At 32.7% G+C, this 57,671-nt stretch carries 54 protein-coding genes (2 of these 54 cut by a window edge); 13 read left to right on the top strand and 41 right to left on the bottom strand.

What is annotated here, in order from left to right:
* The 3 genes from ACNQF8_RS12965 to ACNQF8_RS12955 all read left to right on the top strand — a co-directional run.
* A protein-coding gene (locus ACNQF8_RS12965; protein ID WP_417951565.1) for a tetratricopeptide repeat protein crosses the window boundary here: on the top strand, positions 1-154 show its 3' portion. 1,142 nt of this gene lie to the left of the window's left edge; the window shows 154 of its 1,296 coding nt (coding positions 1,143-1,296); its start codon lies beyond the left edge, outside the window; the stop codon is at positions 152-154.
* Between the two features lie 3 nt (positions 155-157).
* Positions 158-2,371 (top strand): TonB-dependent receptor, encoded by a 2,214-nt coding sequence (locus ACNQF8_RS12960; protein WP_417951566.1) that lies wholly within the window; start codon positions 158-160, stop codon positions 2,369-2,371.
* A 230-nt stretch (positions 2,372-2,601) separates the two neighbouring features.
* Positions 2,602-3,099 carry a glutathione peroxidase gene (locus ACNQF8_RS12955; RefSeq protein WP_417951732.1) on the top strand — a complete coding sequence of 166 codons (498 nt, stop codon included), beginning with the start codon at positions 2,602-2,604 and terminating at the stop codon, positions 3,097-3,099.
* A 193-nt stretch (positions 3,100-3,292) separates the two neighbouring features.
* Here the strand turns inward: ACNQF8_RS12955 and ACNQF8_RS12950 are convergent, their stop codons facing one another.
* Positions 3,293-4,243, bottom strand: a complete 951-nt coding sequence (locus ACNQF8_RS12950; protein WP_417951567.1) for a tRNA dihydrouridine synthase — start codon at positions 4,241-4,243, stop codon at positions 3,293-3,295.
* A gap of 100 nt (positions 4,244-4,343) precedes the next feature.
* Complete coding sequence (locus ACNQF8_RS12945) at positions 4,344-4,841, bottom strand: GNAT family N-acetyltransferase (protein ID WP_417951568.1); 498 nt, start codon at positions 4,839-4,841, stop codon at positions 4,344-4,346.
* 94 nt (positions 4,842-4,935) lie between these two features.
* On the opposite strand from ACNQF8_RS12945, the gene menD reads away from it, so the two are divergent.
* Positions 4,936-6,609 carry a 2-succinyl-5-enolpyruvyl-6-hydroxy-3-cyclohexene-1-carboxylic-acid synthase gene (menD, locus tag ACNQF8_RS12940; RefSeq protein ID WP_417953700.1) on the top strand — a complete coding sequence of 558 codons (1,674 nt, stop codon included), beginning with the start codon at positions 4,936-4,938 and terminating at the stop codon, positions 6,607-6,609.
* Between the two features lie 88 nt (positions 6,610-6,697).
* Positions 6,698-7,039 (top strand): DUF2853 family protein, encoded by a 342-nt coding sequence (locus ACNQF8_RS12935; protein WP_417951570.1) that lies wholly within the window; start codon positions 6,698-6,700, stop codon positions 7,037-7,039.
* Between the two features lie 151 nt (positions 7,040-7,190).
* Here ACNQF8_RS12935 and ACNQF8_RS12930 read toward each other — a convergent pair whose 3' ends face one another.
* Positions 7,191-8,543: a M28 family metallopeptidase gene (locus ACNQF8_RS12930; RefSeq protein WP_417953699.1), complete on the bottom strand. Its 1,353-nt coding sequence runs from the start codon at positions 8,541-8,543 to the stop codon at positions 7,191-7,193.
* A 325-nt stretch (positions 8,544-8,868) separates the two neighbouring features.
* On the opposite strand from ACNQF8_RS12930, the gene ACNQF8_RS12925 reads away from it, so the two are divergent.
* Positions 8,869-9,723 (top strand): CvfB family protein, encoded by an 855-nt coding sequence (locus ACNQF8_RS12925; RefSeq protein WP_417951572.1) that lies wholly within the window; start codon positions 8,869-8,871, stop codon positions 9,721-9,723.
* Between the two features lie 348 nt (positions 9,724-10,071).
* Here ACNQF8_RS12925 and ACNQF8_RS12920 read toward each other — a convergent pair whose 3' ends face one another.
* The gene (locus ACNQF8_RS12920) at positions 10,072-10,197 is read right to left on the bottom strand and encodes a hypothetical protein (protein WP_315207664.1); all 126 of its coding nucleotides are present in this window, start codon (positions 10,195-10,197) and stop codon (positions 10,072-10,074) included.
* Between the two features lie 257 nt (positions 10,198-10,454).
* On the opposite strand from ACNQF8_RS12920, the gene ACNQF8_RS12915 reads away from it, so the two are divergent.
* The 7 genes from ACNQF8_RS12915 to ACNQF8_RS12885 all read left to right on the top strand — a co-directional run bounded on the left by ACNQF8_RS12915 (position 10,455) and on the right by ACNQF8_RS12885 (position 17,648).
* Positions 10,455-11,285 (top strand): 1,4-dihydroxy-2-naphthoyl-CoA synthase, encoded by an 831-nt coding sequence (locus ACNQF8_RS12915; protein WP_417951574.1) that lies wholly within the window; start codon positions 10,455-10,457, stop codon positions 11,283-11,285.
* Between the two features lie 71 nt (positions 11,286-11,356).
* Positions 11,357-11,878: a PH domain-containing protein gene (locus tag ACNQF8_RS12910; protein WP_417951575.1), complete on the top strand. Its 522-nt coding sequence runs from the start codon at positions 11,357-11,359 to the stop codon at positions 11,876-11,878.
* Entirely contained in the window at positions 11,878-13,392 is a 1,515-nt protein-coding gene (locus ACNQF8_RS12905) for a PH domain-containing protein (RefSeq protein ID WP_417953698.1), read from the top strand. Before ACNQF8_RS12910 ends, ACNQF8_RS12905 begins: the two co-directional genes overlap by 1 nt.
* An 83-nt stretch (positions 13,393-13,475) precedes the next feature.
* On the top strand, positions 13,476-14,438 hold the full coding sequence (gene menA / locus ACNQF8_RS12900) for a 1,4-dihydroxy-2-naphthoate octaprenyltransferase (RefSeq protein ID WP_417953697.1): 963 nt from the start codon (positions 13,476-13,478) through the stop codon (positions 14,436-14,438).
* A gap of 45 nt (positions 14,439-14,483) precedes the next feature.
* Positions 14,484-15,161 (top strand): metal-dependent hydrolase, encoded by a 678-nt coding sequence (locus tag ACNQF8_RS12895; protein WP_417951578.1) that lies wholly within the window; start codon positions 14,484-14,486, stop codon positions 15,159-15,161.
* Positions 15,162-15,332: 171 nt separating this feature from the next.
* Positions 15,333-16,541: a tetratricopeptide repeat protein gene (locus tag ACNQF8_RS12890; RefSeq protein WP_417951579.1), complete on the top strand. Its 1,209-nt coding sequence runs from the start codon at positions 15,333-15,335 to the stop codon at positions 16,539-16,541.
* 60 nt (positions 16,542-16,601) lie between these two features.
* Entirely contained in the window at positions 16,602-17,648 is a 1,047-nt protein-coding gene (locus tag ACNQF8_RS12885; protein ID WP_417951580.1) for an o-succinylbenzoate synthase, read from the top strand.
* A 4-nt stretch (positions 17,649-17,652) separates the two neighbouring features.
* Here ACNQF8_RS12885 and ACNQF8_RS12880 read toward each other — a convergent pair whose 3' ends face one another.
* The 37 genes from ACNQF8_RS12880 to ACNQF8_RS12700 form a co-directional block, all read right to left on the bottom strand.
* Positions 17,653-18,738: an AI-2E family transporter gene (locus tag ACNQF8_RS12880; protein WP_417953696.1), complete on the bottom strand. Its 1,086-nt coding sequence runs from the start codon at positions 18,736-18,738 to the stop codon at positions 17,653-17,655.
* 111 nt (positions 18,739-18,849) lie between these two features.
* Positions 18,850-19,296: a DUF1572 family protein gene (locus ACNQF8_RS12875; protein WP_417951582.1), complete on the bottom strand. Its 447-nt coding sequence runs from the start codon at positions 19,294-19,296 to the stop codon at positions 18,850-18,852.
* Complete coding sequence (locus tag ACNQF8_RS12870) at positions 19,286-19,765, bottom strand: nuclear transport factor 2 family protein (protein WP_417951583.1); 480 nt, start codon at positions 19,763-19,765, stop codon at positions 19,286-19,288. The genes ACNQF8_RS12875 and ACNQF8_RS12870 overlap by 11 nt, the downstream gene beginning before the upstream one ends.
* Positions 19,766-20,008: 243 nt before the next feature.
* On the bottom strand, positions 20,009-22,063 hold the full coding sequence (locus ACNQF8_RS12865; protein WP_417953695.1) for an OmpA family protein: 2,055 nt from the start codon (positions 22,061-22,063) through the stop codon (positions 20,009-20,011).
* A gap of 65 nt (positions 22,064-22,128) precedes the next feature.
* On the bottom strand, positions 22,129-23,904 hold the full coding sequence (locus ACNQF8_RS12860) for an Ig-like domain-containing protein (RefSeq protein ID WP_417953694.1): 1,776 nt from the start codon (positions 23,902-23,904) through the stop codon (positions 22,129-22,131).
* A 382-nt stretch (positions 23,905-24,286) separates the two neighbouring features.
* Positions 24,287-25,105: a histidine kinase gene (locus ACNQF8_RS12855; RefSeq protein WP_417953693.1), complete on the bottom strand. Its 819-nt coding sequence runs from the start codon at positions 25,103-25,105 to the stop codon at positions 24,287-24,289.
* A gap of 171 nt (positions 25,106-25,276) precedes the next feature.
* Positions 25,277-25,615, bottom strand: coding sequence for a hypothetical protein (locus ACNQF8_RS12850; RefSeq protein ID WP_417953692.1), 339 nt, complete (start codon positions 25,613-25,615; stop codon positions 25,277-25,279).
* A gap of 1 nt (position 25,616) precedes the next feature.
* Positions 25,617-25,964 (bottom strand): hypothetical protein, encoded by a 348-nt coding sequence (locus tag ACNQF8_RS12845; RefSeq protein ID WP_315207633.1) that lies wholly within the window; start codon positions 25,962-25,964, stop codon positions 25,617-25,619.
* A 53-nt stretch (positions 25,965-26,017) separates the two neighbouring features.
* Positions 26,018-26,350 carry a YtxH domain-containing protein gene (locus tag ACNQF8_RS12840; protein WP_315207631.1) on the bottom strand — a complete coding sequence of 111 codons (333 nt, stop codon included), beginning with the start codon at positions 26,348-26,350 and terminating at the stop codon, positions 26,018-26,020.
* 31 nt (positions 26,351-26,381) lie between these two features.
* Positions 26,382-26,534, bottom strand: coding sequence for a lmo0937 family membrane protein (locus ACNQF8_RS12835; protein WP_315207628.1), 153 nt, complete (start codon positions 26,532-26,534; stop codon positions 26,382-26,384).
* Positions 26,535-26,595: 61 nt separating this feature from the next.
* Positions 26,596-26,748, bottom strand: coding sequence for a lmo0937 family membrane protein (locus tag ACNQF8_RS12830; RefSeq protein ID WP_315207626.1), 153 nt, complete (start codon positions 26,746-26,748; stop codon positions 26,596-26,598).
* A 33-nt stretch (positions 26,749-26,781) separates the two neighbouring features.
* Positions 26,782-27,405: a porin family protein gene (locus ACNQF8_RS12825; RefSeq protein ID WP_417951587.1), complete on the bottom strand. Its 624-nt coding sequence runs from the start codon at positions 27,403-27,405 to the stop codon at positions 26,782-26,784.
* A gap of 187 nt (positions 27,406-27,592) precedes the next feature.
* The gene (locus tag ACNQF8_RS12820) at positions 27,593-28,054 is read right to left on the bottom strand and encodes a sll1863 family stress response protein (RefSeq protein ID WP_315207622.1); all 462 of its coding nucleotides are present in this window, start codon (positions 28,052-28,054) and stop codon (positions 27,593-27,595) included.
* Positions 28,055-28,222: 168 nt separating this feature from the next.
* Positions 28,223-28,408 (bottom strand): CsbD family protein, encoded by a 186-nt coding sequence (locus tag ACNQF8_RS12815; protein WP_417951588.1) that lies wholly within the window; start codon positions 28,406-28,408, stop codon positions 28,223-28,225.
* 177 nt (positions 28,409-28,585) lie between these two features.
* The gene (locus ACNQF8_RS12810) at positions 28,586-28,807 is read right to left on the bottom strand and encodes a hypothetical protein (protein WP_315207615.1); all 222 of its coding nucleotides are present in this window, start codon (positions 28,805-28,807) and stop codon (positions 28,586-28,588) included.
* A gap of 167 nt (positions 28,808-28,974) precedes the next feature.
* On the bottom strand, positions 28,975-29,739 hold the full coding sequence (locus ACNQF8_RS12805; RefSeq protein ID WP_417951589.1) for a DUF4382 domain-containing protein: 765 nt from the start codon (positions 29,737-29,739) through the stop codon (positions 28,975-28,977).
* 199 nt (positions 29,740-29,938) lie between these two features.
* On the bottom strand, positions 29,939-30,823 hold the full coding sequence (locus ACNQF8_RS12800; RefSeq protein ID WP_417953690.1) for an MlaD family protein: 885 nt from the start codon (positions 30,821-30,823) through the stop codon (positions 29,939-29,941).
* 18 nt (positions 30,824-30,841) lie between these two features.
* Positions 30,842-31,618 carry an ABC transporter ATP-binding protein gene (locus ACNQF8_RS12795; protein ID WP_417953689.1) on the bottom strand — a complete coding sequence of 259 codons (777 nt, stop codon included), beginning with the start codon at positions 31,616-31,618 and terminating at the stop codon, positions 30,842-30,844.
* Between the two features lies 1 nt (position 31,619).
* Positions 31,620-32,378: an MlaE family ABC transporter permease gene (locus tag ACNQF8_RS12790; protein ID WP_315207756.1), complete on the bottom strand. Its 759-nt coding sequence runs from the start codon at positions 32,376-32,378 to the stop codon at positions 31,620-31,622.
* 103 nt (positions 32,379-32,481) lie between these two features.
* Positions 32,482-32,937: a PA2169 family four-helix-bundle protein gene (locus ACNQF8_RS12785; protein ID WP_417951592.1), complete on the bottom strand. Its 456-nt coding sequence runs from the start codon at positions 32,935-32,937 to the stop codon at positions 32,482-32,484.
* A gap of 168 nt (positions 32,938-33,105) precedes the next feature.
* Entirely contained in the window at positions 33,106-33,327 is a 222-nt protein-coding gene (locus tag ACNQF8_RS12780) for a YidH family protein (RefSeq protein WP_315207605.1), read from the bottom strand.
* 44 nt (positions 33,328-33,371) lie between these two features.
* Positions 33,372-33,755, bottom strand: a complete 384-nt coding sequence (locus ACNQF8_RS12775; RefSeq protein ID WP_417951593.1) for a hypothetical protein — start codon at positions 33,753-33,755, stop codon at positions 33,372-33,374.
* A gap of 142 nt (positions 33,756-33,897) precedes the next feature.
* Positions 33,898-36,300 carry a glycosyltransferase gene (locus ACNQF8_RS12770; protein WP_417953688.1) on the bottom strand — a complete coding sequence of 801 codons (2,403 nt, stop codon included), beginning with the start codon at positions 36,298-36,300 and terminating at the stop codon, positions 33,898-33,900.
* Positions 36,293-37,336, bottom strand: a complete 1,044-nt coding sequence (locus tag ACNQF8_RS12765; RefSeq protein WP_417951595.1) for a glycoside hydrolase family 130 protein — start codon at positions 37,334-37,336, stop codon at positions 36,293-36,295. The genes ACNQF8_RS12770 and ACNQF8_RS12765 overlap by 8 nt, the downstream gene beginning before the upstream one ends.
* A 407-nt stretch (positions 37,337-37,743) precedes the next feature.
* A complete protein-coding gene (locus ACNQF8_RS12760) occupies positions 37,744-38,217 on the bottom strand; it encodes a Dps family protein (RefSeq protein WP_417953687.1) in 474 nt (157 codons plus the stop codon).
* 251 nt (positions 38,218-38,468) lie between these two features.
* A complete protein-coding gene (locus tag ACNQF8_RS12755) occupies positions 38,469-39,530 on the bottom strand; it encodes a class I fructose-bisphosphate aldolase (protein WP_417953686.1) in 1,062 nt (353 codons plus the stop codon).
* 56 nt (positions 39,531-39,586) lie between these two features.
* On the bottom strand, positions 39,587-40,675 hold the full coding sequence (locus ACNQF8_RS12750) for an alkene reductase (RefSeq protein WP_417953685.1): 1,089 nt from the start codon (positions 40,673-40,675) through the stop codon (positions 39,587-39,589).
* A 363-nt stretch (positions 40,676-41,038) separates the two neighbouring features.
* The gene (locus tag ACNQF8_RS12745; protein ID WP_417951599.1) at positions 41,039-41,374 is read right to left on the bottom strand and encodes a DUF892 family protein; all 336 of its coding nucleotides are present in this window, start codon (positions 41,372-41,374) and stop codon (positions 41,039-41,041) included.
* A gap of 357 nt (positions 41,375-41,731) precedes the next feature.
* Positions 41,732-41,926, bottom strand: coding sequence for a hypothetical protein (locus ACNQF8_RS12740; RefSeq protein ID WP_315207589.1), 195 nt, complete (start codon positions 41,924-41,926; stop codon positions 41,732-41,734).
* Positions 41,927-42,216: 290 nt separating this feature from the next.
* The gene (locus ACNQF8_RS12735) at positions 42,217-46,392 is read right to left on the bottom strand and encodes a chemotaxis protein CheB (protein ID WP_417953684.1); all 4,176 of its coding nucleotides are present in this window, start codon (positions 46,390-46,392) and stop codon (positions 42,217-42,219) included.
* A gap of 240 nt (positions 46,393-46,632) precedes the next feature.
* Positions 46,633-49,035: a response regulator gene (locus tag ACNQF8_RS12730; protein WP_417953683.1), complete on the bottom strand. Its 2,403-nt coding sequence runs from the start codon at positions 49,033-49,035 to the stop codon at positions 46,633-46,635.
* A gap of 107 nt (positions 49,036-49,142) precedes the next feature.
* Positions 49,143-52,730 carry a response regulator gene (locus tag ACNQF8_RS12725; RefSeq protein WP_417953681.1) on the bottom strand — a complete coding sequence of 1,196 codons (3,588 nt, stop codon included), beginning with the start codon at positions 52,728-52,730 and terminating at the stop codon, positions 49,143-49,145.
* Positions 52,731-52,756: 26 nt separating this feature from the next.
* Entirely contained in the window at positions 52,757-53,329 is a 573-nt protein-coding gene (locus ACNQF8_RS12720; protein WP_417951603.1) for a chemotaxis protein CheB, read from the bottom strand.
* A 2-nt stretch (positions 53,330-53,331) separates the two neighbouring features.
* Complete coding sequence (locus ACNQF8_RS12715; RefSeq protein ID WP_417951604.1) at positions 53,332-54,156, bottom strand: CheR family methyltransferase; 825 nt, start codon at positions 54,154-54,156, stop codon at positions 53,332-53,334.
* 97 nt (positions 54,157-54,253) lie between these two features.
* Positions 54,254-54,688 carry a response regulator gene (locus ACNQF8_RS12710; RefSeq protein WP_417951605.1) on the bottom strand — a complete coding sequence of 145 codons (435 nt, stop codon included), beginning with the start codon at positions 54,686-54,688 and terminating at the stop codon, positions 54,254-54,256.
* Positions 54,688-57,522 (bottom strand): PAS domain S-box protein, encoded by a 2,835-nt coding sequence (locus ACNQF8_RS12705; RefSeq protein WP_417953731.1) that lies wholly within the window; start codon positions 57,520-57,522, stop codon positions 54,688-54,690. Before ACNQF8_RS12705 ends, ACNQF8_RS12710 begins: the two co-directional genes overlap by 1 nt.
* A 39-nt stretch (positions 57,523-57,561) precedes the next feature.
* Positions 57,562-57,671, bottom strand: the final stretch of a protein-coding gene (locus tag ACNQF8_RS12700; RefSeq protein ID WP_315207752.1) for a helix-turn-helix domain-containing protein. 442 nt of this gene lie beyond the right edge of the window; only the last 110 of its 552 coding nucleotides appear in the window; the start codon falls outside the window, past its right edge; it ends in the stop codon at positions 57,562-57,564.

The raw sequence follows: 57,671 nt of genomic DNA, 5'->3' as shown, positions 1-57,671 counted from the left end.
TGGAAAAACCTTTGAACCTAAGGTACAATACCACTTAGCAATGATTTACAAATCAAATAATTTAGCGCTTAAAGCGAAACCTATTAAGGAAGAATTACTATCCAGTTTGTATGAATTGGGACCTAATTTCGAGAAAAAGGTAAATCAATTGTAGCGTATGAAAAGTATTATTTTAGTGATGATTACCCTTTTTGGGTTGTCTTCCTATGGCCAAATCCAAAAAGGAAAAGTGTTGGATAGTGATGGTAATCCTGTTGAAAACGCTTATTTGGTGAATACAAATTCTGAAAGTCATGCGCATACAAATGAATTCGGATTGTTTAGCTTAGATAAAACGGTTTTAGGAGATGTTATCAAAATAACCGCTTTAGGATATAAAAAGTCAAATTTCACCATTGTTTCTTCTGATGATATTATAATTCTGGAAGATGATATTTTTAGATTGAATGAGATAGTAATCCAACCGAAACTTTCCGCAATGAATGTTATTTCAAAAATAGATTTGCAAACGACTCCAGTAAATTCATCTCAGGAAATTCTTAGAAAAGTACCTGGATTATTCATCGGGCAACATGCCGGCGGAGGAAAAGCAGAGCAAATATTTTTGAGAGGATTTGATATCGATCACGGAACAGATATTGCCATTTCAGTAGATGGAATGCCAGTAAATATGGTATCTCACGCACATGGTCAAGGTTATGCCGATTTGCATTTTGTAATTCCGGAAACAGTAGAAAAAATAGATTTTGGAAAAGGAACGTATTATGCTAACAAAGGGGATTTTGCTACAGCAGGATACGTTGCTTTCCAAACTAAAGATAAAATAGAAAAAAGTAGCATTGGGGTAGAAGTAGGACAATTCAATACTTTGAGAACAGTAGGATTGTTTAATCTTTTGGGCAACCAAAAAACACAAAGCGCCTACATTGCCACAGAATATATTCTAACAGATGGTCCTTTTGATTCTCCCCAAAATTTTAATAGGGTCAATCTGTTAGGTAAATATTCAGCTATATTAAGTGACAATAGTAAGTTTTCAATCTTGGCTTCTCGCTTTTCCAGCAAATGGGACGCTTCGGGACAAATTCCGCAACGTTTGGTCGATAACGGAACGATTTCGAGATTTGGTGCTGTTGATGATACCGAAGGCGGAAATACATCGCGAACCAATTTTAATGCGAGTTTGAGCAAACCAATTGATGAAAATACATTTTTGAAAGCGAATGCTTTTTATTCGAATTACCAATTTGAATTGTACTCAAATTTTACGTTCTTTTTAGATGATCCAATTAATGGGGACCAAATTAAACAAAAAGAAAACCGCGATATATACGGAATGAATGCGGAGTTGAATAAGAAGACGAAAATAAATGATACAGATGTTTTGTTGCAATTTGGAGCTGGTTTTCGTGCCGATGCGACAACTGATACAGAGCTTTCACATACTTTAAACAGAAGAACGGTTCTTGAGAATATAAAATTAGGTGATATTGATGAATCTAATTTGTTTACGTATTTGAATTCCGAATTCAATTTTGGGAAACTGATGATTAATCCGACCATTAGATTGGATTATTTCAAATTCAATTATCAAGATAAATTAATGGAGAATTACAAAACACAATCGGAATCAAAAGTTAAGTTTTCTCCAAAACTGAATTTCATTTATTCGCAAAATAACAATTTGCAGTTTTTTGTAAAATCAGGAATGGGTTTCCATTCAAATGATGCTCGCGTTGTCGTTCAAAACAGTGGGAAACAAATTTTACCAACCGCAATAGGAACAGATATTGGTACCATTTGGAAACCATTTCCTAAGTTGATTGTGAATTCAGCTTTATGGTATTTGTTTTTAGAACAGGAGTTTGTTTACGTGGGAGATGCCGGAATTATTGAGCCAAGCGGAAAATCAAAACGTATGGGAGCAGAGCTTGGTTTACGTTATCAATTGAACGATTGGTTGTATTTTGATGCTGATGCAAATTATACGTACGCCAGAAGTATTGATGAACCAAAGGGGCAAGATTACATTCCGTTAGCGCCAGATTTCACTACTACTGGAGGATTAAGTTTCCAAAAGTTGAATGGTTTTTCAGGAGGAATTAGGTATCGTTATTTAAAAAATCGTCCGGCAAATGAAGATAATTCTATTGTTGCCAAAGGTTACTTTATTTCGGATTTAAATGTTAATTATCAATATAAGAATATCAATTTCGGAATTGCAGTAGAGAATATTTTTGATACAGAATGGAACGAGACACAATTTGCTACTGAATCCAGGCTTCAAAATGAACCAGAAAGTGTCGAAGAAATTCATTTTACTCCAGGAACGCCTTTCTTTATGAAAGGAAAAATAACCTATACGTTTTAAATACCACATTAAGGTTTGTTGTTTATTTGTTTGGAAGCCTGGCATTTTTATAGTGTCAGGTTTCTTTTTTATTTAACTACTGTTTAACTAAAAAATACTTTGATAAAACAAATTTTTATTTAATTTTATGAAAAATTTCAATTATGAAAAATCTAGTGTATATCGCAACTTGCGCTTTAATGTTATTAAGTTGTCAAAATCAGGCACAACCACAAAAATCCGAAAACAAAATGAGTACACCATTGGCTAAAGAGACAATTTATCAGTTCAAAGTAGAAGATTTATCAGGTAAAAGTTTTGATTTTGCTTCTTTGAAAGGTAAAAAAATTATGATTGTGAATACCGCTTCAAAATGTGGATTAACACCACAATACAAAGACCTTGAAGCAGTTTATAAAGAATACAAAGACAAAGGATTAGTAATTGTAGGTTTTCCAGCTAATAATTTTGCGTCACAAGAGCCAGGAACAAATGAAGAAATTGCTACTTTTTGCCAAATGAATTACGGAGTAACTTTCCCTATGATGGATAAAGTTTCTGTAAAAGGCGATGATATGGCTGCTATTTATCAGTTTTTGACTCAGAAATCTAAAAATGGATTACAAGATTCAACTGTAGAATGGAATTTTCAAAAATACCTAATCAACGAAAAAGGGGAATTGGAAAAAGTAATTTCTCCAAGAACATTAGTAACTGATCCAGAAGTATTGAATTGGATCAAAGCATAATTTTCTACCGCTAATTTGCTAATTTTTATTAAGTAACTAATCAAAAGAGATTTTCAGTCAAATGAAAATCTCTTTTTTTTTGCGGTTTGAGTACGTGTCGAATATTTTCTAAAATTTGAACCATTAAGGAATTAAGTTACATTAAGAATCAGAGCTTAATTTTTCTTAATTTCTTAATGGTTTAATTTTTCCGCTAGAATTTTTCGTTTTTGAAAATTTCAGCTACAGCAGCTTCATAATTTCGAATGCTTTGGGCTTTTTTTATTTTCTTTAAAACCTTATGCGGATTTGAAAACGTAGCAGAAAAGTATTCCCATAAATGGTACATCTTCAATAAAATATGGGTTGAACCAGAAAGAGATTCGCTATAAATAGCATACAAAGTATCATGAAACGTGGTGAACAATTCTATTTTGTTGGTAGGATATTCTGAAGTATTGTTTTTTATCATACTGGGTAAAAATGGATCCGAAATTAATCCTCGGCCAATCATCCAATGATCAATAGTTGGAAAGCGTTGCTGCATTTCATGAAATTTAGCAACGGTGGTTATATCACCATTGTAATACAATTTATGTTTGGTATTATCTACACATAACTGAAACGCATCTAAGTTTACACCACCTTTGTACAGTTGTTTCCCAATACGCGCATGAATCGCAATATTCTTAATAGGATAGGTATCTAAAATAGGTAAAACATCTAGAATTTCTTCGCTGTTTTCATATCCTAAACGCATTTTCATAGACACTATAATGTCAGATTCAGTATGGGCTCTGTGGAGGATATTATTGATTTTTTCGGGATTACTTATTAAGCCGGAACCCATGCCAGACTTGGTCACCATAGGATAAGGACAGCCTAAATTCCAGTTTAACTCTTTATACCCCAATTCCCGAACATATTTTGCTACAAATAAAAATTCATCGGCATCGTTTGTTATCACTTGTGGAATTACCTCTAAATCAAGATTGTTCTCCGGAAGCAGGTCACGTTCGTAAGACGGTTTGATAACCATTTTTCCGTTTAAGCGAATGTAAGGTGAGTAAAAAGTGTCAATTCCTCCAAATAATTTGTTTTGGGCATTTCTAAAACGAAAGTCGGTAAATCCCTGTAAAGGCGATGATAGTAAGGTATAATCCATGAAATTTTTAGTTGTGCAAATATACTATAAAGTCTCAAGTCAGACAGTTTTTATACTTGAACATGTTGAGAAAATGAATTTTATTCTTGTACAAATTCAATTATTCTAAAATCAATTGCATAAAAACGGAACTCAACCAACGATCAAATTTATAGCCTGATTCTTTAATAACGCCAACGGTTTCAAAACCATACTTTTGATGAAAAGCAATGCTGCCTTTGTTCTCGGAGTCAATAACACCAATCATAGTGTGGTATTTTTGTTTTTTTGCCAATTGGATAAGTTCAGCCAACAATAATTTTCCAACTCCTTTCCCTAAAAATTCTTCCGCAACATAAACAGAATGTTCTACTGTAAAACGATAGCCTATTTTATAACGAAAAGAGCCATAAGTAGCGTATCCAATCGTTCCATTTTCAGTTTCAGCAACAATAACAGGTAAGTCATGGGACATTTTGTCTTCAAACCACAATTTATGGGTTTCAAAATCACGTGGCTCATAATCATAAATCGAAGTGCTATTCAGTATTTGGTGATTGATGATTTCTAATATTGTATCTAAGTCGCTAAAAACAGCCGGTCTTATTTTGATTTCCATATAGAATTTATTTTCTTTCAAATTTAAGAAAACTATTTAAGATTAGAGAAAAACCTTTACATCTTTGTATCTTTGTTTCTTTGAAACTAAAACAATGATTTACCCCAAAATACCTTTAGCACAAAGCATTATTGAAATTTGTTTGGCCAAAGGAATCACCACCATAATTATTTCTCCGGGTTCTAGAAATGCCCCGCTTACAATTGGTTTTGTAAACAATCCCGCCTTTCAATGTTACAGCATTGCTGATGAGCGTTCGGCCGCTTTTTTTGCATTGGGAATAGCACAGAAAACCAAGCAGCCAGTGGTTTTGGTGTGTACTTCCGGTTCTGCATTATTGAATTATTACCCAGCTTATGCAGAAGCATTTTACAGCCAGATTCCTATGATTGTGATTTCGGCAGACAGACCGCAAAGTAAAATTGATATTGGCGACGGACAAACCATCCGACAGGAAAATGTATTCGAAAACCATTCGCTGTACAATGCTAATTTGCATGAGGATGTTTCAATCGAAAATGATTTAAAAATCAACGAGGCGATTAATACGGCTATTACTCAAAAAGGTCCCGTTCACATCAATGCTCCTTTTGAAGAACCTTTGTACGAAACTGTTTCGGAACTTTCAATCAAAGTAAATACTATCGCTTTCGCAAATGCTACTCAGACGATTTCCGTTGAAGATGTTTCAGAATATGCAACGATTTGGAACAATTCCACTAAAAAAATGATTCTGGTTGGTGTGAATGAACCGAATGCCATCAACGAAAAAATAATTGAGGCTTTCGCCAAAGACAAGTCGGTTGTAGTGTTGACCGAAACGACTTCTAACTTGCATCATGATACTTTTATCAATAATATTGACACGATAATTACACCTTTTACGAATGAAGATTTTGAAAATTTTCGTCCGGAAATTTTAGTCACTTTTGGTGGAATGGTCGTTTCAAAACGAATCAAGGCTTTTTTAAGAAAATACAAACCAAAACACCATTGGCATATTGATTCTTGGAGAGCGTATGATACGTTTGGCGCTTTGACTAAACATTTTGAAGTTGACCCAAATGTATTTTTTGACACTTTCTTGCCAATTACACACGCAATAGAAAGTAATTATTTCGAGCAATTAGACGCTGTGAAAGCATTGCGAAAGCTAAAAAGTGATATTTATTTAGACAAAATTCCTTTTTCGGATTTTAAAGTTTTTGAAAAAGTGATGCTGTGTTTGCCCATCAACAGTCAATTGCAAATCAGCAATAGTTCAGCGATTCGATATGCGCAATTAATAGATATTGATCCTTCCATTGAAGTGTATTGCAATCGCGGTACCAGTGGAATCGATGGAAGCACTTCTACGGCAATTGGTGCGGCTGTCTCGTCTTTAGGACGAGATAATAAACAAACTGTTTTTATAACAGGAGATATTGGGTTTTTATATGACAGTAATGCGTTGTGGAACAATTATATCCCTAAAAATTTCAAAATTATTTTAATCAATAATGGTGGTGGCGGAATTTTCAGGATTTTACCAGGACATGAAGAAAGCCCTGTTTTTAATACATTTTTTGAAACTTCTCATTGTTTAACTGCGGAACATTTAGCTAAAATGTATGGCTTTGAATATAGTATTGCCAGCGACGAAGCGAGTTTATCTAGAAGTTTGTCCGATTTGTATGCTCAAAATGAAAAACCAAGTATTTTGGAAGTTTTCACGCCCACTTTAAAAAATGACAGCATTTTACTGCAATATTTTAAAGAATTAGCCTAATATTTTTTTCTAATTCGTAAAATGAGATGAATTAATGTTTAAATTTGGTTATATAAAAACCTATTAATCAATAACAAAACCTTAATTTATGAGTGCAAGAGAAGAATTAATTGTAAAGTACGCCGCTGATTTAAAAGACAAATGTGGTGTAAATCCAGATATGGATTTGTTGACAAAAGTAACTATTGGTTGTGGACCGTCAATTTATAATGCTGATTCAGCAACGGTAGCCGGAAGTCAGCAATCCGAATTAGATACGGTAAAAAACAATTTCTTAATCAAGAAATTAGGACTTAGTGACGGACCGGAATTAGATGCTGCAATAGATGCCATTATGGAAAAATACGGTCGTTCTAACAGGAATAAATACAGAGTGGTAATTTATTATTTACTGGCTGTTCACTTCAAAAAAGAAAGTGTTTACAATTAATACTTAATTTGTAAATGGTACCCATAAAAAAAGCGTTTGCCTAAAGCAAACGCTTTTTTGTTTAATGTTTTATTGAACCATTCAGAAAATAGAATTCAGTAATTAAGACTTAATTTTCTAAAGGGCTGAATGGCTTAAAGTTTTCTAAAATTTAACGAATTGGTAATGGGAAAACCGGTAAACTAGAATGTCCTAATGCATCTACAGCTTGAACAGCAAAGAAAAAATTATCTTTAGAATAGGGGATTTCAGCTTTTGTATCTTTTACAAAAATTGTTTTTTCCCAATGTTGCGAGGATGTTTCTCTGATAAGAATGTTATAACCATAAACCGACTTTCCTTCTGGAGCGGTCCAAACTAAAGTAGAGAAATTAGTCAAGTCCTTTACTTCAATTCCTACGTTTGTAGGTGCTTTAGGTGACCAAGCCAAATTGCTGAACGTAGCCAAGTTAGAACACGTTACTTTCTTCATGTATTCAAAGTCCATAAACTCAGCAAGATCGCCGTACTGGATGTTATTTTCCTTACGTACATTTTGGTGTTGGTGATCATAGTTTTCGTTCATTTCACAAAAACGAATCGCTGTAAATCCATTTTGACTGAAAGGAGTGTGATCGCCTCCACGCAAGAAACGGTCAATGCGATACACTAAATTAATATCAAGTTGCTCTACATATTGATTGGTAACCGTTTTGATATATCGGGCTAATTGTCTCGATGGACTGTCATTATCACGATTGGTCGATTTACGCATTTTTGACTCCGCTTCCGTTTCTAAAAATGGAATTGTTTCACTGAAAACGCGAACTTTAGTATTATCACGCAATAAAGTACCGCTGGATAAACTGTTTCCAATCATGTCATTATTGATCATCGCAATTACATTCCATTTTCCATCTTTGGCAACATCCGCTAAATGTTTGGCTCCGTACAATCCTTGCTCTTCACCTACAACAGCGACAAAAATTAAGGTAAAAGGAAATTCTCTTTGGCTCATAATTCGGGCAAGTTCCATCATCGCTGCAACTCCGGAAGCATCATCATTTGCACCTGGTGCATCTGATTTAGCATCCATAACATCTGAAGCACGGGAATCTAAATGGCCGCTTATAATCATTACACGATCATCTGAAGGATCAGTTCCTTTTAAGGTTGCCATCACATTACCCAGTTGGCTGTCAGTGGCAATACGTCTTCCATCGGCTTTGATTGTAAAAAAATCAATAACTGAAGTCAGTCTTCCGCCAGATGCCACTGCATATTTATCAAATTCGGATTTTACCCAGCGTTGCGCTGCGCCAATTCCTCGGGTGTTGCTTTTTGTGTCACTTAATGTATGTCGGGTTCCAAAAGACACGAGTTTACGAACTGTAGCTTCCATGTTTTCCGATTTTACTTCGGCAACCATTTTTTTTATTTCGGGGTCATCGACTGTGGTTTGTGCGTAATTGGTATGAGAAATGAATAGTAGTAAGAACAAACAGAGAATTGAGGTTGGTTTCATTAATAGGTTTTTTTAGTTTTCTCAAAGTTAGTAAAAAAAAGAAAAACAAAGTATAAGTGAAATTGAGTTTTAAGATTTGTTTACTCTTGTACTATTCAAAATTTTGAAAAACAAAACGTCCTAATCTAGCCCCGATGGAAGTAAGTATCCCACGCTTTTGGGCGTGGATACTGCGGACAGCGGGACAACTCATGATGAAACAACGTAAATTTATGCTCCTAAAAAAGAAAATAATCGTCGGATTCTGGTTTTGTTTTTTTGTGGACAGTTTCTTAATTTACTATTTTCAAACTTCGTACCTTTGCGCTTTAGAAATTGAAAGAAAATGATTGAAATAGGAAAATACAATACGCTTACTATACTACGCGATACCAAAGTGGGTTTGTTTCTGGGAAATCCAGAAAAAGATCCTGAAGGAATTCATGACATTCTGTTGCCTAACAAATACGTGCCAAACGAATTTGAAATAGGCGAGGAGTTAATTGTTTTTGTATATCTAGACCACGAAGAAAGACCCGTTGCCACGACATTAGAGCCTTATATATTATTGAATGAATTTGCACTTTTGCGTGTGAATTATACCAATCAAATTGGTGCTTTTATGGATTGGGGAATGGAAAAAGATATTTTGGTTCCGTTTAAAGAGCAGGCACGTCCTATGGAAAAAGGGAAACGCTACTTGGTTTACCTTTATATGGATGAAAAAACCAATCGTTTAGTCGCTTCCAGTAAATTGAATCAGTTTTTAAAAAATGATCATCTAACGGTTGAAAAAGGGGAAGAAGTCGATTTAATAGTTTCCCATATTACTGAATTAGGAATTAATGTTATCATTAACGAAAAGTACAAAGGTTTGATGTACAAAGATGAAGTGTATGATGATGCGATTCGAACGGGAGACCGCATGCGAGGTTTTATAAAAACAATTCGTCCTGATAATAAAATTGATGTGGCACTGCAAGTTCAAGGCTATCAAAGTATCGAGCCGAATGCGGAGAAAATTCTAGACGAGTTAAGAGCCAGCAGAGGTTTCTTGCGTTTGACTGATAATTCACATCCGGAAGATATTAAAACGGTTTTGAAGATGAGTAAGAAAACCTTCAAGAAAGCGATTGGCGCTTTATACCGAGAGAAATTAATAGAAATCAAGGAAGACGGAATTTACTTGGTTAAGGAATAAAAAAAAAGAAAGACTAATCGTAACGGTTAGTCTTTCTCTTTTTAATGCTGTTTTAGAATATTAAATTCTGTAGCACTAAAATAAATTTGAAGTTTAAAGTATATTTATCCACCTATATGAACAATAGTATGCTCTATACTATTTTAAAAATATTAACTTAAGCGTAAATTACTTTAAAGAATAGTTTGTCTTTAAATGTACAATCACTTGCTTACGAGTTAAGAAAAAATTTCACAATAAGGCCGTTGGTTTTCTATATATTGGAAGATAATTTTCTAAAACAATTGTTTATTAATGTCTCACTTTTGCAAGGACAAGAAAAATAAATCTTTAATTTAACCGTAGGTGTTACTTTTTATTTTTTACTGCTGGGGCAAATGCTAGTATCATTAGCTCTTTTGTCGGGGCTTTGAAAATATTTTTATAAGTTATTACCGTAGAAAAAGGAGCGACAACATTTTTAATTGCATTCAATACATTCTTTTTTTAGGTTAATAAATCAGTGAAGAATCAATAATTAATCAAGATAAAGAATTTGTATTCATCTGATTAGCTTATTATAAAGTTATAAATAATTTGAATTGGCGACTGTTAAAGGGCTCAATTTTTATTGTTTTTTAACGTTTTAAAGCCTTTAATCAGAGAAGGATTACCATAAGCTTGTCTAAATAGAATAGATAAAATGTAAAAAATGATTTATTTTTACACTAAAATAATTTAAATCAATTGTAATGGATTGGATCACTGCTAAAGAATACGAAGATATCACTTATAAGAAATGCAATGGCGTTGCCAGAATTGCTTTTAACAGACCGGATGTGCGCAATGCTTTCCGTCCTAAAACGACTGCTGAATTGTTTAATGCCTTTTACGATGCGCAGGAAGATACGTCAATAGGAGTAGTTTTATTGTCTGCCGAGGGGCCTTCTTCTAAAGATGGCGTGTATTCTTTTTGTAGCGGTGGCGATCAAAACGCACGCGGGCATCAAGGATATGTGGGCGATGATGGACAGCATCGTTTGAACATTTTAGAAGTACAACGTTTAATCCGATTCATGCCAAAAGTAGTTATCGCTGTGGTTCCAGGTTGGGCTGTAGGTGGAGGACACAGTTTGCATGTGGTGTGCGATTTGACTTTGGCGAGTAAAGAACACGCTATTTTCAAACAAACGGATGCCGATGTAACGAGTTTTGACGGTGGATACGGTTCGGCTTATTTGGCTAAAATGGTTGGACAGAAAAAAGCACGCGAGATTTTCTTCTTGGGACGCAATTATTCCGCTCAGGATGCACTGGATATGGGAATGGTGAATGCTGTGATTCCGCATGCTGAATTAGAAGATACAGCTTACGAATGGGCTCAGGAAATTTTGCAAAAATCTCCAATGGCGATTAAAATGCTAAAATTTGCGATGAATCTTACTGATGATGGAATGGTAGGACAACAGGTTTTTGCCGGTGAAGCAACAAGACTTGCGTATATGACCGAAGAAGCTAAAGAAGGAAGAAACGCATTCCTTGAGAAAAGAAAACCGAATTTTGAAAAAAAATGGTTGCCATAAAAAGTTTAAAGTTAAACGTTTCAAGTATAGAACTTGAAACGTTTAACTTTAAACATGAAACAAAATAAAAAATGGAGAATTTCACAAACGAAACGATTGATACGCGCCAACTTCCAAAATTTGAAGAAGTCACTTTTACGAATTTGCATCCTAACTACATTTGGGTGTTATTGATTAATTTGGCGTTATTTATTGGCATACTTATTCTTGTTCCAATATTGTTTTCCATGTTTAAACCCGAATTATTTTCAGGAAGAGTATGGTTGATTATAGGCGCTATTATTCCTGTATTTTCGATTTTGTTGGTAGTATTTTCTATTATTGGATTCAAGAAAAAAGGATTTGCTTTTCGAGAACACGATGTGCTTTTTAGGTACGGAATTATTGCTACAAATACGATTGTAATTCCTTATAATAGAGTGCAACATGTGGCTTTGCATGAAGGATTAATTTCACGTTTTTTTGGTCTGGCCAAAATTGAAATTTTTACAGCCGGCGGAAGTTCCAGTGATATTGAAATTCCGGGAATCGAAAAAGAACAAGCTGAAAATATCAAACAATTGTTGATGGGCAAAATACAAAAGCAATTGTAATGAGAGCCGATTTTAGTCAGCCACAGAGGCAATCTTCAATAGGGATTTTGGTAATGTTTTTTTACACGCTTCAGCAATACGCCAGAGCGTTGTGGCCTATGATTGTGATTTGGATTTTCAAGTTTGACGAGGTTAATAAATTGTATTTTTTCCTTGGAATGCTTACCATTTTTGTAAGTATTGGGGTTGTTTCCTATTTGAAATACCTGAATTTTACTTTCTTTTTGGATGCCGAAAATGAAGAATTTATCATTACAGAGGGCGTTTTTAATAAAACCAAAACTGCGATTCAACTGCGTAAAATCCAACAAGTAAATATCAATCAGTCTTTTATTCAAAGGTTAGTTGGGGTTTATGAATTGGATGTAGATACTGCCGGAAGCAATAAAAAAGAAGGTGCTATCAAAGCGATTTCACATGAATTGGCTTTGGAGTTGAAATCCCGTTTGTTGGAAAATGAAGAACTAAAGACTACAATTGAAACTGAAACAACTTCATTGGAGGAAGCCGAGCAAAAACTATTTGAAGTTGCACATCCTTTTATTAAAATCAGTTTTTTGAGTTTGCTGAAAGTTGGAATTACGTCTAATTATGGCAGAAGTATTGCTTTATTGTTGATTTTCTTTAGTACGATATATGAGAATTTTCAAAATTTTGGAGACGAAAGCAATGTTTATAAAGAAAAAGTAGGCTCGTATATCGATAAAAATCTAGTATTGCAAACTATTTTAACATCTATAGTATTATTGTTTGGAGTGGTTTTGGTTGTGAATGTAATCCGTATTGTTTTCAAATATTATGATTATAGCATTGCCCGACAAAAAGGATCTTTGTTGTTGTCTTTTGGTTTGTTGAATACTAAAAGTACCATCATTAAGCCTGAAAAAGTTCAGATTACGACTGTTAAAAGGAATTATTTCCAAAAGAAAATGGGAATTTTAGAACTGAAAATCAAACAAGCGACTAGCGGTGAAAAAGAAGAAAGCAAGTCCGTAATAGAAATTCCTGGATGTAGCGAGACTGAACGAGATGCGATTTTGAAGTTGTTATTTCATCAAATTCCTGAAAAAGGATTGATGCTGCAGCCTAATTTTCGTAAACTTATTTTTTCTGTTTTTCTTTCAATAGGATTACCTTTGTTTGGATTTATGGCGGTTGGGTATTGGATTGAACCTATACTTTTTGAATATAATTATGTGGTGCCCATTTACGTTATTTTTATTGGATTAATCCAGTATTTTAAATTCAAAAATAGCCGATTGTTTATCCACGAGAATTTTATAATAAAACAAAGTGGTGCTTGGGATATCAGTAATGATGTTATTGAGCCCAGTAAAATACAAGCGATTACAACATCGCAGCTTTTCTGGCATAAAAAGTTAAATATAGGTTCCATAATATTGCATACTGCAGGAGGGAATATTGCTTTTCAGTTAGCGAATTATTCAATAGTAAAACAACAAGTCAATCTTTGGTTGTACGAAATAGAAACTTCCGATAGTAATTGGATGTAACAAAATGGTTTAAAGTGTAAGGTTTAAAGTTGTTTGCTCAACAAATCTTAAGTTTTAAACTGCAAATTTTTAAATAAAAAAATATGAAACATTGGATTGAAGCCGCACGATTACGAACCTTACCCTTATCGGTTTCTGGAATAATAGTTGGGAGTATGTATGCTTTGGCGCACCCAACAGATAGTATATTAACGCCAACCGAGGTCTTTAATTGGCGATTGTTTGGCTTTGCCATTTTAACAACATTAGGATTGCAAATACTGTCCAATTTTGCTAATGATTACGGTGACGGCATGAAAGGAACGGATAATGAGGATCGTATAGGTCCAAAACGCGCGATACAAAGCGGCGTGATTACTCCGCAAGCCATGAAACGCGCTATTATAATTACATCAGCCTTGACGTTGCTTTCGGCGATGTTATTGATTTATTATGCGTTTAGAGATACAAATTTATGGTATTCCTTGTTCTATTTAGTATTGGGGATTCTTTCTATTGTTTCTGCAATTCGCTACACGGTTGGAAATACGGCGTACGGCTACCGTGGATTTGGTGATGTATTTGTGTTTGTATTTTTTGGATTGGTGAGTACTTTAGGTGTGAATTTTTTATACTCCAAACAATTGGATTTCGAATTGGTTTTGCCTGCAATAGCCATCGGATTATTGAGTGTTGGTGTTTTGAATTTGAACAATATGCGTGATGAAGCATCCGATAGGAAATCAAATAAAAACACGATTGTTGTAAAAATTGGCGGAGCCAAAGCTAAAATATACCATTACATTTTGATTGTTACGGCGATGGTTTTGGTGTTGATTTTTGCAATTATTGATGATTTTCACTTTGATCAATACTTGTTTTTATTGGCCTATATACCTTTAACCAAACATTTAATTACCGTTTATAAAAATCAAAACGCTAGAGAATTAGATCCTGAATTAAAAAAACTGGCATTGAGCACTTTTGCACTTTCAGTTTTACTATCGTTAGGTATGATTTACTTTTTTTCGGATATAATTGTGAATACTTTTTTAGGAGGAAGATAAAATAATAATCAAATAATAAATCACTCAATTTTTAAATTTAAAAAGATGAAAATAACATTTTACGGCCACGCATCATTAGGAATTGAAGTTGGTGGAAAACACATTCTAGTAGATCCGTATATTTCTGCAAATCCAAATGCAGCGCACATTGACATTGACACTTTAAAAGCAGATTATATTTTGCTGACGCACGCTCACGGGGACCATATTCTCGATGTCGAGGCAATCGCCAAAAGAACGAATGCAGTAATTGTTTCCAATGCTGAAATTGCAGGTTATTATGGTGCAAAAGGCTTTCAATCGCATCCTATGAATCATGGCGGAAGTTGGAATTTTGATTTTGGGAAACTAAAATATGTAAATGCCATTCATTCCAGTTCTTTTCCTGACGGCAGTTACGGAGGAAATCCGGGCGGTTTTGTCATCGAGGGAGAACATAAAAACGTATATATTGCTGGTGATACAGCGCTGACAATAGATATGAAACTCATTCCGATGCGAACCAAACTGGACTTAGCGATTTTGCCGATAGGTGATAATTTTACCATGGATGTAGAGGATGCAATCATAGCTTCTGATTTCTTGGACTGCGATAAAATTCTGGGCTACCACTACGATACTTTCGGTTATATCGAAATCGACCATGAGGAATCCATTCGTAAATTTTTCAATAAAGGAAAAGATTTGATGTTGCTGGAAATAGGAAGTTCCATAGACTTGTAATGTCATTGCGAGTTTTTCGAAGCAATCTCCTGCTATTCGCTTGTATCTTTACTTGCTTAAAAAGCAAGTAAAGGATACCGCTGCTATCAGGGCTAGCGTAATCGTTGCTGTAACACTTTATCAACTTTGCTAAAACTTTGTGTTTAAATTTTAAAGAATTCCAAGTTAATCATGCATAAAAAGAATTTTATCGTTTTATTTCTGTTGCTAATTACTGCAAATACCGTTTTCTCTCAAAAAGACGGCTATTGGGATAAAACCCGCGCTACAACCGAAGAAATAACGGTTTCCGCTAGAGACAGAATCATCATAAAAACCCAAGATTTTCCGGAAGGTACCACCGAAGTCGTTTACAGAATAACACTTTTGGATAAAAATCAGCAAATGGCGGGCAGTTTAGTTTCGGTTTTAAAAGCTATTCCAGATCCTACAGGAATCAGTCAAGGTTCAGCAGGAGCGGTGTTTATCTTGTCTAAAATCTCAGGAGATGATAAATGTAAATATGCTGTTTTCTCTAGCGCTGAATTAGCTGCAAAATACAAAGAAAGCGGAAAAATAGATGATGCTTGTTTGTTTCAAAATACGCCAGTAAGCAAAGATGCTAAACGACTTTCATCGGAGAAATCTGCTTGTATGCAATCAAATTCAGGAAATTTATGGTTTGGTTTCGAAAGTAAAAACTGGATCATGAACCAAAAAATCATCTTGGAAGTCGTGCCGTGGGTCGATAATAAACTTAGTCGCGGTTGGACAATTGAAAACAGAAAAGCAATCATCGATCAATGCAAAACTTCTAATTTGGCTCAAAAAATGACGAATTCAGATGATTTTTGCGTTTGTATCCTCGATAAAATCCAATCCAAGTACAAGTATAAGGAATTCCAAAAATTATTGACTGTAGAGCGTGCTAAAGCGTTCAAGGATTTTGGAAACAGTTGTTTTGGCGAAAGCAGTCTTTCTAAAAGTGTTTATGATGATTTGCGTAAGCAAGCCGCTGCATTTGCAAAACAAGGAAAGCAAGGCGAAGCTATTCAGAAACTTACAACGATAATCAATGATGGAAAAGCAACTGCCTTGGATTACAACGCAATAGGAAGTTGTTATGTACTGACTAAGCAGTACGGAAAAGCGATTAAATTCCTGAAAGAAGGCGAAAAGCTTGATGATACGGAGTTGCTGATAAAGCTAAATTTGGCGCATGCTTATTTATTGAATGATAATTATGCCTCAGCAAAAGCCATTTACAAGGAGTATCAGTCTCAAAACGTAACGGATAGCTTGAGTTGGACTCAAAAAATAAAACAAGATTTTGCAGCTTTCAAAAAAGCGGGAATAGTTTCCAATGATTTTGAAAGAGTCTTGAAGCTGATGGACAGATAAATCTAGTTTTTATAAAATTTCGTCAGACATAAGCTCAAAATAACTCATACTTTATAACTTTTGAAAGCAACCTACCACAAATACATTTTAGATTTCAAACGACCATCAGGGACTTCCCGTGGCGTTATGACCGAAAAAGAAACTTGGTTTATTGTCTTGGAACAGGACGGTAAAAAAGGAATAGGAGAGTGCGGAATCCTTCGTGGATTGAGTATTGATGATCGTTCGGATTATGAAGAAAAATTGAAATGGACTTGCGATAATATTAACTTGGGAAAAGACCAACTTTGGGAAGTATTATTAGAGTTTCCTTCGATACAATTTGGAGTGGAAATGGCGTTCCAATCTTTAGTGAGTGAAACTCCTTTTTTGTTGTTTCCTTCGGACTTTACAAATGGCACAAAGTCTATCTTGATAAACGGTTTGGTTTGGATGGGCGAGGAGGCTTTTATGAAGCAACAAATCGAAGAAAAATTAGCAGATGGTTTTACATGTATCAAACTCAAAATAGGAGCGATTGATTTCGATAAAGAACTGCAATTATTGCGCTTTATTCGGGAACATTTCACTCCGGAACAAGTCGAAATTCGAGTAGATGCTAACGGCGCTTTTGATTCAACTTTGGCTTCACATAAATTAATTCAATTATCTGAATTTAAACTACATAGTATAGAGCAACCGATACAAAAAAATCATACTGACAGGATGGCAGAGCTGTGTAAAATCACTCCTTTTCCTATTGCTTTGGATGAAGAATTGATTGGTGTGTTTACTTTGGCAGAAAAAGAACAATTATTAGAGAAAATCAAGCCACAATATATCATTTTGAAGCCAAGTTTTGTAGGTGGTTTTCGAGGTACTCAAGAGTGGATTTCATTGGCTGAAAAGCATAAAATCGGATGGTGGATTACCTCAGCTTTGGAGAGTAATATTGGACTGAACGCCATCGCGCAATGGACATTTTTACAGCACAATTTAATGCCTCAGGGATTAGGAACCGGAGCTCTTTATACCAATAATTTTGACTGTCCGCTGGAAGTTTCACAAGGACAATTATGGTACAAAAAAGAGCTGGATTGGACGTTTGATTTTGCCTTTTTACAATAGATTATTACCTAGTTTTCTTTTGTTCGCCATCTCCTAGTAAAACGGATAACGTCTTTAAGCTTGGTGTACGGTCCGCAATTAACTTTACGATACTGATGAACGGAATGAATAATATCATTCCTGCAGCACCCCATAAAATGCCTCCCACGATTACTACAATAATGATGACGAGTGTGTTTATTTTTAAGCGGCTTCCTACTGCAAAAGGAAATATAATATATGCTTCGAGTACTTGAACAATAGAAAAAACTGCTATAACGGCTAATGGATACCAAATAGAATTGTATGTTATCCAGGAAACTGCAATGGGCAAAAGAGCGGATATCATGATGCCCACATAAGGAATAAAAGTGAGGATTGAGGCAATAAAACCAAATAGAAAGGGATTTGGCACTCCAATTATCCAAAGTCCAATGCTGTTTAATAATCCAACTATTAAATAAACTATCAACATTCCTTTGATGAAATTGTAATATTCATGTATGGTTTCAATAAGGATTTCATGAATAGTATTTTTTCGTTCAGGAGGAAAAAGTTCATATAAAGCATTCGATAACATCTGGCGATGGAAAAGTATTAATGCAGAGAAAACAGGAATCATTAATAAAAAAAAGACAGATTCAGACAGAGAATAAGCGGTGTTTCTAAGTATTGAAAAAGCTTGTGAACCAGAGTTGTTGAGTGTATTGTTGATGAAATCATTTTGTTTCTCAAGACTAATGTCAAAGCGTTCCGAAATAAAAATACTCAATTGATTTACTGTTTCGGCTAATTTCAATCGCAAAGATTGCCATTCTTGAAGGAATTCTGAAAATTGCGCTACTAGTAAGTAGATAATGCCTCCGACTAAAAGTGTTACTCCTAAAATACAAATAACAATAGCAATTCCTTTATTGATTCCTTTTGTTTCCATCCATTTGCAAACAGGATATAGAATAAAACCAATGAGTAACGAAAAGCTTAGCGGAATAAATAATGTTTTGCCAAAGTATAGAATCAAAGAGGCTAATACAGTAAACTGAAGAATTTCTAAAACAGAAAATCTCTTACTGGATTGAAAAGGAACCGGTGTTTTAGAAGATTCTAACATACAAATTTGTATTATAACCGTTATTTCTTACTCTTCTTTACTTTTATTTGCGATGAAAGTATAAATTTAAAACGTGTAATAAGGTACTAAATTGCTTGTTATTACAATGTTTTAAGATCCTAATAATCGCCTGTGGTAATTAATCTGACCTAAATGATAGGCTAGGTGTGTGGTCAAATGGATGAGCATAAACTCGGTTGAAGTTTTGTCTTTAAAAACTAAAAGTGGATATTCCTTCTTTAGTTCAACTTCTGTGATGTTATTAAGCACATTGTCAACGACAACAATAGTTTCTTCGATTTTTGATAACAATTCTACTCTAGGAATATCTTTCAGCGAAAATTCTAATGGTCTGTTTCTTATATATCCAGTTTTTCCATACTGTGCGCCAATGTAAGTGTTTAAGTTTCCAATTAAATGCAAACAAAGATTTCCGGCTGAATTAGCGATACCTTTTTGAATAGTCCAAATATTACTTTCATTTTGGTACGACTCAATTTCCGTTTTTAGCTGATTTAAATCTCGGTTGAATAGTGTCTTTAAGCTTTCAATTAGCATTTTTAGTTTCTTTGTATTTTTTTAATGATAGTAGTGCTTGTTGTTGTATTTTTTGTTGAAAAAAACCGGTCCAGCCTAATAAATAGCCTGTAATTCCAAAAGCTTGTTTGGACCATTTCAAGATGTCGAAATCATCAGTGTGTTTTTTTATTAATCCATCTTTAAACTGAAACTGAGCCTGAATAACATTTACTACTTTTCTATTTGTTTTACTGAAGTTATAGGTAGCAATCCATTGTGCGGAACCAACGTATTCATCTGCTTTTATATCTGAGAACTCAATTTTTATATTTCCTTTGCTTTTTTCAATGAGCATTTTCCACATTTGGCAAACATCTTTTTCTTTTAACAAACCAAAAGCAGGATCGCGAAACTCAATTTTAGAATGATAGCATTCACACATTGTTGAAGCATCGGCATTGGCAAAAGCGGTATAGAACTTAATGAGGGTTTTTTCGTTTGCGTTCATATTTGCATAAAGTGAATAGTAAAAATAATAATATTTTTTGTTAAAATTCAGGTTTTAAAAAAGGAATATAGAAAAACTGATAAGTATTACTCTTAATATGAAACCATTAAGAATAATTAAAGATTGATTATCATTAGATTACATTCTGATATATTTTCTCATTTTTAGGCAAAAAAAAGAGGATAGACTGTTAAGTGTCTATCCTCTTTTATAATTTATTAAATGGTATTCTTTTATTCTGGCTTATTTAACGGCAGGAATAATATCAATTATTACGGTACGATTGTAAAAACGTTCTTCGGGAGTTTTGTTATCAAACGGAGAATTATTTTCATTTTCACCATAACCTGACACATCAAATTTAACATCATTTCTACCCGCTTTAGCTAAACTGCTCTGAAGGATAGTTTTCACATCATTTGCACGAGCCAATGATAAGTCTTGATTGTAAACTTCTTCACCAATAATATCTGTATGACCTTTAATAATTACGGTTGCTCCTACAGGAATTTTAGGGGTAACTACCTCAGTAAGATATTTTTCATACAATGAAATTGCTTTAGAGTTATTGAATTCATAGATGATACTATATCTCATACCTTCTTCCATTTTTGCAGGAGTCCAAAGTACCATATGAACAGGAGTTTCCTTTTCTATAATTTTACCACTTTTAGTCTGGCCAATCATTTTTACTTTGTAATCTCCTTCTGGACGGCTACCTAAAATTGCTTTTCCAGGAATGCTAACCTCATCTTGAGTATAAGGTCCAAAAGACTGTATTTTTCCTTGCTCGTCAGTTATTTGCAATGACCAAGATGATAATGCTTCACCAGCTCCTTTATTATTGAAAGTAACATAGCTATCTAAAGGTGCTTCTTGTGAAGCTATAATTTGAACTGGTTTCAATGGCGCATCAGGACCACTTTGAAATTCCATCAACAAATCAGCAGAATTACTTTCGATAGAAACTCTACGATCTCCTTCACGTAGTAAAACTAATTCTAATGTTCCACCTGGTTGTTCTGATGGGATATTTGGTTTACTTTGGCCTTTAGTGGTAATTCTAGTTGGATTTATTGCAAATACATTTACCAAATAGGTTTTAACAGATTCAGCCATAGCAAGACCATCTGTATTGTCATTATTTGATGAACCTACCAAAGTAATTGTTGAAGAAGGATTTTTTTGCATACGATCTCCAAGGATGTTCAGCACATTATAATAAACAGTCATTTGACGTTTAGAACGATCTGATAAATTTTTAGGAGCAAATGTTTCTAATTGATCTTCTTTGAAGTCTTTTACTTGATTTGTTGTCAATAAAACATAACGATTTGGAATCTCTGTTGATCCTTCATTAAAGAAAACATAGTTTCTAAGAGGGAAAACTTCAGTCATTCTTCTTTCTCTGGGAACATTGCTAGGAGAATTTACGGAAAACTCAACCTCACGGTCTTTAACCATATCTGTAGCCTGTTGGATATTTTGTCCTTGACCAAATTTAAGTGCAACACCAGCTCTAATTGTAGTTATATTCCAAGTTTCTGTTGCACGAGGATTTTGACCAAAATATGGTTGGAAAGAAACAAAAGGAGACAATACAAATTGTGTTTTGTTGCTATCAGATGAAAGAGGAATATCATATCCTGCACCAATTTGCATTGACAGAATAGTTTTCTCAATCTCACTAAATTCACCAATTACTGCAGGGGAAGGAGCTTGATCAGGGAAAGCTGGATTAATACCCAGTTGATAAGTAAATGATTTGTCCAAATTGAAAGCCAATCTTGGACCTCCATAAAGGTAAAAATTAGATTTAAATGGAGCAAAACGTACGCTAGGTTCTACAGTAATGTAACTAAGATCAGTTTTTAAATCAGCAGGACAGTCACATGCAGTAAGCACTTGGTCAAAAGAACCTTTACGGCTATCAAACCCGGCTTGCAACATAACTCCCCATCTTGAAGTAGCAGGACGATATTCTAAAAGTGGTGCAATAAAAAGCCCTGTGCCATTTCCTTCATGAAAAGTAGCCGGAGGCGTAAAGCTTGCATTTAACTGATTAGTAGAACCTTCGTAAAAATTGAAATTGGCTCCACCAGCAACACCGAAGTACCAAGAAGGTTTAGCATATTTAACCACTTGAACTTCTTGTGCCTGAACAGTCGTTTGAGCACTTAACCATGTCAATGAGACTACTAAAAGACTTTTTAACGGTAAGTTATTTGGAGACCAAGCTAGGCGTAATCCTTTTTTGAAATTATTTATATTGTCCATGTTATTTTTTATTTGATTCATTTTAAATATATCCCGTCCTAAGACGGGATGAAAAGTTTGATTCTAAAATTTATTTTATCAAATACCTAGTTAGGTACGTTAATAACTGTATTCACCATGGTAACTGAAGCTACTAGAGAAATCGCTCTACCATTTAGTACTGTTAAAAAAGGATTTGTGCTATTGGCAGGAGAAGACAAAGTCACACCATTGTTTGCAATGATGTTTCCTACCATAACTCCACCACCTGCGTAGTTAATAACTGCTGCACTACCAACATACCAGTATACATTATTAGGATTACCTACGCCATTTAAAAATGTAACGCTACTTGGCGCTGAATCACCCACTGTTAAAGTAGAAGGAGCCTGAAAGTACCATTTGGCATTTGGATCACCATTAGCGTTTAAGGTAAGATTCCCGTTGGTTATTTTAAAAGAACTAGATGCAGTATATACACCAGGAGCTAATGTTAATCCACCTAATTCACCTGCTCCAGGGTTAACATTACCACCTGGCATTGAGGCAGGGGAGATGCTATTATAAAGATCTCTTGCGGCATTCAATCCTGCTAATGCAGTTGCTGCTTTTGTCGTATTTCCGGGTGCAGGAGCATCAGTAAAGATACCATCTGTTACAACTCCGTTATTTAATGGGGTTACGATATAAACATCACCATTGGTTCCATCTGTAAAACCGGTCACTAAAGATGACGCAGCGGTAGTACCTATTGTACCGTCTACTACAGATAATAATCCTTGGTTAGTTATTCCGGCATTACCTCCAAAAACTCCAAAAAACAGTCCGCTAGTAACTATAGGACCTGGTGTAACTGTATTTGCTGTAGTGAAATTCCACACAAAGTTATTTGCTAATGGAATACCTAAAGTACTTTTAGCGCCAGTTGTTAAGGTAGCGGTATAAGTAAGTCCTGGATTAAGTGAATTTACCGGGTTAAACGAAGCTGTATTTCCACCAGTGTAAGTAACAACACCTGGAATTACTGTTGTGCCTTGTCTCAAAGTAAAAGTAGTTGCATTTATAGTCAAAGGGTCCATAGGCACACTGAATGTTGCAGTAACTGTTTTACTTAAATTAACTCCTATAGCATTATTAAGTGGATCTGTTACAGTTACTGTAGGTGCTGCTGCTGTAGTGAAATTCCATACATAATTAGCAGCTAACGAAGCATCGGCCGTACTTTCAGCTCCAGTTGTTATAGTAACAGTATAAACAGTATTCGCAGTTAACAGATTTGTTGGGGTAAATGATACTGTTGAACCAGAATAAGTAATTACTCCTGCAACCGTATTAGTTCCTTGTTTCACAGTAAAAGTTGAACTATTTAATGTCAAAGGATTCATTGGTACACTAAAAGTGGCAGTGATTGTTTTATTCAGAGTAATGTTTATGGCATTGTTTAGCGGATCTGTATTACTCACCATTGGAATTATAAGCATTCCAGTACTGAATGTCCAAACATAATCAGCTTGAAGCGCATTACCCATTAAATCCTTAGCTCCTGTCTTAATTCTAGCACTATAGGTAGTATTAGGAGTAAGAGGAGTACTAGGAGTAAACAAAGCTGTAGTTCCACTGTATGTTACTGTACCTGTAATGTTAGTACCATCAGCTTTAGTGATGATAAAAGTGGATTGATTTATTGTTGCTGCATCCATCTCTTCATTGAATGTTGCAGAAATCACTTGTCTAAAAGGAACGGCTAAAGCTCCATTAACAGGAGTGGTAGATTGAACAACTGGGCATACGCCTTCGGTCTCTATAAAATCGTCTTCTGCACAACCTGAAATTAATGCAATAAAAAGTATTGCAAACGTTAATAGTAAATTTTTAGTTTTCATCATTATTGATTTAGGGGATTAAGTATTTTATACAACAAAGATTGTTTAGTTTAGGGCCAGTGCTGTTATATAATTAATAATGGAAGTTGTAAAATTCACTCATTTAAAATGTTAAATGATTAATTGTTAATCAGTATTTATGATTTTAAAGGTGTTGCATGTCAATTACTTTATTTAATTTTTATCTTTCTAAATTTAGAAATGGTTTAAAAAAATGATCATAAACAGATTATGGCAGAAACATTTTTGAAGAAAAACACTTTCATGGATTCGATAAAAAAAACATAAAAAAAAGGTCCAACTTTAATGAAAAAGTTGAACCTAGTTGTTTTAATTGACACAATTTTTAGATTGCGCATTATTAAAGTACTTTCTGAAATTTTTATTTAAATGCAATTTTCCCTTTTTCTCCCAGATTAAAAATGAATTCAGTAAGTTCTTTTGTAAAAGCATCAAGACTCAAAGCAGATTGTTTAATGTAATCTAAAGATTCTTCTAACTCATCGGGTGAATTGACAGATTGTTGATGTAGCAAATAAGATAAACCTAAAATATTAGCAATGGGTTGTCTTACTTTATGGGAAGTCATAAACATCATTTCCTCCAATCCTTTTATATATTCTATTTGGTATTCTTCGGCTTTTTTAAGTTCTTGATTCACAAGAATTAATTCAGCTGACCGCTTTTCTTTTTCGTCGTTCTGAAAAAGAAGTTCTCTGTTAGCAATAATCAATTCTGCAGCACGTTTTTCTTTTTCCTGATTTTGAAATGCAAGTTCTTTATTAGCAATAATCAATTCAGCGGCACGTTTTTCTTTTTCTAAGTTTTGAAAAACAAGTTCTTTATTAGCAATAATCAATTCAGCGGCACGTTTTTCTTTTTCTAAGTTTTGAAAAACAAGTTCTTTATTGGCAATAATCAATTCAGCGGCACGTTTTTCTTTTTCTAAGTTTTGAAAAATAAGTTCTTCATTGGCAATAATCAATTCAGCGGCACGTTTTTCTTTTTCTTGATTTTGAAACGCAAGCTCTTTATTGGCTATGATTAATTCAGCAGCACGTTTTTCCTTTTCTAAGTTTTGAAAAGCAAGTTCATTATTAGCAATAATTAGCTCTGCAGCTCGTTTTTCTTTTTCTAAGTTTTGAAAAGCAAGTTCTCTGTTTACTATTATTAACGCTTCTTTTTTTATTCTTTTTTCCATGCTCTTTCAAATTAGTTTTCTAAAGATATTATTCTAAGTATAATAAATGATCTAGTTAGATCTTTTCTTTTTGAGCTTATTTAAAAAAGAACAAATAAATAGTTTATATCTGATTTATGTAATTATTGTATTCGAATATATCAATTCGAAACAAAAAAAGTATAGGCGTAGTTATAATTTTGAAGCTTCTGAATGTTTTGTTGCAACATTAGTGATTACAAATTGTAACATCGTTCCTAATATTCTTTTGATGGGATTGTGAGTTGATCCTAATAACACTTTTTTAGTTAAGTACCCTGTTGTCATGCCAACAATATTATTTAGTATGTTCCCTTTAATTTCAGGAGAGGTTGCAATAAGGCCAAAAGCATTTTTTATAAGATTTAAAGGTTTAAAACTTTCAATGGTATAATGATACTGATCTTTTAGTTGAACTAATTCTTCAGCTTGTTTCATTTTCATTAATAAGATAGTTTCCTTAAGAATTTCTGTTTGGTTTATCTTTTCCATACTAACTTTTTTTTAGCATTTTAATAATAATAAAATTGCTGATTGGCATTTTAATCCATTCATCTTTAAATATGTAAAGAATGATTGTAATTAGTAAATAAAAACTCGATACTATAAAAAAACCATAATATACTTTTCCAACTAATTCACCAATCCATAAGGAAAGGCCAATATTTACTAAAAAAGCAAACATTGCAAAAACAACAGAAACTGTTAATCGAGAGAGTAAAGAAGACAAGACATCAGCAGTTTTATCTACTGCATTTAACTTCACCAATTCTACTGTTGTTCTAGTGTAATCCTCTGCTCTTTCAAAAAGCATTTCTATTGTTGTTGCGTTGTTTTCCATGATATAATTTGTAAACGTACTTTGTATTGAAATTTTAATAACTAAATATCGTATTAGATACTTGTATTTTTAATTTCGTTTTTTGCATCGTAAAATTTTGATTTTCCTTCAGAAAGTAATGATTCACCTTCATGTTTTGCATCATCAAATTTTGATTTTCCTTGAGCGATTAAACTTTCGCCTTCGCTCCAAATTTTCTCATACTTTTTATTTATTGTTCCCAATAAAGTATCTAATTTGTCTTTTAATTCATCAGCATAATCGTTGCTCTTATCCATAATTTTTTTTCTTGTTTTGTCCCCTTTTTCAGGTGCAAACAATACTCCTAATAATGCTCCAACGGCTACGCCACCTAAAACTCCTAATATTATTTTATCTGCTTTCATAATTATGTATTTTATTGTTTTATTATTTGATTTATATACTTCTACCTTGTATTAGTCTAAATAGTATTGCAATAACTGCAATAACAAGAAGTACGTGTATAATTGATCCTAAGCTGAATGCAAAGAATCCAATAGCCCAAAAAATGACTAAAATAACTGCGATTGTGTAAAGAAGGTTGCCCATGATTTCTAGTTTTTAATGATTTATATTTTGTTTGTTTTTTTTAATTAAATAGGAAGAAAAATTAGATTTTTCTTCCTTGTATAATTCTAAATATAACTGCAATAACTGCAATAACGAGAAGTATATGAATAATTGATCCTGCGCTGTATGCAAAGAATCCAATAGCCCAAAAAAGGACTAAAATTACTGCGATTGTGTAAAGTAAATTGCTCATAATTTTTAGGTTTTAATGATTAATTATTGTTTTTTAGTTTAATCTCAATCCTACGTAAACGTTAAAAACACTATTTTTTGCGTCTGACGAAGTAAAGCTATTGTCTTTCCCTATTTTAGTTAAACCATAATTGTAACGAACACCAAAGTTTACTACATCAAAATCGATTCCTAGACCACCAGAAATACCAGCGTCTAATTTGTTGAAATCATCAGTGTCTAATTCGCTTTCAGAAGATCCAAAATTCGAATCATTTTTTGTTTTTCCACTAACCATGTACGCTGCGTATGGACCAACATGCACATTAAAATTATCAGTTATATTTGCAACCAATAAAACTGGTACTTCAATATAATTGATATTGAATTTTGATCTTCCTTGAACTACTCCGTTATCGTATATTTGCTCAGAACCTTTTGTTGTGTAATTAATTTCAGGCTGAATTGCAATACTATTTGTAATTGGGAATTTAGCGTATAAACCAGCATTGAAACCTGTAAGCATGTTGCTGTCATCCACATTATCTACATAAAAATTAGAGAAGTTTAATCCACCTTTAAAACCATAAGATGGGGTTTTTTCTTGCGCTTGTGCGCTGGTAAAGCTCATGAAACTTAATACTAATGAAGCAAAAAATATTTTGTTTGAATTTTTCATTTTAATTGTTTTTGTTATTGAATTATTATACTACAAATATCCGCATCTTATGGACAAACTTTGTTACAATACTTTTTGTTAAGTTTACATTATTCACACCTTAAATGATTTATTATCAGATATTTTTTAAATCAAAAAAGAATCAGCCAAAAAAAAGACGAGTTGTATAACTCGTCTTTTTAATGTACTATTTGTTGTCTACTGTGAGGTTTCTAATAGCCTCTCCAAGTTCATCCATATCACGATTGTATTCTTGTTTAAAAGATTCCCAATCACTACTGGAATCATTTTTATACGTTTCAATCGTAGCTTTTATGTCATTGTTTTTTTGCTCTAAAGCGTCAATTTTTTTAGCATATTCTTCATCGATTGATTTTCCGGTTTTTTTCATACTGGCTTTCATCTCTGCGATTCTCATTTCATTTTCAGTAATCGTTGCATTAGTACTTGCTTTGAATGCATTCCATTCTTCTTCAGTTGCTACTTTTCGTGCATCTGATAATTCTTCTTTTGCATCATCAAGATTTTCTCTTGCATCCTCTACATTATCTTGAGCAGCTTCTTCTTTTTTTGAAGTATTTTGACAACCTGTTAAAACGGTTCCAGCCATGAAGGTTGTTATTGCAAGGGTAAAAAGTGTCTTTTTCATTTTATGTAGTTTAATATTAAATTTTTTGATGTGATTAGAAATTTTTGTTTACCCATTTTATAATTCAAATTAGTAGCAGTTAATGTTGCTACTTTGAATTATGCTACGGTTTTAAAAGTAAGTACCATAATTATAGGGGCAAACAACTTTTTTTTTGATATAAAATTATTATATGGACTTTATAATTTTTAGAATTTCTTCTTTGGTTTTACCCAATTTAATTTGGAGTTTTCCCAACATTTCTTCTTTTTTATCTTCTGTGAAAAATAAATCATTATCGGTCAAAGCTGCAAATTTTTGTTTTAATTTTTCTTTTTGCTCTTCCCAATTTCCTGTTAGTTCTATTGAATTCATTTTTTTGTGTGTATTGTATGCGAAATAATTTTCACTTTACAAAGTTGGCGCGTTTAAGGCCTAAATCAGTTATATAACTTTTGTGATTAGTTGTTATATTCACTGATTTTATAAAAAGATCAATAAAAATGGAGTGTACACTTATATCATTTTTGATTACTATAACAATAAACAGTTCTATTGGTTTGAATCGGGGTTATGATTTGGAATGTATTTTTTCAATATGTTTTCTAGTGATTCATAATAATCCGTTAGTGTTTTAATATTTATTTCAGGATTTGAAATATCAGGAATAGTTACGGGCATCTCTGATAAATATTTAGATAATTCGGGATAATAATTCCGAATTTTCATAGTAATTTCAAGAATAGCGTCATTAAGTTCTTTTTCTGTTTTCATGATGAATTAAATTTTAAGATTATTTGGTAAGGCACTGTTTATTTAAGTGTAAAAAATAAAATCATTAAAAACATCGCATTATGGAATGATGTTTTTAATGATTTTAAATGTATTAGGTTGTTAATAATGTTGCTTTTGTATTATAAAGCAACATTTATACAATCATCTTATAATATAATAAAAGCGCCTATATCAGTTGTTATACCGGCTGTAACTACGACATCAGTTTTTGTTACAGGCAATGACGGTAGAGCAGGAGTGATGGTAATGGTATAGGTCCCAGGAGGAAGTCCCATTACTAGGAAGTCCCCATTTTCATTTACATTACTTGTATAACTTACTGCTGTTGATGAGGTTGCTTCAACTACTGCCATAGTTCCTATTGGAGTAATTTTACCTTTTATAGAACCGCTAATAGCTTTTTCTATTGTTCTAATGACCGGTTTTAATTGGTATCCGCCATTTCCTAATTTAACCACTGATTTATTGGCATCAAAGTCCAAAAGGACAGTATACAATATCCCTTCTTGAAGTGTTTGGTTAACTTGAAGTTTTAATCCGCTTTGTTCGGCACTTGGTGTACTCAAAGGATAACTTACACCATTAAGAACTACTGTATTATCAGCACCTAGAATAAGTCTTATTTGTTTCACTGAAGAAATTTCCAGTGAATCAGTTGCAAGTAATGTATCGACACCATTAGAAAATTCTAGTAAGTTATAAATACCTTTTTCTACATTTAGTGCTACAGTTTTGCCATCTTCACCAATTACTTCTACACCTTGTATGTCTACATTCACTTCGTCGTATGGTCCAGGAGCATCAGTCAATCTTACTGCATACGGGTAACTCGCATTTGTATCATCATTGTTACAAGAATAAATTAATAATCCAAGCATGATGAAAGACAGAATAAATTTCATTTTTTTCATTTTCATTTTCATTTAAAAGTTCAAAATATTTATAGTTTTGTAAAGGTACTCCGTGCTTTAAAATCAAATGTTATATAACTTTATTAAAAAGTTGTAGGATTCTCACTTCTAGGTGTTTAAAAATAAGTCTTTTCTTAATTTAGTGCGCTTAAGGATAACTATTTCAAGATATTGCTATCCAGTGTTATGCTTCAAAAAACTATTTTATAGTATCAAATTTTGCACCTATATTTAATTCCTTTTTCATTTCTATTTCCTCTTGATTTTCAAGCTCATCCAGTTTTTTCTCTTCAGCTTTTTTCTTTTTATTGAAATAGCCTCTTAACAGGAAATTATGCTTTGCAGCTTCTATAACTTCATTAAGTCCTTCCGTTCCTGTTTTTACATTTGTTAAAGTAGAGTCAATCATTCGGCCCATTTTTTCATCACTTACTAATTTTGAAAGCGCGCCTTTCCCATCATTCATTTTGACAGTAAATTTTTTAAATTCATTAGAACTGTTCTCAAGATTTGTAACCATATTTTTTATACTGTTTCCAAATTCTTCATCGGAGACTAATTTAGATAAAGCGCCATTTCCATTGTTCATGCTATAACTGAACTGAGCAAGTTGAGCTGTAATTACACCGGCATTATCAACACTCTTTTTGACGCTGACCATTAAATCTTCCATTTCTATAGCTTGCTTTGAAGCAATATTATCATTGTCTTCTACAATTACTTTAGAGTTTTTTCCAGACGATATTACTAAGACTTTATCTCCCATTAAACCATCAGAACTGATACTTGCAATAGCATCTTTCTTGATATATTTACGAACTTCTTCTTTTATGACTAATTTAATCACCACAGAAGTATCCGTAAGAAATTCAATTTCTTCGACAGTACCTATGTTAATACCCGAAAAACGAACATTATTCCCTACTTCGAGTCCATTCACCGAATTAAATTTTGAATTCAATTCAAATGTAGAGCCAAATAAATTTTTCTGTTTTCCAACAAAATATATTGTTGTAACAAAAAGTGCCAACCCTATGATTACAAACATTCCTAATTTCCATTGATATCCAGATTCTTTATTCATTTTATATTTTTTTATTGGTTATAGGAAAAAAGAACGAACCCATTCGTCATCACTTTTTTCTAGTTCTTCGTAAGTTCCTTCGGTATGTATTACACCATCTTTTAGAATCACAAGCCGATCAGCAGTGTGTTTTGCACAAGCCATATCATGGGTAATAATAATCGAAGATGTTTTATGTTTTTTTTGGATTTCTAATAATAATTCGCTGATTTCTCTTGAAGTTATCGTGTCTAATCCAGTGGTAGGTTCATCATATAATATTATTTCAGGTTTGAGAATAAGAGTTCTCGCAAGTCCAATTCTTTTACGCATTCCTCCTGATAATTCCGATGGCATTTTATCGATTGCTTCACTTAAACCTACGCTTTCCAAAACGTCTTTTATTTGATTTTCTAATTCTTCAGCAGATAAATCTTTAGCATGTCGTTTCAGCGTAAATCCGAGATTTTCTCGAACACTCATGGAATCATACAACGCTGCATTTTGAAAAAGAAAACCTATGCGGACTCTTATTTCATTAAGCTCAGTGTTATCTATTTTTGTGATATCAGTGCCAAATACATTTATTTCACCTTCGTCAGCAACTACTAAACCAACTATACATTTTATAGTTATTGATTTTCCAGAACCTGATTTTCCCAATACCACTAAATTTTCTCCTTTATTTACAGAGAAAGTAACTCCTTTTAACACTTCATTACTCCCGAAGGATTTATAAAGTTCTTTTATTTCTATTACTGGATTATTAGTTTTAGAAATAGGAGTAGGAGCTGTTGTTGTTATTTCTTGTATCATTTTAGAAAAATAAATCAGTTATTTGTACAGCAAGCATATCAATAATAAATATTGTTAATGAAGCAGTAACTACGGCTGAGTTAGCCGCTTTTCCAACACTTTCAGTTCCATTAGCCGCATTAAATCCTTTATAACAGCCAATCATTCCAATAAAGAAACCAAAGAAAAAAGTTTTCATAGTCGCCGGAAAAATATCTAAAAAAGTAATTGATTCTAAAACTTGTGAGAGGTAACGATACATATTAACATCACTATGAATATTTATACCTACATATCCTCCTATAATCCCAATACCATCGGCATAAATCACTAAAAGCGGAATCATAAGCGTTGTGGCTAAAATCCTTGTAACAACTAGATATTTATACGGGTTTATTGCCGAAACTTCCATTGCATCTATTTGTTCTGTCACTTTCATAGAACCTAATTCAGCACCAATACCGGAAGAAACTTTACCAGCACAAATCAAAGCGGTAATTACGGGAGCAATTTCCCGGATTAATGAAAGTGCAACCATACTAGGCAACCAGGATTCTGCACCAAACTTGGCTAATGTTGGTCTTGATTGTAGCGTAAGTACTAAACCCATTATAAATCCCGTGATGGTAACTAGTGGCAAAGATTTATACCCAATAACGTAACATTGTTTTATGAATTCCTTGATTTCATAAGGAGGCCTAATTACTTCTTTGAAAAAACGCGATGCAAATAATGTAATTTTGCCTACGTCATTAAAAGTTTCTTTCAAATAGCTGATTATACTTTCTTTTTTGGCGGCTACTATACTATTCATTGGTTTTTGTGTTTTTTATGGATGCGAATTAAGTGTTGACTTAAAGGAAATTAGAAAAAAAATATTTGCTTTAAGACAACATTAAATCTCCTAACTTTTTTACCTTATCATGATGCGCAGTTAAAAGAATTTGCTGTGATTTAACGATGATAAGAAGCTCAGCGGTAAGATGATCAAAATTATCAGCCAAGGTTTCTTTATAGCTTTTTATAGCTACAAATTCTTTATATTCAAGAGTTTTCAAAATATTTTCTCTGTCTTTATTAATAAGACTTGCTTTGAGATTTATCCAAAGTCTCACAAAAAAGCTATTTTTTTTAATTATATCCACAGGAATTCCGCCCATTTTTTGAACTTCTTCTGCCAGTTCTGATTTAAAAATTTTACTTGTTTGTTGGAATTCACAAAACAAATCTTTTAAATCACTTTCTTCGGTAACTATTGCTGCAGTTTCATAAACTTGAATTCTATCATTATTGATTTCAATAAGATTATTTAGTACTACAATTGATTTCTCTTTATTCATCTTATTATACTTTAAGAATAACTAAACTTAGCTTCTATTTTACGAGGCTTTATTTAAGATAATCTGCTTTGCAAAATTCTTTATAATTGTAGCTAAATGTGTTATATAACTTTTATATAATGTTGCATTATTCACACATCCAATAAATTAAAACTCTAATTATCAGAATTAAGCTTCTTTTTTATTGCTTGCCACGATTAAAACGACACCACCTACTGCAAGTATAATTCCTATAATTGGAGACCAACTTATAGGATGATTAACTTCCTTGTTGATTTGAATAGGACCTATATCAACTACTTTTTCGGTTGTTACATAATTAAAACTGGTGTACAGTAACATAATTATTCCTAAAATAATCATGACGATTCCTATGGTTCTTATTTTCATTTTTAAAAGTTTTTAAGTTGATTTATAATTGTATAAAGTTTTGATTATGCTCTTGAAAAGTATTCTTTGACAAAATTATGTTGCTGATTTTCGTCCATTTTATCAGTGTCTTTAATCTCGAATTTAATTTTTAAAAAACGGGTGTCTTCACTCAAGAGATCAAAGAGTTCTATTTTTGCATCAGTTGGTCCAAAAAGAATTACACGTTTGTAATTTTTAATGGCTTCTCCAATTTTTTTATAGTATTCAAAAAGTTGTTTTTTCTCTTTACTAAAATTTGAATTTTCAGATTTCGCTAAACTTTCAATTTTTTCCTGATTGTCAAGTTCGGATTCAATGGTTTCTATTTCAAAATGCTTATTGGTAAATTCCATTAAATGAGCCATAGAATGATCCATCCAGATGCCTAATTTTTTTGTTGTTTTCATAGTTATTTTTTTAGTGTTGTATATAATAGAACTGTTATTATAATTAATGAATTACAATAGTTTAAAGTTCAGTCATTTAATCTAAAAAAATATTATATTACTATAGCTAAAGATTACATAATTTACATATTTGTAAATTATATTAATGAGTAAGATTCATTTTTATTGAAGGTAATTTTGCTAACTTATTTGGATTTCCAATGTGTACGGGAATAGTTTTCCCATCTATTCTTAATGATTTTTCTATTGTTAATCGTGCCATCAAATAGCTCACTGTTGACTCTGCACCTTGATTTAGATTTATATAATCCTCTTCTAATCCGTCATAACATCCTCCAGTACAAGGATTGTAAATAATCTGGTGCAAATGATTGTTTCCTAGAAACCAGTTAAAAGCAGTTTCCATTTTTTCGAGGTATTCCTCATTTTTATAAACAGTAGCAAATTTTCCTAATGCCAGAATAGTATATGCCACATCAATAGGTTGTTCGCCGCCTATAGGACTCGGAACCAATTGATTTTCTTTTTTCAGCCATCCTTTATTAGAAATTACCTGAATCCTGTTTTCTAGAAAAATTTTGGAAAGAAGAAAGTCAAAGGATGATTTTGCAACTTCTTTATAAATTAATTTGTCTGTGGCTAACCAAGCACAAAGCATTGCTTCCGGCAAAATGCTATTGCCATAAGTAAGATAACTTTCAAACCAATCCCATTCCTTATCTGCTTCATGTTTGTACATTTGCACTAACCTGTCAGCTAATTTATTAATTATAGCAATGTTTTGTTGTGACGCGCTTTTTGTATTGTAGTAATACACTCCTTTGATTATGAAACCCATTGTTCGTGTGGAGTGAAATTCAAAAACATTTTCTAATGCACTTTCCATGGTAAGAGCAGCATCTTTAGCTAATTCTTCGGGAAGAATGCCGCTAATGGAATTTAGATAGCCTAAAGCCCAAATAGCTCGTCCATTTGAGTCTTCTAAGTTTGTTTTGTAATTTTGTTTTGTGAAATTATATTCTTCATTTATATAATTTAGAAAATATCCATTATGTTGCAAACAATATTTTATAAAATCGAAATAGATCTGGATGTATTTTAAATCATTATAATCCTTTGTCAATTCATATTGTTGGCATAATGCTACCATGGCTCTCGCATTGTCATCTAATGTATATCCAGAATCAATATCCGGTTGATTAATCTTTGAAAATTGAATCATTCCAAAAGAAGTGGTAAGCTTTTTTATATGATCAAGATTAACTTTTGGAAGTTTATACTGTAAGTTGAAGTTTTTCTGTCCAATTTTTTCAAATAACATTGCATGAGCAATTGCCGCATTTTCCCAAGCGGTAGGAGCAATTCGATGTATCCCGTTTGAACCCATATTTTTTCTTAACGGCTCATCAAGCAATAGCATATTTGTTTTTTGAGCTAATTGTTTTGGATTGTCAAAATCAATAATAATTCCGACATCATTCTTCAATACTTCACATGCATGGGGAATAGGAGTTGAAATAATTGGGCAGCCACAACTGATAGCATACGAAAAAGTTCCACTTACTGCTTGATTTGGGTCTTTGGAAGTAAACAGGTAAATATCAGTAAGTTGTAAATATTCTAAAAGTTCAGCTAAAGGCAGAAAATGATTTATAAATTGAACATGCTCCTGAAGTTGTAAGTCTTCAATCTTAGCTTGAAGCATCAAACGGTATTTTTCGCCTTCTTCTTTTACCACTGAAGGATGGGTTTTTCCAATAATTAAAAAGACCACATCTTTATTCTTTTTTACTATTCTAGGTAATGCTTCTAAAGTAGTTTCAATGCCTTTTCCAGAGCTTAATAACCCAAAAGTTGAAAGAATTTTTTTCCCTTCTAATTGGTATTTTATTTTTAATTCCTCTTTGTCAGAATGAGGTACTAAATGAGTTCCGTGCTGAATTATTGTTATTTTATTTATTGCTATGCCATAATCTTTAACTAATAACTCCGCAGCTGAATTTGTCATTACAATTACTGAATGTGCTTCTTCTGCTATATCTTGAACATTTGTTTTTAATGATGGATTTGGTCTGGGGAGTACGGTATGGAAAACAATAATTACAGGTTTTTGAAGTGTTTTTGTAAACTGTTTTAAACTAGCTTCATTGTTTTTAAATAATCCAAATTCATGCTGAATCAGCACCATTTGTAAATTATTATTAATATTAATTTGATTTGCCAAATTGATAAAGGCATTCGGATGATCTGTATTGAGAATGTATTTTATAGCATCAGTATAATTATGTTGCTCATTATTCGATTCCAAAGGACAAATTTTTATTTTAAAAGAATTCTGAAATTTATTATTCAGCGCTTTAATCAAGTCTTGAGAATACGTTGCAATACCACATTCTCTTGGAGGATATGTTGTGATAAATAGTATTTCAGGCAACTCTTTTTTTGTGTCTTGATGCAGTGAATTATTTAACACATTTCCATAAGTTTTCTTTGAAATATTTATGGATTGTATATTTTGACGTTTAAGGATGATTTTATTAATCATGATCTATAGTGTTTAGCATTAATTCTTTTAGTAATTCAGATTGATTAAGAGAGGCACAGCCAATGCGCTTATCGGCCGCACCATAATAGATATAGAGCGTATCACCAAATAAAGCCGTGCCTGAAGGGAAGCATACATTATTTACATCTCCTTTTAATTCCCAACTTAGTTCAGGTTTAAATAGAGGATAGGGTAATCGCGCAATTTCTTTTTGAGGATTGTTTAAGTCAAGTAATGATGCACAGGCGGAATAAACAAAGCCTTTTATAGTATCTTCTACACCGTGATAGATTAATAACCAACCAAATTCCGTTTCAATAGGAGGGCAGCCTCCTCCGATGTAGCTTGATTCATGGTCGTATTTTGGTGCTAAAAGAATAGTATCTTCAAAATCCATAAAGTAATTTTTCCAAAATTCAGGTGTGAGTTCCGCTATTTCATTTACAGTAACAACAATTTGGATATCAGGCTTTATTCGATGTAAAAAGCAAAGCATTCCATTAATTCTTCTTGGGAAGAAAATTAAATTTTTATCCCAAAGGAGCACTTTTCCTCCGTCTTTTCTTCGCACGGCTCTCTGTCGATTATAGCGAAAGTATTTTTCACTTTTTGGTTTATGAGATTCAGAGAGCTCAACAAATTCCTGATAGGTTATTTGTGCCACGATTATGCCTTGTTTTTCCCATTTGATTAAATCTTTGGATAAAGCCAAAGCACCCAAAGCATTTATACCATCATAGGCAGTATAAGTTAGATAATATAAATCATCGATTTTTACAATGCGCGGATCTTCGACACCATGAGACTCATAATCAAATTCAGGGATAATAACTGGGGTCTCGTTTCGGTTGTCAATAGTAAGTGGTCCGTCTAATTTACAATAACCAATACTTGAAAAATTCCCATTGCTTACTGCCCTGTAAAAGAGATGGACATTATTTCCTTCTTTTATTGATGCAGGATTTAGCACAGCTTCATTTTCAAAATCGAGTGCCGTTTTTTGAATTATAATGCCTTCTTTTTTAACTGCTACCATAGTAATTGTTTGTGAAAAAGATTATTTGATAATCCTTAAGTGAAATTATGTTTTTGGATAATGCATGTACTTAACTAAGAATATAAAGGTCGATTTCTTATCCCTGAAATGTGTTATATAAATTTTTATATTACTTATACTATTCACTGTTTTAGACACTAGGACTGTTATGTTTTTTATCAAAAAAGAAGATTTTAATTATTGGAACCAAAAAGGGCTATTGTAAAAACAATAGCCCTTTAACAAACCCAAAAAAACCAACCTAACCTTACTATTTTTATAAATCTACTGTTGTTGTAGATTTATCTTCCTCAATTTTTTTAGGAGTTATTTTACCAACTCTACAATGACTTTTTGAAGCTGAATAAACTTCGTTTTCTGAATTTTCCATTTGTTTATGTTTTCTATTATTCTAAATATCTTCTTAGTGTCCAAGCCATTGTTTCGTGTGCTTCCATTAAACCAGTAAGGAAATCAGCAGTTCCTGCATCCTTATTTTCTTCGGCACTTATATCAACATCTTTTCTAAGATGAATAATAACTGTTTCATGATCTTCTAATAATTCTGTAACCATTTCTTTTTGAGATGGGTAATGATTAGGCGATTCTTTAATTATAGTTAAATCTGAAAACTCTTTCATTGTACCAATAGTTTTCCCCCCTAATTTGCCGATGCGCTCTGCTATTTCATCTATTGAAGCTTCCAGTTGTGTATATTGACCCTCAAATAATTTGTGAAATTCCATAAAACTTTCGCCAGAAACATTCCAATGAAATTTTCTTAATTTAACATATAGTGTCATTTCATTCGCTAAAACTGATGATAGGATAGAAATGCTATTTTTTAAATGTTCTTGTGTAATTCCAATTTGTGGTTTCATATTTTCTATATTTTATTATTTGATAGATGCTACTTTTTAAGTATTTGTACACGTTTTTTGAAATTATTTCAACTGTGCACAACAATTAGTAAAGTATTATAATATTACAAAGGTCATTTTATTCCTATCTAAAAGTATTATAAAATTGTAAAAATAAGTTACATGATTCACACTTTTTGGTGGTGTAAAAGCTATATAGTCAGCATTTTGGTTTGTTATTGAAGTTTTTGTTCCATTTATAAAAGCATGTTTTATGCAATAGAAACTTCTTTAGCAAGGTAAATTTCCTGAACAGCATTTATCAGTTTTACGCCTTCGCCAAAGGGACGCTGGAAAGCTTTCCGGCCCATAATCATTCCGGCACCGCCAGCTCGTTTGTTAATGACCGCAGTTTTTATGGCTTCAGCCAAATCAGTTTTGCCTTTAGATTCCCCTCCAGAATTAATCATACTGATTCGCCCAGAGAAACAGTTCATTACCTGATAGCGGCATAAGTCTATGGGATGATCGCTGGCTAATTTGGTATACATATCAGGATTTGTTTTGGCAAATTTTATTGCCGTAAAACCGCCGTTATTAGTAGGTAGCTTTTGTTTAATAATATCAGCCTGAATGGAAACACCTAAGTAATTAGCTTGACCGGTAATATCAGCAGCGGTATTATAATCGACACCGTCTTTTATGAACCCATCATTTCTCGAGTAACACCAGAGTATGGTTGCCATACCTAAATTATGAGCTTCTTCAAAAGCTTTTGCTAGTGCTATAATTTGTCTGTCTGATTCCGCTGAGCCAAAGTAAACAGTTGCGCCCACAGCTACAGCTCCCATATTCCAAGCGTCTCGAACACTTCCAAACATGATTTGATCGTATTTATTAGGATAGGTTAGGAGTTCATTGTGATTGATTTTTACCACAAACGGAATTTTATGCGCATATTTTCTGGATAACAGTGCAAGTCCTCCCATTGAAGAAGCCACTGCGTTGCAACCAGCTTCAATCGCTAATTTTACAATATTCTCAGGGTCAAAATAAATAGGGTTTGGAGAAAATGAACTTCCTGCTGTATGTTCAACTCCTTGGTCTACTGGCAAAATAGAAATATAGCCTGTACCTGAAAGTCGCCCATGTTGGTATAATTGTGTCAAACTTCGTATCGTTTGGCCGTTTCGATTACTGGATAAAAAAACGGTATCGATATGAGAGGGATTGGGCAAATGAATTTGATCCTTCGGAATTGTTTTACAGACATGATTCAATAAAGAGTCTTTTTCATCGCCTAATAAAGCTAATAATTGTGCTATATCTTTCATTTACCTTAGATTTAAAATGATTTGAAACAATGTTTAGCATTCAACATATTCTTTTATCAACCTTTATAAACGGGATAATCAGTATATCCTTTCTCATCAGCTGAATAAAACAAATCCATATTAAGGTCTTGTGATAAAGGCCAATTATTTTCAAATCGTTCCACTAAATCAGGATTATTTATAAAGGGACGACCAAAAGCGACCAAATCTGTAAGTCCGCTTTCAATAGCTTCTTCGGCGCTTTCTTTGGTATAACCGCCACAAAGGATTAGCGTATTTTTGAAATTATGACGAATCAATTTTTTGATTTCCAAAGGAACTTCTGGTGCTCCCATAGCGGAATGATCTACAAGATGAATGTATGCTATTTCCAGCTTGTTCAGTTCTTTAGATAAATAATCATAAGTAGCCTCTATTTCAGGATAATGCGGCATGTCACTTGCTACTCCATAAGGTGATAAACGAATCCCCGTTTTTTCTTTTCCAATAGCTAGTGCAACTGCAGTGGCAACTTCAATAACAAAACGGCATCTGTTTTCAATGCTTCCACCATAAACCTCTGTTCTGATATTACTTACGGGCGAAAGAAATTCTTCCAGTAAATATCCATTTGCTCCATGCAGTTCTACACCATCAAAACCCGCTGATAAAGCATTTTTTGCAGCGGTTACATATTCTTCTTTTGCATTCAAAATGTCTTGGACAGTCATTTCTTTTGGTACTGAAAAATCTTGAAGTCCTTGTGAATCAGTCCACATTTGCCCCGCTGCTTTTACTTGAGAAGGTGCTAATATCTCCGCTTCTTTAGACATATTAAGCGGATGGCTAATTCTTCCGGAATGCATTAATTGAATGATTATTTTACCTCCTTTTTCATGAACTGCGCTGGTGATTTTTTTCCAATCTTCAATTTGTGGAGTATTAAAAAGTCCAGGAATTCGAGCATATCCAAGACCGTTTGGTGACGGAGAAGTTCCTTCTGTTATGATCAATCCGGCACTTGCGCGCTGCTGATAATATTTTGCCATTAATTCATTAGGAATGTTTCCAATTGCTCTACATCGTGTCATGGGTGCCATAACAATTCGATTTTTTAAATCAATAGAACCTACTTTTTTTGGTGTGAATAATGGATTTGTTTTCATGTTTTAAAGCTTAAAAAGTTGATATAAAGATAATTATATTTAATGGTATCTTTATTGGAAAAAGAAATAAATTAATTACTAAAATGCCTTAAATGAGGTTGTTATAAGCTTAAAAACAATTCTATTCATGCAGTTTAAATTGCACAAATAAAATTGCTCTTAAAAATTAAGTTAGATACTATTGTCTTTTAAAATATTCTGATTAACAGGTATCAAGCTCGTGTACCACTTCGTTGGTCATAGGCGGAAGGTTGGAAAACCCCTATGTTCTTGATGCTGTTGCGCCAACCTGGCAAACCAGAAAACAGACTATCTGACAAAATGGCAGTATTGTTTTATGCCTCTGGACTATTACTGACTTATTTATCCTTTAGGTGTAATTGATCCATACATTGCATCATATTTTAGTATAATATCTGTTTCCCCAATTGAACAAAAAAAATCTTCTAATCGTTTTAGATGATCTAATGTAAATTGCAAATGTACTTTGAGTGCATCGACTAATTCATCAGTAGTTGCATTCTTAATCATTACAGGTATAGATAGCATCAGTGCTTTTTCACTAAAGTAAATTTCTTTTAACTCGTCTACAAAAATATTGCGACAATTTTCCTTTGTCTCAGGTATAGTATTTTCTGAATTTCCTTTACCTTCTTGCAACTTTATTTTTTTAATAGTTTTGGTGGCTGTACTTTTCATCAGTTTCTATTTAATTATTGTTTAGAGGTGTTTAGTAAAGTTCCGTTTTTAAATCTAAAATTCATTATATAATTTTTACAATGAGTTGTAAGATTCACTTATATACTATTATAAAAAAGGAGGATTTAATAAATAAAATGAGATATTTTGCACTGTAGAAATAACTTCTCTCGACTATTTTAAAAAGCGGAGAGAAGCTATTGTAGCTATAAATTGCAACGATTTAATTCTAAATTTATTTGAGGAATTTTTAATGCACCATTTGGAAAATAAAGATTAAAAGCTAATCTAAATTATTTTGTTCCCCAGTTTAAAGGTATTAAATATCAAAAATATTGGTAAAGACTATGTTGTAATTTATGATTCGTCTTTAGTTGTACGAACCAAGCTAATTCCTGAAACGAAGAAAATAATACCAAGTACGCCATAAATAATTAGTGATTTAACATCTGTCATGTCGCCAGATGTTCCAGCAAATAATATTGCGGTATAAATAAGTCCACCTATTCCAAGTGCCGTAAGTAATGCTCCAAAGATTCTTTTAAGATTCATAATTTTATTTTTTAAAGATTGATTTTGTAATTTATTTTCATGTTTAACTTTCGATGTCTACTTGATTAAAAGAGAAATGGTTTGAGTTATATTTTTTTCAAACATTTGTGCTTGAATTAATTACAAAGCAAATGTATTTCGGTTAGACACTAAAAGTGTTACATAATTGTCAATAAAAGTTATATCATTCACACACTTCAAAAAAGGGAATCTAATATTTAGGGATTAATGTTGCATTAAAAAAGAATTTGAGAACTGCTAAAGACCTTTTTAATTTATTTAATAGGATTTTATTTTGTCAGCTCAACAATTTTTGCAAATAGTAATTTTTCATCGATGGGTTTAGCAATATAATCATCCATTCCTACAGCTTTACATTTTTCTAAATCAACTGTTGTAACATCCGCAGTTAAGGCAATGATAGGGATTTTTAAATTCATAGTATTACGAATGTATTCTGTAGTTTCAAACCCATTCATTACGGGCATTTGTAAGTCCATTAGAACAATATTATATGATTTTTCCAGAAGTTTTTCAATAGCAATTTTTCCATTATCAGCTATATCGCGCTCAAATCCAAAATCATCCAAAATGGTTTTCATTAATAGTTGATTGAGCGGCATATCTTCTACAACCAATATTTTTATATTTTTCACTTCAGTATTTAATTCTTTTAGGGTAGTTTCTAATTCAGCATCTATTTTAGTTTTTTGAAAAGGCAAAGTAAAACTAAATGTAGAACCTTCATTGATTTGGCTTTTTACACGAATATTTCCTCCTTGTGATGTGACCAGCTGTTTAACAATGGCGAGTCCTAAACCTGTACCTCCATAAAGACTGGAAGTTCCGTTAGTAGCTTGTTGAAAGTTTTCAAATATTAAATCAATATTATCCTGTGGAATTCCAATTCCACTATCAGTGATTGCAAATTCAATAATTACTTTTTCTTCATCTTCAAATAATAAATTGATACTGACCTCAATTTTGCCTTTAGAAGTAAATTTCACGGCATTGCTGACTAAATTCAAAATAATCTGGTGTAATCGGATAGAATCTCCTAAAAGTACAGCAGGTATATTTTTGTCATAACTAGTAACTAATTTTAAATTTTTTTCTTTAATTTTTGTTTCAAATAATTGAAGCATTGAAGTTACAGAAACTTCCATTTTGAAAGGCTTTTGTTCAAAAGTCATTTTACCAGCATCGACTTTTGCTAAATCAAGTATGTCATTAATTAATGCAATTAATGTATCGCCACTCATTTTTATGGCATTTAGATATTCTTTTTGTTTTTCAGATAAATCTGTTTTTAATATCACTCTGGTAAATCCAATGATTGCATTCATAGGAGTACGGATTTCGTGACTCATATTGGACAAAAATTGTTGTTTTGATTTCATCGCATCTTCTGCAATTCGTGTTGCTTCTTCAGCTTTACTTTTAGCTTCTTCAGCTATTAAAGTTGCCAATTCTGCAAATACTTTTGATTCTATTAATTCGGTCTCAATTCTTTTTTGATCGGTTACATCTCGGGCAACAATAACTGCACCCAGAACATTTCCATTATCATCCTTGTAAACGGATCCGTTTAATAATACATCAGTGCGTTTTCCATTTTTGTGAATTAGCTTGAGTGGAGAGTTGTTAATAAAGCCTTTAGCAAATACATCTTGATAAATTGTGCGTGCTTTTTCAGGTTCAGTAAAATAGCCAAAGAAATCAGTTCCTTTTAATTTTTCACGAGATATACCTGTAATATTTACTGAAGCTCGATTCATATCTGTAATCTTTCCTTCATTACTAATTGTAATTAAAGGGTCAAGACTTGCTTCAATTAGATTAAGAAAATATTTTTCTTTTAGATAATAACGAGAACGGTCCGTAATATCTTCTATAGCAAGAAGAATCAATTGTTCGCTGTTTGTTTTTTGAATAATCAAATGAGCATTGAGGAGCATTATTCTTTCCCCAATTCCAGAAAAAGTGTGCGTTACTTCAAAATTTTCGAAACTACTATTTTTCGAAAGTATTTCATTTAAAACCTGACGCAGTTTTATTATGTTCCATTGCTTATTGCCCAGATCAAATAATAATTTACCTTCCGTTTCGTCTTTGTCGACCAGAAATTTTTTGTAAAAAGATTTATTAGCTGATATTACATGAAAATTTTTATTCAAAATAAGCATTGGTTCATGTATAGTAGCAATAATAGCTTCAGAATACTCATGTGATTCTATTAATAAATCATGTCGCATTTGTAATTCTTGATTGGTCGAAATAAGCTCTTCATTAGTGGCTTCAATTTCTTCTTTTGAGGTCTCTAGTTCTTCATTCAAGGTTTGAAATTCTTCATTTGACGAAACTATTTCTTCATTTGCAGACTGTAATTCCTCATAAATAGTTTCTTGCGATTCAATGATTGAAATCATTTCTGTACGGGTACTATTTAACTCTTCGGTCAGTTTTTTTATTTTTAAGTCTTTGAGTGTTGTATTATTTTTGTTGTCAGAATCACTATCGATAAATTTTTCTATCAATTCCTGAGGTTTAAAAACAATAAGCAGTAAGGGTTCATCCCACTCAATTTTAAGGGGACAAACTTCAAAAGACATCATTCTTAAAACGGAATCTATTTTTATTTCAATGCCTGATTTGTATACGGGTTGTTTAGTTTCTATTACTTTATTAATCGCATTGCGAAGTTCAAAAGCAAATTCAGGCCGTGCCATTTTTAAGATATTAAGACTGGCTTTGCCTGAAGCATGTTCTAGGTAGGAAGAAACGGGACCTCTAAACTGCAAGATTTCCATGTCCTTATTAACTACTGCACATGCAGGCATGTAATTAGAAAGAAGCGTAGTATCAATAGCGTTTTCTAAATTTTCTTGATTCACACTTGTGTTTTTAGAGGAAACATTTGCTTTTTTACTGGACATATTAGTACGCGTAAAACGAGGTGTTAATTCAAGTATCTTTCTCACTCCCAAATTATTTTTTCGCGAAAAAATTTTAAATTTATTATTTAATAGAGTGAAAAGTTGTGATGATGTTCCTATACTTTCTGCTTTGCCAAGCATTAAAAATCCTCCATCATTCAAGGCAAAGTGTAGGGATGTAAAGACTTTTTTTTGTGCAGCTGAATCAAAATAAATAAGAAGATTACAGCAACTCACAAAATCCATACGTGAAAAAGGAGGATCGCGCAAAATATTGTGAGGTGCAAATATGCACATTTCACGAAGTTCTTTTATAATACGATAATTATCCCCTTCTTTAGTAAAAAAGCGGGACAAATACTTTTTAGGAATACCATCGATATCACTTTGCGAATATTCTCCTATTCGAGCATCCCTTATTGCTTCCTCGCTTAAATCAGTTGCGAAAATTTGAACAGGTATCTTATTCGTTTTATTTTCCTGTAATTCGTTAATAATCATTGCGATAGAATAAGCTTCTTGTCCTTTTGAGCAGGCGGGAACCCATATTCTCAGCGTATCTTCTGAAGATTTACTATTTAAAAGCTTTGGAAAAAGATTCGTTTTTAAAAATTTGAAGGTTTCAGTTTCTCTAAAAAAACTGGTTACATTAATTAATAAGTCAGTATAAAGAATTTCAATTTCATTGTTTTTATTAAGTAAAAGTTTTACATATTCCTCTACTGTTTTTATTCCATATTGCTGCATTTTATGGTTTACCCGTCTCTTGATGGTGGGCATCTTATAATGACTAAAATCTACTCCGGTTTGTTTGAGTAAAAGTTCAAAAATGGTATTTAAATCATAGCTGTTATTTTTAACGGCAATTTCATCTTTTTTATCTTTTTGTTTAGCATCATTTTTAAGAATACCATTTTTAGCGATGCGAATTATTTCAGTGGCAATTTCTTCAGGAGATAAAATAAAGTCTACCGCACCTGCAGCGATAGCAGATTTAGGCATACTGCTGGCTTTTGCGGTTTCGTCTTGTGCAAAGGTTATTCCTCCAGCATCTTTAATCGCTTTGAGCCCAATCCTACCGTCACTGGCATAACCTGAAAGTACGACACCTATAACATTTGCTTTGTGAGTTTCAGCTAATGAGGAAAAAAGAAAGTCTATGGTGAGGTTAGGAGCATTTTTTTTAATACGTGGAAGCAATTGAATATGCCCATTTATTACCTCAATTACTTTATTAGGAGGAATTATATATACATTATTGGGTTCCATTTTTTCCATGTTATCAATTTCCTGTACTTTCATTTCAGTAATCTTAGAAAGAATTGTAGTCAGTAAACTTTTATGGTCAGGATTTAAGTGTTGGACATAAATATATGCCATACCGGTATCCGAAGGTAATTTTTTTAATAAAAGACTAAAAGCTTCCAGTCCTCCAGCTGAGGCGCCTATAGCTACAACAGTAAAAGATTTTTTTTTGATTTCTTTTTCTGATGTTAATTTTTTAGGAGTTGGCTTTTCGACTAATTTCATTTTTAGGTCTGTATTTTAAATATATAGTTTGGATTGCGAACTATATATTTTATTAAAATTATTTCTGTAACCTAATTGCTATTATGTTGTTCTAAATAAACATGCTAAACGACAAGAGTTTTTGATGTTGTAGATTTTGTTTATCACTCTCCAATGTAAAGATATGCTTTATCTTTTTGAAATCTTTTTATATAAATAGGTTTATTTAATTATTGAAACTTATATTAATTACGTGTGAGGTCAAGTTACTTTGTTCTTTTTAATTGTGTTAAGTTCTTCCTCTAATTCGATACAAGTTTGCAGACAAACTTCTTCAAGTTGCAACACTAAGTCGTGTATCCCTTCTAATTGTTCTTGTACTGTGGCTAATTCCTGAATTTTTTTTGCCATATTCTCAAAATTTGAACCTATTCCCATTATTGAAAAAGAAGGTATCATTTTATGTACGGCGGCACCTAACAATTGCCAATTTTGCTCGGCTAAACTTTGTTTCATTGTGCTTATTAATGGAGGAGTTTGTGCTAAATATAATGAGATCATTTCCATCATTAATATTGGATTTGATTTAGTCCTATGATGTAAATATTCTAAATTAGTGTATTTTATTTTTTCAATTTGAATAGTACTAATTTCTTCTTTTTTATCAAGTTTAGATTTTTTTAATGTCCCTATAATTTTATTATATAACTCGGTTTCATCTACTGGTTTAGCAATATAATCATTCATTCCCACAGCTTTACATTTATCCACGTCAACGGTTGTAACATCAGCGGTTAATGCAATAATAGGAATTATTGAATGCATTGTATTCCTTATATATTTTGTAGCTTCAAATCCATTCATTTCCGGCATTTGCAAGTCCATCAGTATGATATCAAAGTCTTTTTCTTGGAGTTTTTCAATCGCTATTTTACCATTTTCGGCAATGTCAAGCTCAAATCCAAAATCATCTAAAAGTGTTTTCATTAGCAATTGATTAAGAGCAATATCTTCTACTACTAATACTTTTATATTTTTCATTTCTGAATCTATTTCTGCTAACTCATTTTCCAATTCTACATCGGAATTTGTTTTTTGAAAAGGTAATGTGAAACTAAATGTTGACCCTTTATGAATAGTGCTATTTACACGAATAGTTCCGTTTTGTGGTTCTATTAATTGTTTTACAATAGCAAGACCCAGCCCAGTTCCACCATACAAACGGGAAGTTTCGCTGGTTGCCTGTTGGAAATTTTCAAATATTGTTCCTATTTTTTCCTCGGAGATGCCAATTCCTGTATCGGTAACAGCAAATTTGAGTATTACTTTATCATCATCTTCATGTAATAAATCAACGCTAACAGTAATTTTTCCTTTAGATGTAAATTTAACGGCATTACTAACTAAATTTAAAATGATTTGATGCAAACGAATGGGATCTCCCACCAGAACATCAGGGATTTTACTGTCGTATTCCTTAACCAATTTTAAGTTTTTTTCCTGAATTTTGGTTTCAAATAAATGAAGCATGGCAGCAATGGAAGATTTCATTTTGAAAGGTGTTTTCTCAAATGTCATCTTACCAGCATCTACTTTTGCCAAATCAAGGATGTCGTTGATAAGTACGATTAAAGCATCACCACTTATTTTTATTGCGTTTAAATATTCTTTTTGTTTATCTGTAATATCTGTTCTGAGTACCACTTTTGTAAATCCAATGATTGCATTCATTGGTGTACGGATTTCGTGACTCATATTCGACAAGAATTGCTGTTTGGCTTTTACTGCATTTTCAGCTATGATAGTGGAGTTTTCCGCAAAAACTTTAGCTTCAATCAATTCTGTTTCAATTATTTTTTGATTAGTCACATCTCGGGCTACAATCGCTGCTCCCAGAACGTTTCCTTTATCATCTTTATATACTGAACCATTGAATAATACATGAATCAATTTGCCATTTTTATGACGAAGGATTAGTGGAGAATCAGCAACAAATCCATTTTCAAACACTTTTTGATATACTTCACGTGCCATTTGCGGTTCAGTAAAATAATCAAAAAAATCGGTTCCAATTAATTTAGGACGCGTTATGCCGGTTACTTTTACCGATGCATTATTCATATCGGTTATTTTCCCTTCTGTGCTAATTGCAAATAAAGGGTCATGACTTGCTTCAATAAGACTAAGAGAATATTCAGAACGTAATTTTTGGTCTATAAGATCAGTATTAAGTTTTTTCAGTTGTTCTGCCTGAACTAATAATTCCTGATTTTTAGTATGTAAATCCACAAAAACAGTCACTTTTGCTTTTAATATTTCCGGCGAAAGCGGTTTAATCATATAATCAACAGCACCTGCCTGATACCCTTTGAAAATTTGCTGAGAATTATCCATGCTCGCCGTTAAAAAAATAATCGGAACATGTTTTAGTTTTTCGATTTGGCGAATTAATTCTACGGTTTCAAATCCATCCATCATCGGCATTTGCACATCGATTAGTATGATGGCAAAATCTTGTTGGTGCAACAGAATTTTTAAGGCTTCATTACCGGAATTTGCTTTAACACATAAATAATTTTCATTAGAAAGTATTACTTCTAAAGCAAACAAATTTTCGGGCAAATCATCGACCAATAAAATTTTAACTGGGCTATTTATTTTCATTTCTAATTGTAAAAAAAAGTTTGAATGTTGAGTATCTACTAATGTTAAATACCAACAAAAAAATGTAACCTAAATGACATAGGGGATATACCGCCTTTGTGATGTTATTATTTACTTAACCATACGCGCATCAATGATAACAATCGTTCTACATCAATGGGCTTAGTGATATAATCGTTTGCACCAGCATCAATACATTTTTGTTTATCGTCTTTCATGGCTTTTGCGGTAAGGGCAATTATTGGTAAGTTTCTGAATTTTATCTGAGATCGTATTCGTTTCATTGCTTCATAACCGTCCATTTCCGGCATCATGATATCCATTAATACCAGATCAATATCAGTATGTGCATCCAGCTTATTCAATGCATTCTTACCATCTTCTGATTTTATGACTTCCATACCACGTTCTTGTAATATTTTGGATAATGCAAAAACATTTCGCATGTCATCATCAACCAATAATATTTTTTTGGAATGAAATATTGCTTCTTTATCATGCAAATTATTAATCATCATTTGTTTTGATTTTGGTAAATTGCTAATCGTTCGATGAAGGAAAAGAGCAGTTTCATCCAGTAATCTTTCTTCGGATTTTATACCTTTTATAATGATACTCTCTGCATATTTGTGAAGAAGATTGTTTTCTTCTTTTGTAAGTTCTTTTCCGGTATAAACAATAATTGGGGGTAGGTTGTGTGCTTTTACATCTCCCAGTTTATGAATAAGCTCAAAGCCTGTCATATCAGGTAATCCAATGTCAAGAATGATGCAATCAATATGATTGTGCTCAAACAATTCTAAAGCCTCTTTTCCTGTTCCTGCTTCATAACATTTAACATCACCATTACCAATGAGTACTTTCATTGCTTTTCTGGAATTTTCACTGTCTTCAATAATCAATAGGTTTTTTATTTTTCTATTGACAAAATTTTCAATCCTTATGAAAGCTTCTTCCAGACCATCTTTAGATATCGGTTTCATTAAATATTCTACTGCACCTTCTCTGATTGGTTCCAGCGAACGGTCATTTGCCGATATGATATGCACCGGTATATGTCTTACGGAAGGATTTTCTTTTAGTTCATGCAATACTTGTTTTCCTTTGATTCCTGGTAAACCCATATCGAGAATTATTGCTTGAGGTTTGTATTTTACAGCAAGCAATAAACCATCTTCTCCAGAAGAAGCTGACAAGCATTTGAATCCTTTTTTATTAGCTTGTTTTAAAAGTATAGCTGCAAAATTTTTATCATCTTCAATAATGAGCACTATTTTATCATCTGTGTTTATGGTATCTCTATCGTCTTTTATAGTTGGATAATCTAGATAGTTGATGTCATTTTCGGACCGTGGTGCATACGAAATAGGTTTTATTGGAATTTCATTGATAGACTCTTGTGTAGGGTGTATTTCCAGTGGAATAATGAGTGAAAAAGTAGATCCTTTGTCTAAATTACTTTTTACTTTTATTTCTCCTTCCAGTAATTTTGCTAGTTCCCGTGAAATAGAAAGTCCTAATCCTGTACCGCCATATTTTCTGGAAGTACCGCCTTCGGCTTGCTGAAAAGCTTCAAATATGGCAGTTTGCTTGTCTTCTGATATACCGATTCCTGTATCAGTAACAGAAATGTTCAAAGTAGTCACCGTATTTGGGTCAATACTTATAGTTACACTTCCTTTTTCGGTAAATTTTACAGCATTAGATAAAAGATTTTTCAGTATTTGATTTAAACGTTGTGAATCAGTGTGGATAAATTCGGGTATTCCTGCAGCTAATTTGCAAACTATCTTTAATCCTTTTTGCTCTGCCTGATGTTTAAAATCACGAAGAAGATTATCTGTAAAGTTTTTCAGTGCTACTTTTTCAATATTTATAGCCATTTTTCCGGCTTCAATCTTGGATAGGTCTAATACTTCATTAATTAGCACTAGAAGGTCATGACCACTTTTATAAATTATTTCCGCACTTTCAACCTGAACATCATCTAGGTTTTTCTTCCTGTTTTCGGATAAATCTTTAGATAGAATAAGCAAACTGTTAAGTGGTGTTCTTAATTCATGCGACATGTTTGCTAGAAATTCCGATTTATATTTGCTGCTAATTTCCAGTTGCTTGGTTTTTTTTTCAATATCATTTTTGGAAGCCTGAACTTCTTTGTTTTTTTCTTCTAATGATTGAGTCTGCTCTTCCAATTCTTCATTGGTCATTTGAAGTTCTTCCTGCTGTTGTTTAAGATTTTGTGCTTGTTGTTCTAATTCTTCATTCAGCTGTCTAAGTTCTTCCTGCTGTATTTGAAGTTCTTCTGCTTGATTTGAAAGCTCTTTGTTTGCAAAACTTAACTCTGCAGCTCGTTTTTCTTTTTCCTCATTTTGATAAGCAAGTTCTTTATTTGCAATGCCTAATTCTGCAGCTCGTTTTTCTTTTTCCTCATTTTGATAAGCAAGTTCTTCGTTGGCTATTCCTAATTCTGCGGCTCTTTTTTCTTTCTCTTCATTTTGAAAGGCAAGCTCTTTGTTAGCAATGGCTAGTTCTGCTGTTCTTTTTTCTTTTTCTTCAGCTTGTTGAATAGTATAAACGCTGATAGCAATACTGTTCATAGAAACATTGATAAATTCTTTTTCGGTTTCATTAAAATCAGTAAGCTTGCCTATTTCTATTACGCCTATGGTTTTTCCGTCAAGTAAAAAAGGGGTAATCAGCAAATGTTTTGGTTTTGCGTTTAATACGGACGAAGTAATCCGTATTTGATCATCAGATATATCTGCTAATGAAATTTGCTTTTGTTCCCAAGCAGACTGACCAATTAATCCTTCATTTAATTTAAAATTAACAGTAGTGTCATTACCAGACGAAAAAGCAAATTTGCCACTAAGCAGTAGCGTATTTTCGTTTTCGTTAAACAGGTAAACAGCGCCAATATTTGCTTTCAAATACGTACAAAGAAAACTTATCGTATTGTTTGCTAATTGCTCTATACTTTGATCTCCTATTAATTTTTCATTAAGTGCTGAGTTACCGGTAAGCAACCAGTTTTTGCTTGCAGTTTCCGACTCAGAATTTTTAAGCGCTTTTAAATTTTTAGTAACAATAGTATATACAACGATAAGAATCATAATAATAACTAGCAATAGAACAGCAAAAACAATATTAAATTTGCTGGCATCGTCTTGACTATCTTGTATCCTTTGAGCAAGTAAAGTGCCTTCTAATTCCTGCGACTCATCAACTATTTTTCTTATTTCATCTTGAATTTGTTTTCCTTCGCCCGAAGCAACAAATGCTCTGGCTTTTTCATAATTGTCTTTACGAAGGGTTATGCAAGTGTTTAAATTGTCAAACCGCATTTTTAGTTGTTTCGCAAGTTCCTCAATATTGTTTTGCTGATTGGGATTGTCTTTTGTTAATTCCTTTACTTTTTCAAGTTTCTCAATTGCTTTAATATTGGCAGTTGTAAAAGGTTTCAAAAAATTATCATCGCCCGTAATGACATAACCTCGTACACCTGTTTCTGCATCAACAGAAGACATGAGTATTTGTTCAAATTCATATAATACCTGATTGGAAACATTTACCAGAGTATTTGAAGCAACAAATTTTTCAGTGTTTTTAAAAGAGAAAATAGCAACTCCTAAAAGTACTAAAGCACAAGCAATAAATCCTATTACTATTTTTCTTCCTAGAGTCATTTTCATTTTGTTATTTGTAAAGTTGATGCTGATTATTTTTGTTGTTGATTTATTTTTATTAGTAACGTAACCATATTCTCCAATGACTCGATATAATCAGGTACAATAGCAGCAATTGCTGACTTTGGCATGTATTCAGAGTCTGCTGTTTTTGGATCTTCAATAATAGCCAGACCTCCGCAATCCTTTATTCGTTTAATTCCTTTTGTCCCATCACTATTAGATCCTGTGAGCACGATTCCAATTAATTTATTGCTGTAGGTTTCGGCTGCTGATTCAAATAATACATCGATAGATGGCCTTGCAAAATTTACACGTTCGTCTATGGTAAGGGAAAAGGTTTTATCTTTTTCAATCAGCAAATGATAATTAGGAGGAGCAATATAAATAGTACCTTTTTCAATTTTCTCTTTTTCATCCGCTTCTTTTACATGCAGATGACTTTTTTTATTTAAAAGGTTTATCCAATGACTATCGGAATGAGCGCTTAAATGCTGTACTACGATGATTGGTATATTGAAATTTAACGGTAAGGCTGAACTTATAATTTTCAGAGCATTCATACCTCCGGAAGAAACGCCTATTACAATTGCTTCATAATGCATTTTCAATATTTCTTTTTAAATATTCGTTGTTTTGTGTCTAACTCAATATATTGCTCATACAAATCGGAAAAACGTAAACTTTCTTTAGATCCTAAACATAAAACACCACCATTGATGAGGCTATTATAAAAAAGAGTCTGGACTTTATTTTGTAAATTTTTATCAAAATAAATCAGTACATTTCGACATAAAATCAAGTTTACTTCTGCAAATACACTATCAGTTACCAAGTTATGATTAGCCCAAACAATATTTTTTTTCAAGGATTGATTCATGATGACGTTATCATAATTAGAAGTATAATAACTTGAAAATGATTCTTTTCCACCAGCTAATTGATAATTAGAAGTGTATTCTTTTATCATTTTATTCGAAAAAATCCCATCTTTTGCACGGTTCAAAGCCATTTGGTTAAAATCAGTAGCATAAATGGTTGTTCTGTCATACAAGCCTTCTTCTTGCAAAAGAATAGCCATGGAATAGGCTTCTTCTCCTGTAGCACAGCCTGCATGCCATATTTTTATAAAGGGGTAAGTCTTTAAAACTGGGATAACATTTTCTCGTAAAGACCTATAAAAAATAGGGTCACGAAACATTTCGGTTACTGTAATTGATAAATCCTGTAAGAGTTCAGAAGCGAATGTTTCATCATTTAAAACCTTAGATTGCATTTGAGAAACATCTTCGAATCCAGATACCGACATTCTGTTCGTAATTCTCCGCCTAATATGGGCTTGGGAATATTCTCTGAAATCATAACCGTATTTCCTATAAATAGCTTCCAATAACAATGAAATTTCCAAATCTGAGGTGTCTTTATACCGCATTTTTTTTAAACAATTTTAGTTTTAATTTTTGACCAAATCAGAAATGATTAATCTAAATCTATTATTAATTTTATACAAAACTATGCTGTAAAATACCTTACATCCTGTCCATATACCAATTTAATTCCTTTTCCATTTTTTGATATTTAAAAACAGAAGTAATAATTTTTTGCAGGCGAACAAATGCAGTTTCGCTTTTCACCACATAGTCTACAGCTTTATGGTGCATACAGTTTATGGCAACTTCAATTTTATCTTGAGAGGACAGCATTATAACTGGAATTTCTGGATTAAAATCTTTTATTTTATCTAATGTTTCAATTCCGTTCATGGCATTTTCTACGATACCATCAAGTTGATAATCTAAAATTACTACATCGGGATTGTTATTTATATTAGCAATGCATAACTCTCCTGTAGAATAAGTCTCTACTATAAAATCAGCATTTTCTAAAAATTCAATTTCTAAAGATTTTAAAAATAATGCATCATCATCTACTAGGAAAATCTTTATTTTAGTATCATTTTTCATTATATGGTATTTTTGATTATATTAAATTCTTCTTGTAATTCTTGGCATGCTTGTAAACAAATTTCTTCAAGTTGCATAACTAAGTCCTCTATTCCTTCTGATTTTTCTTGTGCAATTGCAAATTCCTGAATTTTTTTTGCAATATTTTCAAAATTAGTACTGATACCCATTATTGAAAAGGATGGAATCATTTTATGTGCGGCAGCTCCTAATAAGTCCCAATTTTTCTCCTCTAAACTTTGTTTTATTGTATTGATTAAAGGAGGTGTTTGATCTAAATAAAGTGATATCATTTCCATCATTAATTTTGGATTCGATTTTGTTCTTTGATTTAAATAAACTAAATCAATACATTTTATTTTTTTATCCTCTAAATTCTCATTCAACTTTGCAGTAAGTTTTGTGAGTTTAGGTTTCTTTAATATTCCAACAATTTTACTGTATAAGAGCCTTTCGTCAATTGGTTTTGCTATATAATCATTCATTCCTACTGCTTTACATTTAGCTAAGTCTACAGTGGTGACATCAGCAGTTAAAGCAATAATTGGAATTTTTGATTTCATTGTATTACGAATGTATTCTGTAGCTTCAAATCCATTCATTTCTGGCATTTGTAAGTCCATCAAAATAATATCATAATCGTTTTCTTTTAGTTTTTCGATTGCTATTTTGCCATTTTCGGCAATGTCTCTGGCAAATCCAAAATCATCTAATAATGTTTTCATTAGCAATTGATTAAGAGGAATATCCTCGACAACCAATACTTTAATATTTTTTAATTCAGTATCTAATTCCATGATTTCATTTTCTAATTCAGCTTCTGCATTAGTTTTTTGAAAACTCAATGTAAAACTAAATGTAGATCCTTCATTAACGGTACTTCTAACCCGAATACTACCTCCTTGCGGTTCCACTAATTGTTTTACTATGGCAAGACCTAATCCTGTTCCTCCATATAATCTTGAAGTACCACTAGATGCTTGTTGAAAATTTTCAAATATCTTCCCTGTTTTTTCTTTTGGGATACCAATTCCTGTATCTGTTACGGCAAATTCAATAATCACTTTATCTTCATCCTCATGTAATAAATGAACACTTACTATAATTTTTCCTTTTGAGGTAAATTTTACAGCATTACTAACTAGGTTTAAGATAATTTGATGCAAACGAATCGGATCTCCTACTAGAACATCAGGAATTTTATTATCATATTCCTTAATTAATTTTAAATTTTTCTCTTGAATTTTTGTTTCAAACAAGTGAAGCATAGCAGCTATGGAAGATTTCATTTTGAAAGGTCTTTTTTCAAATGTCATTTTTCCGGCATCAACTTTTGCTAAATCAAGTATGTCATTTATGAGTACGATTAATGCATCTCCACTCATTTTAATTGCGTTTAAATATTCTTTTTGTTTGGTTGTCAATTCTGTTTTTAAAACCACTTTAGTAAATCCGATAATTGCATTCATCGGCGTACGAATTTCATGGCTCATATTAGACAAAAATTGTTGTTTTGCTTTTACTGCATTTTCAGCTATAATGGTAGCACTTTCTGCATTTATTTTAGCTTCTTCGGCAATTTCTGTGGCTAATTCAGCAAATATTCTGGCTTCGATCAACTCCGAAGCAATTCTCTTTTGCTCTGTTACATCTCGAGCAACAATTACAACTCCAACTACGTTTCCTTTATCATCTTTATAAACGGAACCATTAAATAACACATCCGTTAGTTTACCTTCTTTGTGGCGAAGTGTAAGCGGAGAATCAGCAACAGAACCTTTTTCGAATACTTCTTGATATACTTCACGAGCTTTTTGTTGCTCAGTAAAATAATCAAAAAAATCAGAATCTGTAAGTTCGTTACGCGTCATACCCGTAATGTTTACCAATGCCTCATTCATATCAGTAATCTTACCGTTGGTGTTTATTGTGACCAATGGATCCCGACTTGCTTCAATTAGACTAAGAGAATATTGGGAAGCTAATTTTGCTGCGTAACTAAGTTCTTCCAGTTCTTTAGTAGCAATTTGCTGTTTTGCCTTTTCTTTGTTTTGAAATTGAAGTTCCTTGTTAGCAATGATTAATTCATCAGCTCGTTTTTCTTTTTCATTATTTTGATACGCTAATTCTTCGTTAGCAATGACTAATTCTGCCGCTCGTTTTTCTTTCACTTTATTTTGAAAAGCAAGCTCTTCATTAGCTACAACTAATTCAGCCGCTCGTTTTTCCTTTTCATCATTTTGAAAAGCAAGTTCTTTATTGGCAACAACTAATTCAGCTGCGCGTTTTTCTTTTTCATCATTTTGAAATAGAAGCTCTTTATTGGCAATGATTAATTCATCAGCTCTTTTTTCTTTTTCATCGTTTTGAAAAGCAAGTTCTTTATTAGCAATTACTAATTCAGCTGCCCGTTTTTCTTTTTCATCGTTTTGATGCGCTAATTCTTTATTGGCAACTCCTAAATTTAATGCCCATTTTTGCTCAGCAATATCTCTGGCAACAATTACGACTCCTAATACACATCCTAAATCATTTTTGTAAACAGAACCGTTGAACAATACATCTGTCAATTTACCATCTTTATGCTTCAGTGTAAGTGGAGAATCTGAAACAGATCCTTTTTCAAATACTTTCTGATACACTTCACGTGCTTTTTGTTTTTCGGTAAAATAATTGAAAAAATCAGAATTTATTAAGCCATCTCGATTCAGCCCAGTAATATTTACTGTAGCTTCATTTACATCCGTAATTTTTCCTTCAGGATTTATTGTAATTAAAGGATCCAAACTAGCTTCAATAAGACTTCTGGCGTATTGTGATTCTTGATTTTTTATGCTTTCTAGGTGTATTTACAAAATTGATATTACTTCTTTTTATTTTGAATTACCAATTTCTTCAATTGGATTACGCCTTTTGTCTTTCAATTGTTTAAAATGCGAAGGAGAAAGACCAGTAACTTTTTTAAATTGACTGGATAGATGGG

Origin of the sequence: Flavobacterium labens (assembly GCF_048286755.1) — a bacterium.
GTDB lineage: Bacteria > Bacteroidota > Bacteroidia > Flavobacteriales > Flavobacteriaceae > Flavobacterium.
Note: the sequence above shows the minus strand (reverse complement) of the source record. Positions and strands in the feature narration are given on the sequence as shown.

Excerpts from the sequence above, each read along its gene's own strand:
- ACNQF8_RS12960 (WP_417951566.1), top strand. The coding sequence starts at position 158 with ATGAAAAGTATTATTTTAGTGATGATTACCCTTTTTGGGTTGTCTTCC.
- ACNQF8_RS12955 (WP_417951732.1), top strand. The coding sequence starts at position 2,602 with ATGAGTACACCATTGGCTAAAGAGACAATTTATCAGTTCAAAGTAGAA.
- ACNQF8_RS12950 (WP_417951567.1), bottom strand. The coding sequence starts at position 4,243 with ATGGATTATACCTTACTATCATCGCCTTTACAGGGATTTACCGACTTT.
- ACNQF8_RS12945 (WP_417951568.1), bottom strand. The coding sequence starts at position 4,841 with ATGGAAATCAAAATAAGACCGGCTGTTTTTAGCGACTTAGATACAATA.
- menD (WP_417953700.1), top strand. The coding sequence starts at position 4,936 with ATGATTTACCCCAAAATACCTTTAGCACAAAGCATTATTGAAATTTGT.
- ACNQF8_RS12935 (WP_417951570.1), top strand. The coding sequence starts at position 6,698 with ATGAGTGCAAGAGAAGAATTAATTGTAAAGTACGCCGCTGATTTAAAA.
- ACNQF8_RS12930 (WP_417953699.1), bottom strand. The coding sequence starts at position 8,543 with ATGAAACCAACCTCAATTCTCTGTTTGTTCTTACTACTATTCATTTCT.
- ACNQF8_RS12925 (WP_417951572.1), top strand. The coding sequence starts at position 8,869 with ATGATTGAAATAGGAAAATACAATACGCTTACTATACTACGCGATACC.
- ACNQF8_RS12915 (WP_417951574.1), top strand. The coding sequence starts at position 10,455 with ATGGATTGGATCACTGCTAAAGAATACGAAGATATCACTTATAAGAAA.
- ACNQF8_RS12910 (WP_417951575.1), top strand. The coding sequence starts at position 11,357 with ATGGAGAATTTCACAAACGAAACGATTGATACGCGCCAACTTCCAAAA.
- ACNQF8_RS12905 (WP_417953698.1), top strand. The coding sequence starts at position 11,878 with ATGAGAGCCGATTTTAGTCAGCCACAGAGGCAATCTTCAATAGGGATT.
- menA (WP_417953697.1), top strand. The coding sequence starts at position 13,476 with ATGAAACATTGGATTGAAGCCGCACGATTACGAACCTTACCCTTATCG.
- ACNQF8_RS12895 (WP_417951578.1), top strand. The coding sequence starts at position 14,484 with ATGAAAATAACATTTTACGGCCACGCATCATTAGGAATTGAAGTTGGT.
- ACNQF8_RS12890 (WP_417951579.1), top strand. The coding sequence starts at position 15,333 with ATGCATAAAAAGAATTTTATCGTTTTATTTCTGTTGCTAATTACTGCA.
- ACNQF8_RS12880 (WP_417953696.1), bottom strand. The coding sequence starts at position 18,738 with ATGTTAGAATCTTCTAAAACACCGGTTCCTTTTCAATCCAGTAAGAGA.
- ACNQF8_RS12875 (WP_417951582.1), bottom strand. The coding sequence starts at position 19,296 with ATGCTAATTGAAAGCTTAAAGACACTATTCAACCGAGATTTAAATCAG.
- ACNQF8_RS12870 (WP_417951583.1), bottom strand. The coding sequence starts at position 19,765 with ATGAACGCAAACGAAAAAACCCTCATTAAGTTCTATACCGCTTTTGCC.
- ACNQF8_RS12865 (WP_417953695.1), bottom strand. The coding sequence starts at position 22,063 with ATGAATCAAATAAAAAATAACATGGACAATATAAATAATTTCAAAAAA.
- ACNQF8_RS12860 (WP_417953694.1), bottom strand. The coding sequence starts at position 23,904 with ATGAAAACTAAAAATTTACTATTAACGTTTGCAATACTTTTTATTGCA.
- ACNQF8_RS12855 (WP_417953693.1), bottom strand. The coding sequence starts at position 25,105 with ATGGAAAAAAGAATAAAAAAAGAAGCGTTAATAATAGTAAACAGAGAA.
- ACNQF8_RS12850 (WP_417953692.1), bottom strand. The coding sequence starts at position 25,615 with ATGGAAAAGATAAACCAAACAGAAATTCTTAAGGAAACTATCTTATTA.
- ACNQF8_RS12845 (WP_315207633.1), bottom strand. The coding sequence starts at position 25,964 with ATGGAAAACAACGCAACAACAATAGAAATGCTTTTTGAAAGAGCAGAG.
- ACNQF8_RS12840 (WP_315207631.1), bottom strand. The coding sequence starts at position 26,350 with ATGAAAGCAGATAAAATAATATTAGGAGTTTTAGGTGGCGTAGCCGTT.
- ACNQF8_RS12835 (WP_315207628.1), bottom strand. The coding sequence starts at position 26,534 with ATGGGCAACCTTCTTTACACAATCGCAGTTATTTTAGTCATTTTTTGG.
- ACNQF8_RS12830 (WP_315207626.1), bottom strand. The coding sequence starts at position 26,748 with ATGAGCAATTTACTTTACACAATCGCAGTAATTTTAGTCCTTTTTTGG.
- ACNQF8_RS12825 (WP_417951587.1), bottom strand. The coding sequence starts at position 27,405 with ATGAAAAATTCAAACAAAATATTTTTTGCTTCATTAGTATTAAGTTTC.
- ACNQF8_RS12820 (WP_315207622.1), bottom strand. The coding sequence starts at position 28,054 with ATGAAAAAGACACTTTTTACCCTTGCAATAACAACCTTCATGGCTGGA.
- ACNQF8_RS12815 (WP_417951588.1), bottom strand. The coding sequence starts at position 28,408 with ATGAATTCAATAGAACTAACAGGAAATTGGGAAGAGCAAAAAGAAAAA.
- ACNQF8_RS12810 (WP_315207615.1), bottom strand. The coding sequence starts at position 28,807 with ATGAAAACAGAAAAAGAACTTAATGACGCTATTCTTGAAATTACTATG.
- ACNQF8_RS12805 (WP_417951589.1), bottom strand. The coding sequence starts at position 29,739 with ATGAAAAAAATGAAATTTATTCTGTCTTTCATCATGCTTGGATTATTA.
- ACNQF8_RS12800 (WP_417953690.1), bottom strand. The coding sequence starts at position 30,823 with ATGAATAAAGAATCTGGATATCAATGGAAATTAGGAATGTTTGTAATC.
- ACNQF8_RS12795 (WP_417953689.1), bottom strand. The coding sequence starts at position 31,618 with ATGATACAAGAAATAACAACAACAGCTCCTACTCCTATTTCTAAAACT.
- ACNQF8_RS12785 (WP_417951592.1), bottom strand. The coding sequence starts at position 32,937 with ATGAATAAAGAGAAATCAATTGTAGTACTAAATAATCTTATTGAAATC.
- ACNQF8_RS12780 (WP_315207605.1), bottom strand. The coding sequence starts at position 33,327 with ATGAAAATAAGAACCATAGGAATCGTCATGATTATTTTAGGAATAATT.
- ACNQF8_RS12775 (WP_417951593.1), bottom strand. The coding sequence starts at position 33,755 with ATGAAAACAACAAAAAAATTAGGCATCTGGATGGATCATTCTATGGCT.
- ACNQF8_RS12770 (WP_417953688.1), bottom strand. The coding sequence starts at position 36,300 with ATGATTAATAAAATCATCCTTAAACGTCAAAATATACAATCCATAAAT.
- ACNQF8_RS12765 (WP_417951595.1), bottom strand. The coding sequence starts at position 37,336 with ATGGTAGCAGTTAAAAAAGAAGGCATTATAATTCAAAAAACGGCACTC.
- ACNQF8_RS12760 (WP_417953687.1), bottom strand. The coding sequence starts at position 38,217 with ATGAAACCACAAATTGGAATTACACAAGAACATTTAAAAAATAGCATT.
- ACNQF8_RS12755 (WP_417953686.1), bottom strand. The coding sequence starts at position 39,530 with ATGAAAGATATAGCACAATTATTAGCTTTATTAGGCGATGAAAAAGAC.
- ACNQF8_RS12750 (WP_417953685.1), bottom strand. The coding sequence starts at position 40,675 with ATGAAAACAAATCCATTATTCACACCAAAAAAAGTAGGTTCTATTGAT.
- ACNQF8_RS12745 (WP_417951599.1), bottom strand. The coding sequence starts at position 41,374 with ATGAAAAGTACAGCCACCAAAACTATTAAAAAAATAAAGTTGCAAGAA.
- ACNQF8_RS12740 (WP_315207589.1), bottom strand. The coding sequence starts at position 41,926 with ATGAATCTTAAAAGAATCTTTGGAGCATTACTTACGGCACTTGGAATA.
- ACNQF8_RS12735 (WP_417953684.1), bottom strand. The coding sequence starts at position 46,392 with ATGAAATTAGTCGAAAAGCCAACTCCTAAAAAATTAACATCAGAAAAA.
- ACNQF8_RS12730 (WP_417953683.1), bottom strand. The coding sequence starts at position 49,035 with ATGAAAATAAATAGCCCAGTTAAAATTTTATTGGTCGATGATTTGCCC.
- ACNQF8_RS12725 (WP_417953681.1), bottom strand. The coding sequence starts at position 52,730 with ATGAAAATGACTCTAGGAAGAAAAATAGTAATAGGATTTATTGCTTGT.
- ACNQF8_RS12720 (WP_417951603.1), bottom strand. The coding sequence starts at position 53,329 with ATGCATTATGAAGCAATTGTAATAGGCGTTTCTTCCGGAGGTATGAAT.
- ACNQF8_RS12715 (WP_417951604.1), bottom strand. The coding sequence starts at position 54,156 with ATGCGGTATAAAGACACCTCAGATTTGGAAATTTCATTGTTATTGGAA.
- ACNQF8_RS12710 (WP_417951605.1), bottom strand. The coding sequence starts at position 54,688 with ATGAAAAATGATACTAAAATAAAGATTTTCCTAGTAGATGATGATGCA.